52 protein-coding genes and 1 pseudogene (2 of these 53 running past the window's edge) are annotated in these 57,539 nt (G+C 63.4%); 32 read left to right on the top strand and 21 right to left on the bottom strand.

Annotation, left to right across the window (positions count from 1 at the left end; translation table 11 throughout):
• Positions 1–233: the 3' portion of an AI-2E family transporter gene (locus tag B4F07_RS01900; protein WP_293702869.1), read on the top strand. 859 nt of this gene lie to the left of the window's left edge; 233 of the gene's 1,092 nt are visible here — the last part of the coding sequence; the start codon falls outside the window, past its left edge; it ends in the stop codon at positions 231–233.
• Between the two features lie 130 nt (positions 234–363).
• Here B4F07_RS01900 and B4F07_RS01905 read toward each other — a convergent pair whose 3' ends face one another.
• On the bottom strand, positions 364–1,818 hold the full coding sequence (locus B4F07_RS01905; RefSeq protein ID WP_293702865.1) for a coniferyl aldehyde dehydrogenase: 1,455 nt from the start codon (positions 1,816–1,818) through the stop codon (positions 364–366).
• A gap of 251 nt (positions 1,819–2,069) precedes the next feature.
• On the opposite strand from B4F07_RS01905, the gene B4F07_RS01910 reads away from it, so the two are divergent.
• From B4F07_RS01910 to B4F07_RS01925, 4 genes are all read left to right on the top strand, one after another.
• Entirely contained in the window at positions 2,070–2,900 is an 831-nt protein-coding gene (locus B4F07_RS01910; protein WP_293704471.1) for a 23S rRNA (adenine(2030)-N(6))-methyltransferase RlmJ, read from the top strand.
• A 310-nt stretch (positions 2,901–3,210) separates the two neighbouring features.
• Positions 3,211–4,398, top strand: coding sequence for an acetyl-CoA C-acyltransferase (locus B4F07_RS01915; RefSeq protein WP_293704473.1), 1,188 nt, complete (start codon positions 3,211–3,213; stop codon positions 4,396–4,398).
• Positions 4,399–4,709: 311 nt separating this feature from the next.
• Complete coding sequence (locus B4F07_RS01920; RefSeq protein WP_293700986.1) at positions 4,710–5,180, top strand: hypothetical protein; 471 nt, start codon at positions 4,710–4,712, stop codon at positions 5,178–5,180.
• Positions 5,181–5,312: 132 nt separating this feature from the next.
• Positions 5,313–5,705: a hypothetical protein gene (locus B4F07_RS01925; RefSeq protein WP_293700987.1), complete on the top strand. Its 393-nt coding sequence runs from the start codon at positions 5,313–5,315 to the stop codon at positions 5,703–5,705.
• Between the two features lie 30 nt (positions 5,706–5,735).
• Here the strand turns inward: B4F07_RS01925 and B4F07_RS01930 are convergent, their stop codons facing one another.
• Positions 5,736–6,197: an SH3 domain-containing protein gene (locus B4F07_RS01930; protein WP_293704475.1), complete on the bottom strand. Its 462-nt coding sequence runs from the start codon at positions 6,195–6,197 to the stop codon at positions 5,736–5,738.
• A 137-nt stretch (positions 6,198–6,334) separates the two neighbouring features.
• On the opposite strand from B4F07_RS01930, the gene B4F07_RS01935 reads away from it, so the two are divergent.
• Positions 6,335–7,333, top strand: a complete 999-nt coding sequence (locus B4F07_RS01935) for a 2-hydroxyacid dehydrogenase (protein WP_293704476.1) — start codon at positions 6,335–6,337, stop codon at positions 7,331–7,333.
• Between the two features lie 59 nt (positions 7,334–7,392).
• On the opposite strand, the gene B4F07_RS01940 is transcribed toward B4F07_RS01935, so the two are convergent.
• The 3 genes from B4F07_RS01940 to B4F07_RS01950 all read right to left on the bottom strand — a co-directional run bounded on the left by B4F07_RS01940 (position 7,393) and on the right by B4F07_RS01950 (position 10,868).
• The gene (locus B4F07_RS01940; RefSeq protein ID WP_293698000.1) at positions 7,393–8,796 is read right to left on the bottom strand and encodes an NAD(P)H-dependent flavin oxidoreductase; all 1,404 of its coding nucleotides are present in this window, start codon (positions 8,794–8,796) and stop codon (positions 7,393–7,395) included.
• A gap of 102 nt (positions 8,797–8,898) precedes the next feature.
• Positions 8,899–9,954: a glycosyltransferase family 4 protein gene (locus B4F07_RS01945; RefSeq protein ID WP_293698012.1), complete on the bottom strand. Its 1,056-nt coding sequence runs from the start codon at positions 9,952–9,954 to the stop codon at positions 8,899–8,901.
• An 83-nt stretch (positions 9,955–10,037) separates the two neighbouring features.
• The gene (locus B4F07_RS01950) at positions 10,038–10,868 is read right to left on the bottom strand and encodes an alpha/beta fold hydrolase (RefSeq protein ID WP_293697998.1); all 831 of its coding nucleotides are present in this window, start codon (positions 10,866–10,868) and stop codon (positions 10,038–10,040) included.
• Positions 10,869–11,059: 191 nt separating this feature from the next.
• On the opposite strand from B4F07_RS01950, the gene astD reads away from it, so the two are divergent.
• The 7 genes from astD (at position 11,060) to B4F07_RS01985 (ending at position 16,963) form a co-directional block, all read left to right on the top strand.
• Positions 11,060–12,505 (top strand): succinylglutamate-semialdehyde dehydrogenase, encoded by a 1,446-nt coding sequence (gene astD, locus B4F07_RS01955; RefSeq protein WP_293697996.1) that lies wholly within the window; start codon positions 11,060–11,062, stop codon positions 12,503–12,505.
• Between the two features lie 113 nt (positions 12,506–12,618).
• Entirely contained in the window at positions 12,619–13,407 is a 789-nt protein-coding gene (gene cobA, locus B4F07_RS01960; protein WP_293697994.1) for a uroporphyrinogen-III C-methyltransferase, read from the top strand.
• Positions 13,404–13,700 (top strand): DUF2849 domain-containing protein, encoded by a 297-nt coding sequence (locus B4F07_RS01965; RefSeq protein WP_088442130.1) that lies wholly within the window; start codon positions 13,404–13,406, stop codon positions 13,698–13,700. Before cobA ends, B4F07_RS01965 begins: the two co-directional genes overlap by 4 nt.
• Position 13,701: 1 nt before the next feature.
• Positions 13,702–15,333, top strand: a complete 1,632-nt coding sequence (locus B4F07_RS01970; protein WP_293697991.1) for a nitrite/sulfite reductase — start codon at positions 13,702–13,704, stop codon at positions 15,331–15,333.
• Positions 15,326–15,739, top strand: a complete 414-nt coding sequence (locus B4F07_RS01975) for a DUF934 domain-containing protein (protein WP_293697989.1) — start codon at positions 15,326–15,328, stop codon at positions 15,737–15,739. The genes B4F07_RS01970 and B4F07_RS01975 overlap by 8 nt, the downstream gene beginning before the upstream one ends.
• The gene (locus B4F07_RS01980) at positions 15,732–16,613 is read left to right on the top strand and encodes a phosphoadenylyl-sulfate reductase (RefSeq protein ID WP_414711678.1); all 882 of its coding nucleotides are present in this window, start codon (positions 15,732–15,734) and stop codon (positions 16,611–16,613) included. Before B4F07_RS01975 ends, B4F07_RS01980 begins: the two co-directional genes overlap by 8 nt.
• Before the next feature lie 86 nt (positions 16,614–16,699).
• A complete protein-coding gene (locus B4F07_RS01985) occupies positions 16,700–16,963 on the top strand; it encodes a GIY-YIG nuclease family protein (RefSeq protein ID WP_293697987.1) in 264 nt (87 codons plus the stop codon).
• Positions 16,964–17,022: 59 nt separating this feature from the next.
• Here B4F07_RS01985 and B4F07_RS01990 read toward each other — a convergent pair whose 3' ends face one another.
• The gene (locus tag B4F07_RS01990) at positions 17,023–18,534 is read right to left on the bottom strand and encodes a replicative DNA helicase (protein WP_293697985.1); all 1,512 of its coding nucleotides are present in this window, start codon (positions 18,532–18,534) and stop codon (positions 17,023–17,025) included.
• A 127-nt stretch (positions 18,535–18,661) separates the two neighbouring features.
• Between B4F07_RS01990 and B4F07_RS01995 the strand changes: the two genes are divergently transcribed.
• From B4F07_RS01995 to B4F07_RS02010, 4 genes are all read left to right on the top strand, one after another.
• The gene (locus tag B4F07_RS01995) at positions 18,662–19,159 is read left to right on the top strand and encodes a UPF0262 family protein (RefSeq protein ID WP_293697983.1); all 498 of its coding nucleotides are present in this window, start codon (positions 18,662–18,664) and stop codon (positions 19,157–19,159) included.
• 3 nt (positions 19,160–19,162) lie between these two features.
• Positions 19,163–19,912 (top strand): glycoside hydrolase family 25 protein, encoded by a 750-nt coding sequence (locus B4F07_RS02000; RefSeq protein WP_293697981.1) that lies wholly within the window; start codon positions 19,163–19,165, stop codon positions 19,910–19,912.
• Positions 19,913–19,914: 2 nt separating this feature from the next.
• Positions 19,915–20,367: a cytidine deaminase gene (locus tag B4F07_RS02005; RefSeq protein WP_293697979.1), complete on the top strand. Its 453-nt coding sequence runs from the start codon at positions 19,915–19,917 to the stop codon at positions 20,365–20,367.
• Positions 20,368–20,457: 90 nt separating this feature from the next.
• Positions 20,458–21,264, top strand: a complete 807-nt coding sequence (locus B4F07_RS02010) for an enoyl-CoA hydratase-related protein (RefSeq protein WP_293697978.1) — start codon at positions 20,458–20,460, stop codon at positions 21,262–21,264.
• Positions 21,265–21,357: 93 nt separating this feature from the next.
• On the opposite strand, the gene B4F07_RS02015 is transcribed toward B4F07_RS02010, so the two are convergent.
• Genes B4F07_RS02015 through B4F07_RS02025 form a run of 3 tightly spaced genes read right to left on the bottom strand, consistent with a single transcriptional unit; the run spans position 21,358 to position 23,254 of the window.
• A complete protein-coding gene (locus B4F07_RS02015; RefSeq protein WP_293697976.1) occupies positions 21,358–21,960 on the bottom strand; it encodes an HD domain-containing protein in 603 nt (200 codons plus the stop codon).
• A 33-nt stretch (positions 21,961–21,993) separates the two neighbouring features.
• Positions 21,994–22,710, bottom strand: coding sequence for a hypothetical protein (locus B4F07_RS02020; RefSeq protein WP_293697974.1), 717 nt, complete (start codon positions 22,708–22,710; stop codon positions 21,994–21,996).
• Positions 22,694–23,254, bottom strand: coding sequence for a hypothetical protein (locus B4F07_RS02025; RefSeq protein WP_293697972.1), 561 nt, complete (start codon positions 23,252–23,254; stop codon positions 22,694–22,696). Before B4F07_RS02025 ends, B4F07_RS02020 begins: the two co-directional genes overlap by 17 nt.
• Positions 23,255–23,402: 148 nt before the next feature.
• Between B4F07_RS02025 and B4F07_RS02030 the strand changes: the two genes are divergently transcribed.
• Complete coding sequence (locus B4F07_RS02030) at positions 23,403–23,843, top strand: RrF2 family transcriptional regulator (protein WP_293697970.1); 441 nt, start codon at positions 23,403–23,405, stop codon at positions 23,841–23,843.
• 654 nt (positions 23,844–24,497) lie between these two features.
• Here B4F07_RS02030 and B4F07_RS02035 read toward each other — a convergent pair.
• The 6 genes from B4F07_RS02035 to B4F07_RS02060 form a co-directional block, all read right to left on the bottom strand.
• A complete protein-coding gene (locus B4F07_RS02035; RefSeq protein ID WP_293697966.1) occupies positions 24,498–24,767 on the bottom strand; it encodes a glucokinase in 270 nt (89 codons plus the stop codon).
• A gap of 24 nt (positions 24,768–24,791) precedes the next feature.
• Positions 24,792–24,938, bottom strand: a complete 147-nt coding sequence (locus tag B4F07_RS02040; RefSeq protein ID WP_293697964.1) for a hypothetical protein — start codon at positions 24,936–24,938, stop codon at positions 24,792–24,794.
• A gap of 60 nt (positions 24,939–24,998) precedes the next feature.
• A complete protein-coding gene (locus tag B4F07_RS02045) occupies positions 24,999–26,294 on the bottom strand; it encodes a sugar MFS transporter (RefSeq protein WP_414711677.1) in 1,296 nt (431 codons plus the stop codon).
• 117 nt (positions 26,295–26,411) lie between these two features.
• A complete protein-coding gene (locus B4F07_RS02050; protein WP_293697962.1) occupies positions 26,412–27,605 on the bottom strand; it encodes an MFS transporter in 1,194 nt (397 codons plus the stop codon).
• Positions 27,606–27,731: 126 nt separating this feature from the next.
• On the bottom strand, positions 27,732–30,362 hold the full coding sequence (locus tag B4F07_RS02055) for a TonB-dependent receptor (RefSeq protein WP_293697960.1): 2,631 nt from the start codon (positions 30,360–30,362) through the stop codon (positions 27,732–27,734).
• A 23-nt stretch (positions 30,363–30,385) separates the two neighbouring features.
• Positions 30,386–32,896, bottom strand: coding sequence for a glycoside hydrolase family 3 protein (locus B4F07_RS02060; RefSeq protein ID WP_293697958.1), 2,511 nt, complete (start codon positions 32,894–32,896; stop codon positions 30,386–30,388).
• Between the two features lie 178 nt (positions 32,897–33,074).
• On the opposite strand from B4F07_RS02060, the gene B4F07_RS02065 reads away from it, so the two are divergent.
• Positions 33,075–34,076, top strand: a complete 1,002-nt coding sequence (locus B4F07_RS02065) for a LacI family DNA-binding transcriptional regulator (RefSeq protein ID WP_293704503.1) — start codon at positions 33,075–33,077, stop codon at positions 34,074–34,076.
• Positions 34,077–34,097: 21 nt separating this feature from the next.
• Here B4F07_RS02065 and B4F07_RS02070 read toward each other — a convergent pair whose 3' ends face one another.
• From B4F07_RS02070 to leuC, 5 genes are all read right to left on the bottom strand, one after another.
• On the bottom strand, positions 34,098–35,303 hold the full coding sequence (locus B4F07_RS02070) for a glycoside hydrolase family 6 protein (protein ID WP_293697956.1): 1,206 nt from the start codon (positions 35,301–35,303) through the stop codon (positions 34,098–34,100).
• A 248-nt stretch (positions 35,304–35,551) separates the two neighbouring features.
• Positions 35,552–36,355 (bottom strand): helix-turn-helix transcriptional regulator, encoded by an 804-nt coding sequence (locus tag B4F07_RS02075; RefSeq protein ID WP_293697954.1) that lies wholly within the window; start codon positions 36,353–36,355, stop codon positions 35,552–35,554.
• 26 nt (positions 36,356–36,381) lie between these two features.
• Positions 36,382–37,284 carry an alpha/beta fold hydrolase gene (locus B4F07_RS02080; protein ID WP_293697952.1) on the bottom strand — a complete coding sequence of 301 codons (903 nt, stop codon included), beginning with the start codon at positions 37,282–37,284 and terminating at the stop codon, positions 36,382–36,384.
• Positions 37,268–37,897, bottom strand: coding sequence for a 3-isopropylmalate dehydratase small subunit (gene leuD / locus B4F07_RS02085; protein ID WP_293697950.1), 630 nt, complete (start codon positions 37,895–37,897; stop codon positions 37,268–37,270). Before leuD ends, B4F07_RS02080 begins: the two co-directional genes overlap by 17 nt.
• Positions 37,897–39,333 carry a 3-isopropylmalate dehydratase large subunit gene (leuC, locus tag B4F07_RS02090; protein WP_293697948.1) on the bottom strand — a complete coding sequence of 479 codons (1,437 nt, stop codon included), beginning with the start codon at positions 39,331–39,333 and terminating at the stop codon, positions 37,897–37,899. The genes leuD and leuC overlap by 1 nt, the downstream gene beginning before the upstream one ends.
• A gap of 101 nt (positions 39,334–39,434) precedes the next feature.
• On the opposite strand from leuC, the gene B4F07_RS02095 reads away from it, so the two are divergent.
• From B4F07_RS02095 to B4F07_RS02145, 10 genes and pseudogenes are all read left to right on the top strand, one after another.
• On the top strand, positions 39,435–40,355 hold the full coding sequence (locus tag B4F07_RS02095) for a LysR family transcriptional regulator (protein WP_293697946.1): 921 nt from the start codon (positions 39,435–39,437) through the stop codon (positions 40,353–40,355).
• Between the two features lie 179 nt (positions 40,356–40,534).
• Entirely contained in the window at positions 40,535–43,543 is a 3,009-nt protein-coding gene (locus B4F07_RS02100) for a TonB-dependent receptor plug domain-containing protein (RefSeq protein WP_293697944.1), read from the top strand.
• Positions 43,544–43,619: 76 nt separating this feature from the next.
• Positions 43,620–45,251, top strand: coding sequence for an AbgT family transporter (locus B4F07_RS02105; protein ID WP_293697942.1), 1,632 nt, complete (start codon positions 43,620–43,622; stop codon positions 45,249–45,251).
• A gap of 114 nt (positions 45,252–45,365) precedes the next feature.
• Positions 45,366–46,562, top strand: coding sequence for a M20 aminoacylase family protein (locus tag B4F07_RS02110; RefSeq protein WP_293697940.1), 1,197 nt, complete (start codon positions 45,366–45,368; stop codon positions 46,560–46,562).
• Positions 46,563–46,583: 21 nt separating this feature from the next.
• Positions 46,584–49,010, top strand: coding sequence for a penicillin acylase family protein (locus B4F07_RS02115; protein WP_293697938.1), 2,427 nt, complete (start codon positions 46,584–46,586; stop codon positions 49,008–49,010).
• A gap of 13 nt (positions 49,011–49,023) precedes the next feature.
• On the top strand, positions 49,024–49,803 hold the full coding sequence (locus tag B4F07_RS02120; RefSeq protein ID WP_293697936.1) for a substrate-binding periplasmic protein: 780 nt from the start codon (positions 49,024–49,026) through the stop codon (positions 49,801–49,803).
• A complete protein-coding gene (locus tag B4F07_RS02125) occupies positions 49,803–50,456 on the top strand; it encodes an amino acid ABC transporter permease (RefSeq protein ID WP_293697934.1) in 654 nt (217 codons plus the stop codon). Before B4F07_RS02120 ends, B4F07_RS02125 begins: the two co-directional genes overlap by 1 nt.
• Positions 50,453–51,116, top strand: a pseudogene (locus B4F07_RS02130) (amino acid ABC transporter ATP-binding protein). Before B4F07_RS02125 ends, B4F07_RS02130 begins: the two are co-directional and overlap by 4 nt.
• Before the next feature lie 15 nt (positions 51,117–51,131).
• A complete protein-coding gene (locus B4F07_RS02140) occupies positions 51,132–51,500 on the top strand; it encodes a cupin domain-containing protein (protein ID WP_293697930.1) in 369 nt (122 codons plus the stop codon).
• The gene (locus tag B4F07_RS02145) at positions 51,497–52,891 is read left to right on the top strand and encodes an NAD(P)/FAD-dependent oxidoreductase (protein WP_293697928.1); all 1,395 of its coding nucleotides are present in this window, start codon (positions 51,497–51,499) and stop codon (positions 52,889–52,891) included. Before B4F07_RS02140 ends, B4F07_RS02145 begins: the two co-directional genes overlap by 4 nt.
• Before the next feature lie 7 nt (positions 52,892–52,898).
• Here the strand turns inward: B4F07_RS02145 and B4F07_RS02150 are convergent, their stop codons facing one another.
• Positions 52,899–54,980 (bottom strand): S9 family peptidase, encoded by a 2,082-nt coding sequence (locus B4F07_RS02150; RefSeq protein ID WP_293697926.1) that lies wholly within the window; start codon positions 54,978–54,980, stop codon positions 52,899–52,901.
• Between the two features lie 191 nt (positions 54,981–55,171).
• Between B4F07_RS02150 and B4F07_RS02155 the strand changes: the two genes are divergently transcribed.
• The 3 genes in view from B4F07_RS02155 to B4F07_RS02165 are tightly spaced (at most 56 nt apart) and all read left to right on the top strand, a layout consistent with a single transcriptional unit that may run on beyond the window.
• Positions 55,172–56,071 carry a LysR family transcriptional regulator gene (locus B4F07_RS02155; protein WP_293697924.1) on the top strand — a complete coding sequence of 300 codons (900 nt, stop codon included), beginning with the start codon at positions 55,172–55,174 and terminating at the stop codon, positions 56,069–56,071.
• A 56-nt stretch (positions 56,072–56,127) separates the two neighbouring features.
• Positions 56,128–56,919 (top strand): HAD family hydrolase, encoded by a 792-nt coding sequence (locus B4F07_RS02160; RefSeq protein WP_293698002.1) that lies wholly within the window; start codon positions 56,128–56,130, stop codon positions 56,917–56,919.
• Positions 56,916–57,539: the 5' portion of an alanine racemase gene (locus B4F07_RS02165; protein WP_293697922.1), read on the top strand. The gene runs 528 nt beyond the window's last position; only the first 624 of its 1,152 coding nucleotides appear in the window; its start codon is at positions 56,916–56,918; the stop codon falls past the right edge of the window. Before B4F07_RS02160 ends, B4F07_RS02165 begins: the two co-directional genes overlap by 4 nt.

The raw sequence follows: 57,539 nt of genomic DNA on the forward strand, positions 1-57,539 counted from the left end.
TCCTGGTGATCCAGCAGTTGCAGGGAAATTTCCTGCAACCGATGATCCAGAAACAGGCGGTCGACGTCCCGCCCGCGGTGCTGCTGTTCGCGGTGGTCGCGGCGGGGGTGCTGTTCGGCTTCCTCGGCGTACTGCTTGCCGCGCCGCTGACCGTGGTGGTCTATGTGCTGGTGCAGCGGGTCTATGTGAAGACGCTGCTGGGCAAAGATATCAAGATCGCGGGCGCGGACTGAGGCCAGCTGCGTAATACCGCGTCATTGCGAGCGAAGCGAAGCAATCTCCAGATGTCGCGCTAGCGCATCCCAATGGCTGGGGATTGCCGCGTCGCTTCGCTCCTCGCAATGACGAGACGCGGGATAGTCTCTACTTCTTCAACTCCTTCGCCAGTGTCTTGGCCGTAGCCTTGCCATAGGGCGGCTTGAACCCCGCCAGCCCGGCGACATCCAGCTTCGGCTGCCGATAAACCGCGCGCGCATGGCTGAAGGTGCGGAAGCCATCAACGCCGTGATAATTGCCCATCCCCGACGGCCCGACCCCGCCGAACGGCAGATCCTCCATCGCATTGTGGAACAGCACGTCGTTGACGGTCACCCCGCCGGAGATCGTCCGCGTCAGCACGCGGTCCTCCTCGCTCTTGTCCTGCCCGAAATAGTAAAGGCCGAGCGGGCGATCGTTCGCATTCACATAATCGATCGCCTCATCGATCGTCTTGTACGTCTTGACCGGCAAGATCGGGCCAAAGATTTCTTCCTGCATCACCTTCATGTCGTCAGTCGGATTGCGGACGATGTGCAGCGGCATCTTGTGGCCGTTCGAGCTCGCGAAATCCTCATTACCCGGATTGACCTCGATGACCTCGGCGCCCTTTTCGCGCGCATCGGTCAGATAGGATTGCAGGCGGTCGTAATTGCGCGTGTTGACCACCGACGTATAATCGTCATTGGCGAGGAGCGTCGGATAGAGCGCGGTCGCGCCCTTGGTGACGCTGTCGATCACCTCGCCTTCCTGATCCTCGGCCACCAGCAGATAATCGGGGGCGAGACAGATTTGCCCCGCGTTCATCATCTTGCCCAGCGCGACGCGCTGCCCGACCAGATCCTTGTTCGCGCTGCGCCCGATAAAGGTCGGCGACTTGCCGCCCAGCTCCAGCGTCACCGGCACCAGATTATCCGCCGCGGCGCGCATGATATGGCGCCCGACGCTGGTCGCGCCGGTGAAGATCATATGGTCGAAAGCGAGTTTCGAGAACGCCACGCCGACGTCGGCATCGCCAGTGAACACCGCCATCTCGGTCTCGTCGAAATAGTCTGGCACCAGCCGCGCGATCAGCGCCGACACATTTTCGGTGAACTCGCTCGGCTTGATCATCGCGCGGTTGCCCGCGGCCAGGATGCCCGCCATCGGCACGAAGACCATGCCGACCGGGAAATTCCACGGCGCGACGACGCCGACGACACCCTTGGGTTGATACACCACCTCGGCCTTGGCGCCGAGCAGCCCGAGCGGAAATGTCGGCTTGCGCTTCTCCCCCTTCGCCCAGCCCGCCATATGCTTTTTGGCATGCTTCAGCGCGCTGACCGAGGGCATGATGTCGGTCATCAGCGTCTGCTCGCGGCTGCGATGCCCGAAATCTTCGCTCACCGCTTTGGCAAATTCCTCGGCATGATCGACCAGCAGCGCGATCGCGCGGTCGATCCGATCGGTACGAACGCTCAGGCTCTCCGGCATCGCCGCGGTAAAGCTGGCCTTTTGCGCGGCGAGCACCTCGTGCATGCGTGCGGTTTCGCCGGCGATATCCTTCTTGATGGCGGTGGCCATGACCCGTCTCCCTGTTTGGATTTGCGACAGTTCACCATGGCGCGCGGTTCGTTGCAAGTTGAAACCCGCACCCGCGATATCGCCGCCTCGGGTGACGATCGCCAGCGCCGACGTTAGGGTCCGCACAGAATGTTTTGAAGGTTTCTCTCCGACGCTATACGGGCACCGAATTGGTTGCTTCCCTCGCCTCGCGCTCGGTTTGTTCGCCCAGCCGTTCGTACAAAGGCAGATCACCAGGATTTTGAACAACAATGAATTACCGCCATAGCTTTCACGCTGGCAATAGCGCCGATGTCGTAAAGCACGGCCTGCTGATCGCGCTCGTGCGGGCGCTGCAGCAAAAACCGGGCGCGCTTACGCTGATCGACACCCATGCCGGCTCAGGGCTGTACGACCTTGGCGGCGAGGAGGCGAGGCGCACTGGCGAGGCGACGCAGGGCGTGCTGCGGGCGTTTGCCGACCCGAACCCCTTGCTGGACGACTATCGCGCCGCCGTACAGGCGGTGAATGCCGGGGCCAAGCCGCGCCTCTACCCCGGCTCGCCGCAGGTTCTGGCGCAGCTTCTGCGTCCGCAGGATGTCCTGATCCTCAACGAAAAGCATCCCGATGACGCCTACGCCCTGCGCGGCGCCATGCGCGGCACAACCGCCGCCGTGCATCAGCGCGACGCCTACGAACTTTGGCTGGCGCTGCTGCCGACGCGCACCCCGCGCGGCGTGGTGGTGGTGGATCCACCCTATGAGCAGACCGATGAACGCGCCCGTATCGCCGCCACCCTTGCCGCCGCGCACCGCAAATGGGCGCATGGCGTGACGGTGATCTGGTATCCGCTGAAGGACCGCGAGACGCATATGCGTTGGAAACAGCAGTTGCGGAAACTCGGCATCCCGAAGTTTCTGGTGGTCGAGCATTGGCTGTACGACCGCGATCAGCCCGACATCTATAACGGCGCGGGGTTATTCATCGTCAACCCGCCCTATGCCTTCATCCAGGCGTTGCCACCGCTGCTCGAAGCCATGCGGGCCGCTCTGGCGCCGGAGGGGCATCGGGGACAGATGAGCTGCAATTGGCTGGACGGTTGAAATACTGCCGTTGCTCTCGACACTCTCCGTTAAAGCCCTCGACGAAAAACCGCTTTCCTAATATATTTCGCTATGCTTCAACATGGCAGAGGAATGACGACACGCCCGCTCAGGCACGCGGTCCCACCGCGGACAGCAAGGCCGCAGGGCTCGTCGTTGGGCTGAACTTCACTGAACTTTGAACCCGTGCCGCACGGGTGGGGCGCCCCTCCTCCCGACAAAAGCGGCGCGGTACATCACCCCCTTTCGCAGTTGCAGCATTTCCGCTAATCGGGCCGCCGATCCTGTTTCCCTTACGGAGTCTTGTCCCATGACCGCCACCGATCCCGTCGTCTTTCTGTCCTATGCCCGCACCCCGATGGGCAGCATGCAGGGCAGCCTGTCGGACGCGAGCGCAACCGATCTCGGCGCCACCGCGGTCAGGGCAGCGGTCGAGCGCGCGGGCGTCGCCGGCGACGAGATCGAACGCATCTATATGGGTTGCGTGTTGCCCGCCGGCCTCGGCCAGGCACCCGCGCGGCAGGCCGCGATCAAGGCGGGCCTGCCGAAATCGGTGCAGGCGACGACGGTCAACAAGGTATGCGGTTCGGGGATGCAGACGGTGATCATGGGCGCCGAAGCACTCGCCGCGGGTAGCGTCGACCTGATCGTCGCGGGCGGCATGGAGTCGATGACCAACGCGCCCTATCTGCTCAAGAAACACCGCGGCGGCGCGCGCATCGGCCACGACACCGCCTATGACCATATGTTCCTCGACGGGCTGGAAGACGCTTATGAAGCGGGCCGCGCGATGGGGACGTTCGCACAGGATACCGCCGATGCGTACCAGCTGTCGCGGCAAGCGCAGGACGACTACACGCTGACGTCGCTGAGCCGCGCCAAGGCCGCGATCACCGACGGCGCCTTCGCGAACGAAATCGCGCCCGTCACCATTTCCGGTCGCAAGGGCGACGTGATCGTCGATACCGACGAAGCCCCCGGCAAGGCGATGCCCGACAAGATCCCGACGCTGAAGCCCGCCTTTGCCAAGGACGGCACGATCACCGCGGCGACCAGCAGCTCGATTTCGGATGGCGCCGCCGCCGTCGTCCTGACCCGCCAGTCGGTCGCCGATGCAAAGGGTGCGAAACCCGTTGCGCGCCTCGTCGCGCACGCCGCGCACGCGCAGGAACCGAAGGATTTTACCATCGCCCCCGTCGGCGCGATCAACAAGGTGTTGGCCAAGGCCGGCTGGACCATCGCCGACGTCGATCTGTTCGAAGTCAACGAAGCCTTCGCCTGTGTGGCCATGTTCGCGATGCACGACCTTGGCATCCCGCACGACAAGATCAACGTCCACGGCGGCGCAACCGCGCTTGGCCACCCGATCGGCGCCAGCGGCACCCGCATCATCACGACGCTGATCGCGGCACTGCAACGCCATGGCAAAACGCGCGGTATCGCAAGCCTGTGCATCGGCGGTGGCGAAGCCACCGCGGTCGCGGTCGAGCTGGTTTAACGCGGTCAGCTGTTCTGTGCCCCTGCGAAAGCAGGGGCCCATCTCCGGTCCTTCCGGTTTCGAACGGCGGCCGTTTTCGGGAGAATGGGTCGGGTGATAGGCTCCTGAATTCGCACGGACGCAAGCCCCGCAGGTAGAGTTCCATCTACATGCCGCACTGTCTCATCAATCCACCGCATCGCCGCGACAAATTGCGACACTAATGTCCTGAAAATAAACGCGCCGTTCTGGAACAATTCAAATCGACTCGCGTAAACCTATCCTTGTCATCGGGCAGTCCCCTCCCCCTGACGGATTGAAAGGATAGACCAATGAAGACCAAATTTCTCACTGTCGGGCTGATTGCGGCCCTGATGGTTCCGGCTGCGGCCTCGGCCCAGACCCGCGGCGAAGTCCGCGAAAGCCGCCAGGATCTGCGCGAAGAGCAGCGCGAGCTGCGTCAGGCCCAGCGTTATGGCGATCGTGACGATGTGCGCGACGAGCGCCGCGATGTTCGTGATGCTCGTCAGGAGCTGCGCGAAGACCGCCGCGACTGGCGTCAGGAAAGCCGCTATCAGAATTATCGCGCGCCGTTCCGTTACCAGCAGTTCCGCGTCGGCGCGACGCTCCGTTCGAACTATTACGCTCCGGCCTATCGCCCGACTTGGGACAGCCGCTGGGGTGTACCGCGCGCGGGCCGGAACCTGACCTATGTGCGTCACTACAACGACCTGCTGCTCGTCAACGAACGTAACGGCCGGGTGGTGAAGGTATACCGCAACCACTTCAACTGGCGCCGCTAAGCGCTAGCCGAGACCAGGTAACCGAGAAGGGTCGATGGGCAACCATCGGCCCTTTTTGGTACGCCTATCGAGGGATTGTCGCCGCCGGACGGAACACCTAGCCTGCGGGCGCCTTAAGGGGGAGATTTTGCCATGAAAAAATTCGTTCTTCTTGCCGCTGTCGCCGCTTTGTCCGCCTGCTCGCAGCAAGCCGAAGAAACCAGGGAAACCGCCGCACCCGCCGAAACGACGGCACCTGCCGCACCGGCAAGCACCGGGACACCGCCGGGCGATTATGAGGTGAAGATGGCCGATGGCACCATCGCGTCGACGACGATCAATGCCGATGGAACCTACGTCGATACCAATCCCAAGGGTAAAGCCATCAAAGGCAAGTTGACGCACAAGGATGGCAAGGACTGCTTTGACCCCGATGGCGACGAAGCCGAAGCCTGCTGGAGCCTGTCGCCGACCGCGGCCGACGGCAGCTTTACCGCCACCGCACCCGACGGAACGGCCGTCACTGTCACGCCCAAGAAAAAATGATCGCGATCATCGGCGCTATCGGGGGCGGCGTCAGTCGCCCCAGATATGGTCGGTCTGGATCCAGCCCTTTCGGCCCTTTACGTCGAACATACACCAGCCTTCGGAACATTCGGTAATGCGCCCGACGACTCCCGGTTCGGCGCGGTAAGCGACGGCGGCCGAGGTGCTCGCCGCCTCGCGCAGCGGGCGGATCTCGCCGGTGACAATCGCAGTGCGGGTGCGGCTCAGCAATCGCGCCGCCATCCAGCCTTGCGTCCCGTCGGGATCCTCGATCTTGCGCCAGGTTTCGAACCGCGCGATGACCTTGACCGGCAAATCCTTGCGCCGATATTCCCAGATCACCGGGACGTCCGGCGACGGCCCCTTGCGCATCCGCGCCTCATCGACGCTGATCGACGCCCAATAGGGCAGCTTCACGGGGTCGGATTGCGCGGACGCCGGTCCCACGACGACGAAAAACAGGGTGGTTGCTAGTATCAAGCGGCTGGTCATCACTCTGCCTTGTCAAACTCGGCTCGGCAATTCAACCGCTCGCCGCGCAAAAGGCTGCGCTCATCCCCCGGCTTTTCGCGTTTCTTTCCACCTTCGCACCCTTGACCGCCGCGCCGCGGCGCGCTCTATCGGCGGCCATGCCCGATTCCACCCGCCCCAAACGCCCGCGCGTCATCGTCACCCGCCAGTTGATGCCGCATGTCGAGGCGCGCATGGCCGAACTGTTCGACGTGGCGCTGTCGGCCAATGATCATGCCTTTACCAAAGACGAGTTGAAGGCCGCGGTCGCCGACTGCGACGTATTCGTGCCGACGGTGACCGACGAGATCGACGCCGACGTCATCGCCGCCGCGGGCGAAAGGCTCAAACTGATCGCCAATTTCGGCGCCGGGGTCGACCATATCGACCTGGCAGCGGCGCGCGCCAAGGGGATCATGGTGTCGAACACGCCAGGGGTGTTCACCGAGGACACCGCCGACATGACGATGGCGCTGATCCTCAGTGTGCCCCGGCGCCTTGCCGAGGGTGAGAAGCTGATGCGGTCGGGCCAATGGGCCGGCTGGGCGCCCAGCGCGATGCTCGGCCACCGCGTCGGCGGCAAGCTGCTCGGCATCATCGGTATGGGGCGCATCGGCTTGGCGGTAGCGCGCCGCGCGCGCGCCTTCGGGCTGTCGATTCATTATCACAACCGCCGCCGCCTTCCCGAAGCGATCGAGGAGGAATTGGGCGCCAGCTATCACGCCAGCGTCGATACCTTGCTACGGATCAGCGACATCGTCACGCTCCACTGCCCACACACCGCCGAAACGCATGAGATGGTGAGCGCCGCGCGCATCGGTTCGATGAAGCCGACCGCCTATCTGATCAACACCGCGCGCGGCGAGATCGTCGATGAAAAGGCGCTGATCGCCGCGCTCCAGACCGGGCGCATCGCGGGCGCCGGGCTCGATGTGTACACCCACGAACCCGCGGTCGACCCGGCGCTGCTCGCGCTCGACAATGTCGTGCTGCTCCCGCACCTGGGCTCGGCGACGATCGAGGGCCGCGAGGCTTCGGGTGAAAAAGTCATCGCCAACATCCGCGCCTGGTGCGACGGCCATCGCCCGCAGGATCAGGTGCTGGAGGGGTGGGCTTAACCCAACGTCGCCCCCGCGTAGGCGGGGGCNNGCCCCCGCCTACGCGGGGGCGACGGATGTTAATCCCCCGTCAAAATCCGATCGACCAACTGCTTCACCGTCGGGGTGAAGTTGTTCGAATAAAAGGGATCGGTCTTGAAATTGAACGCGGCATGGCCCGCAAACATCAGATTTTGTTCGGGATCGCCGCCGTGCGCGATGTCCTGTAGCGTCTTCTGGATGCAGAAGCTGCGTGGGTCGGCGAGGTAGCCGGTGGTGTAATCGTCATGGTCCTTCCACGACGAAAAACCGCAGTGCGACAGGCAGCCCATGCAGTCGGTCTGATCCTTGCGGATCACCGCCTTGTCGGCCTCGGTCACGAATACCACCGTATTGTCGGGCGTCTTCAGCGCCTCGGTATAGCCTTCCGCCGCCCAGTCGCGCGCGCGGGCGCGGTCGTGCGGGGTGACCCAGAAATTCTTGCCCTTCACCCCGACGTCGAGCTGGACGATATGATCGCCCGCTTCCTGCTTCGAGTAAGGAATCTGGCGCTCCGAGCGCGCTTCGAGGTCGCGCAGGAACGGCGTGCGCACCGCGCTCGAATAAAATCCGGTCGGCGAGAAGCGGTGGAGCAGCACGTCGCCGTCGTCGAGGGTGCGGAGGCGATCCTTCCACGCCTGCGGGATCGGGCTTTCTTCGGTCAACAGCGGGCGCGTGCCATACTGGAAAACGATCTGGCCCAGCTCGGGATTGTCGATCCAGTCGTTCCAGTCGCGCAGATACCAGACGCCGCCTGCCATCACGATCGGTACAGAGTCTGCAATCCCTTCCGCCGTCATGACGTCGCGCAGCGCTTTCACGCGCGGGTACGGATCCTGCGGGACCAGCGGGTCTTCGGCGTTCGACAGGCCGTTGTGCCCGCCCGCGAGCCAAGGATCCTCATACACCACCGCGCCCAGAAGATGCGGCACCTTGTGATAGGCGCGCTTCCACAGCGCGCGAAAGGCGCGCGCCGAGCTGATGATCGGCAGATACATGACATTGTGGCGCTCGGCGATTTCGCTGAGCTTGTACGGCATCCCGGCACCGCAAGTGACCCCCGCGACCATGCCCTTGGTCCGCGCCAGCACGCCCTCAAGGATCTGCTGCGCGCCGCCCATTTCCCACAGCACGTTGATGTTGATCGCACCCTTGCCGCCCGACACCTCGTAAGCGCGTTCGACCTGCGCCACCGCGCCTTCGATGCCGTAATGGATCAGTTCTTCGTGACGTTCCTTGCGGGTCAGCGACTTGTAAACCTGCGGGATGATCTTGCCCTCGGCGTCATAGCTGTCGGCGTTGACCGCCGACACGGTGCCGATGCCGCCCGCCGCGGCCCAGGCGCCGCTCGACATATGGTTGGTCGCCGACACGCCCTTGCCGCCCTCGACCAACGGCCAGACTTCGCGTCCGCCGTAAAGGATGGGCTTCAATCCTTTGAACATTCTATATCTCTTTCTCTCCACCGGCCGATCCGTTTCCGGCCAGTCCCCGGTTCGCTTCCGTAAGCGGAAGCGCGCAGCGAAAGTCAATGGTTCCGCCGCTGGCTAACCCGCAAACAGGCGGCGACCGTTAAGCACCCGACCATAGAGATTTTCATACGCCGCGACCATGATCGATTCGTCGAACCGTTCGGGAGCGACCCGCCGGTTCGCGGCACCGATCCGGGCGCGCAGATCGGGATCGGCGGTAACTTCCGTCAGGGCGGCGCGAAAGCCTGCTTCGTCGGTGGCGATAAAGTTCCGGTTGTCAGGCGCAACCATCGCGGCAACATCGCCCACATCGGGGCTGACGACCGGCAAACCCGCCGCCATTGCCTCGATCACCGCTATCGGCGCCTGCTCGCTTTGCGAGGACAGCGCGAGCAGGTCGAAATGCCCGATCCAGCGCGCCGGTTCGGCCATGAAACCGGGCATCACCAACCGGTCAGCAATCCCGCCGGACTCCGCTTCGGCGGCGATGGCGGCGCGCTCCGGCCCTTCCCCGACAATGACTAGCCGGACATTGGCGGGCAAAGTTGCAACCGCACGGACGAGCCGCGGCAGATCCTTGACCTTGCGCAGCCCAGCGACTGTGCCGATCACGACCTCGCCTTCGCGGCGTTCAAGTCCCGGGATCGAGACCGATGGCGTGGCTTGATATGCCGCGGCGTCGATCCCGTTGCGGATCATCACCGTCCGTCGCCGCGCGCGCCATTCGTCTGCCGCGATCCGCTCAAGGAGCGTTGACGGCACGACCAGCGCCTCGGCGGTCGGCAGCGCGAGGCGACGAAAACCGTTGCGTTTCCAGTTACGCCGGACGCTCTCATCCTCGTTGAAGCCATCTTCATGATGGATCAGCGGCGGCAGGACGCGAAACGGCGCAAAGATACGGTGCGCCATCACCCCGTCCATCGATCCCCAATTATAGCTCAGCACCAGATCGAACGGCTGCATGTAACGCGCCAGATCGCGGTAGCGCGCCAGCCCCGGTTTTCCGTGCAGCGGCGGCGCATCGGCAGGAAACTCAACGTCGATAACGGGATCGATCGCGTCACGCGCACCCATCGCATCCGGCACCGCCGACAGGATCGTGTGCCGCGCGCGCGGTCCCATCAAATTCATCAATCGGACTGCACGTGCTTCCTTGCCCCCCAGCGAAAAGCTGGAATGGAGGTGCAGGAGACGCACTGGAGCCTTGGCGCCGGTCACGCGGTCGGCAATTCCGCCAGCCAGGCTTTGATCGCGGCAACGGCTTCCGGTTCATCCAGCGTCGGCGCATGGCCGACCCCTGGCACCTCGATCAGTTTGGCGTGCGGTAGCTCAGCAACCATTTTTTCGCCCGCCGACCGCGCCAAGATGTCCGACAGTTCACCACGCAGGATAAGCAACGGCACCCCGTCAAGCGCGCAATAGACCGGCCACATATCGAACGCCGCTTCGCCGCCGGTCACGCGCAGTGGCGCCGCAATCTGTTTGTCGTAATCGGTGACGATCCGGCCCTCGGGAGTCAGCCGGTGGGTCCGCTTGGTCAGCCGCAGCCAATCATGTATTTCATAGCCGGGATAGATCGCGGCATTGAGTTCCGACATCGCGCGCGCCGCATGCATCCACGTCGGCTGACTGCCGCCCGCGCCAATATAATCGCGGATCCGATCAAGCCCGCTGGCCTGAAGCTCCGGTCCGACATCGTTGAGCACCGCGCCGACCAACCGCCCCGGCAACGTCGCCGCCATCAGCATCGCTACCAGCCCGCCCAGCGATGTCCCGATCGTTGCAAAACGCTCGATCGCCATGTCGTCGAGCAAGGCAACGATGTCCTGCACGTAGGTCAGCGGAACATAGGTCATCGGATCCTTTGCATAGGCGCTTTCGCCGCGACCGCGGAATTCGATGACAATCGTCGTGCGGTGCCGCGCGACATGGGGCGCGAGCGCCTCGAAATCGCGCGCGTTGCGGGCAAGCCCCGGCATGCACAGCACCGGCGGCGCAGTCTCGGTCCCTTCCGGCCCCGCATAGACGCGCGCATGCAGCCGCACACCATCGCCCGACCACCAATATTGGTCGGACCAGTCGCGGCGGCTGTCCTGTTTCGCTAAAATGGCGCGTTCCCCTTATCGATGTGCCGACCTGTCTATCGCCACCACATCACAGGGTGCAAGCAATCCGTTGCACCATGCCGCAGCGCAGGTTGCCGCCACCCGCTTTCACCGATAAGACCGGGGCGACCATGAGTGACACCCTGCTTTCCTTCGAACCCGCAACCGGTGAAGAACTGTGGCGCGGAACGGTCAGCAATGTCGATGACGAGGTCGCCATCGCTCGAGCTGCCTGGCCCGAATGGGCGGCCAAAGCCGTCACCTTTCGCACCGAAACGCTGCGCCGCTTTGCCGATCGGGTAAAGGCCGAGGGTGAAGCGCTGGCCGACCTGATCGCGCGCGAAACCGGCAAACCGTTGTGGGAAGCGCGCACCGAAGTCGAATCGGTGGTGGCCAAGGTCGATATTTCGGTCAAATCCTATGGCGAACGCACCCCGAACCGGCGGATCGAAGGCGCGATGGGGCTGCGCAACGCCGTGCGCCACAAGCCGCATGGCGCGCTGGCGGTGCTCGGCCCCTATAATTTCCCCGCCCATTTACCGAACGGCCATATTGTTCCGGCGCTGATCGCGGGCAATTCGGTGTTGTTCAAGCCGTCCGAGAAGACCCCGGCCGTCGGCGCCAAGCTGGTCGATCTTTTCCACAGCGCCGGGGTGCCTCAGGAGGTGCTGCGGCTAATCGTCGGCGGCCCCGAAACCGGCAAGGCGCTGGCGGGGCATCAAGGCATCGACGGCCTGCTGTTTACCGGATCGGCACGCACCGGGCTCGCGCTCAACCGCCAGTTTGCCGACCAGCCGGGCAAGATGTTGGCGCTGGAAATGGGTGGCAACAACCCGATCGTCGTGTGGGACACCGCCGACATTCGCACCGCGGCGATCATCGTCGTCCAGTCGGCATTCCTGAGCGCCGGGCAGCGGTGCAGCAACGCGCGGCGGCTGATCGTGCGCGACACGCTGGCCGATGCGCTGCTGGAAGAGGTCAAGGCGCTGACCAACCGGCTGATCGTCGACCATCCGCATGCCGATCCGGCGCCCTATATGGGGCCGGTGATCGACAATGAGGCCGCCGATGGGCTGACCGAAAGCTTCCTGATCCTGATGTCGAACGGCGGTCAGGTGATCCGCCATATGACGCGCCCGGTTGCGGGGCGTCCGTTCCTGACCCCCGGCATCATCGACGTCACGTCGATGCCTGAGCGCCCCGACATCGAGCTGTTCGGACCGCTGCTACAAGTTGTCCGGGTCGAGACGTTCGAAGCCGCGATCGCGGAGGCGAACAACACCGCATTCGGTCTGTCGGCATCGCTGATCGGCGGTACCCCGCAGCTCTACGACCAGTTCTGGGCCAATGCCCGGGCCGGGGTGATCAACTGGAACCGCCCGACCAACGGCGCCTCGTCGGCGGCGCCATTCGGCGGGATCGGCCTTTCGGGCAATCATCGCCCCAGCGCCTTCTATGCCGCCGATTATTGCGCTTATCCGGTCGCGAGCGCGGAAAGCGATGCGCTGCGCGCGTCGATCGGGGTGGGATTGCGCGACCCCGAAGGATCGCGACTGGTTCCGAAGAACTACAACTAACCGCTTCGTCGTCATGCCGGACTTGTGAGACGATCGAGAGGGGCAATTTTACCTTCATCACCGTCAATAAAGCCTGCTTTGCCATTCGGCGACCGCGCCATCATTTATCGTGCATGGAACAGACTCCCTCTCTTTCGGGCAAATTGTGGCTCGTTGGCGCCGGTCCCGGCGATCCCGATCTGCTGACGTTGCGCGCCGCGCGGCTGCTGGCGAGCGCCGATCTCATCGTCCATGACGGGTTGGTTGGCGACGGCGTGCTCGCGCTGATCCCGCCGCACATCGAGCGCATCAGCGTCGCCAAGCAGCGCAGTCGCCACACGATGAAGCAGGAGTTGATCAACGAACTGCTCGTCCGCGAGACGCTCGCGGGGAGGCAGGTTGTCCGTCTGAAGGGCGGCGACCCGTTCATCTTCGGGCGCGGCGGCGAGGAGATCGACGCCGCGCGTCAGGCTGGCGTGCCGTGCGAGGTCGTCCCCGGCATCACCGCCGCGATGGGCTGCGCCGCGCAGGCGGGCCTGCCCCTCACCCACCGCGAGGACGCGAGCGCGGTCAGCTTTGTCGCGGGCCAGTGCAAGGATCTTTCGGATCAGGATTGGTCGGGCCTCGCGGGCCATGGCCGCACCCTCGTCATCTACATGGGCATCGCCACCGCTACCGCGATCGCCGACAAGCTGATCGCCGACGGCGTGTCGCCCGACCTGCCTGTCGCGGTGATCGAGCGCGGCACGACCGCCGACGCGCGCGTCCTGCGCACCCTGCTCACCGACCTTGGCGATCTTGTCGTGCGCGAGAAGGTCGCCAGCCCGGCGCTGATCATCGTCGGCAAGGTCGCGGCGCGCGCCGACGCGCTCGACTGTCTCGGCGCCCCCGGGGTTGCTGAAAAATTGGGGAATTTTGCATGAAACTGCTGACGGGCAACGACCTGAAAACAGGGTTTGTCACCTGGTGGACCGGCGCCGACTGGTCGCTGCATATCGAGGACGCCGCCGACGTTGGCGAGGCTGGCGAGGCGATCCTCGCGGTCGAAGAAGCCGCGCGCCGCGTCAACGCGCCCTACATCATTGCCGGTGAACAAACCGCCGATGGCCCGCGTCCGGCACATATCAAGGACCGCATCCGCGCGCTCGGCCCGACCGTTCGTCCCGACCTGACATTAAAACCCGCCGATCCCGCGGCCGGCGACTGGGTGATCTGACATGTATAAATATGACGAATATGACCAGCAGATGGTCGATGCGCGCGTCGCCGAATTCGCCGATCAGGTGAAGCGCCGACTGGCGGGCGAGATTACCGAGGATCAGTTCAAGCCGCTGCGGCTGATGAACGGCCTCTATCTCCAGCTCCACGCCTATATGCTGCGCGTCGCAGTGCCCTATGGCACGCTCGACGGGCGTCAGATGCGGATGCTCGCGCATATCGCGCGCAAATATGACCGCGATTACGGCCATTTCACCACACGCCAGAATATCCAGTATAACTGGATCAAGCTGGAGGATGCGCCCGCGATCCTCGCCGATCTGGCGTCGGTCGAGATGCACGCGATCCAGACCAGCGGCAATTGCATCCGCAACATCAGCTCGGACCAGTGGGCCGGTGCCGCCGCCGACGAGCTGACCGATCCGCGCCCATGGGCCGAGCTGCTGCGCCAATGGTCGAGCTTTCACCCCGAATTCAGCTATTTGCCGCGCAAGTTCAAGATTGCGGTGATCGCTGCGGAGGAAGATCGCGCCGCGATGCGGCTGCACGACATCGGCATCCAGATCGTCGAGAAGGACGGCGTCCACGGCGCCGCTTTCTACGTCGGCGGCGGCATGGGCCGCACCCCGATGATCGCGCCGCTGATCAAGGATTTCGTGCCGCTCGATGATCTGCTCAGCTACACCGAAGCGTGCCTGCGCGTGTACAACCGCTATGGCCGCCGCGACAATATCTACAAAGCGCGGATCAAGATCCTGATCCACGAGCTCGGCGCCGACGAATATCGCCGCCAGGTCGAGGAAGAATTCGCGCATGTGAAGTCGCTCGGCATCGATCCGCCCAAGGCCGAATACGACCGCATCGCGGCGCAGTTTGCGATGCCATCCCTCGATCTGTCGGCTTCGGACGAGATCGACCGCACCGACCCCGACTTCGCGGTCTGGGTCGACCAGAATGTCGCCGCGCATAAGGTGCCGGGCCACGCGATCGTCAACATCAGCCTGAAACCGCTCGGCGGCATCCCCGGCGATGCCAGCTCGGCGCAGATCGACCTGATGGCTGACCTCGCGGAAAAGTTTAGCCACGACGAACTGCGCGTCACCCACGCGCAGAACATCGTGCTTCCCCACGTCCGCAAGGCCGACCTGTTCGCGATCTGGCAGGCACTCGACGCCGCAGATTTGGCAACGCCAAACCTCGACCTGATCAGCGACATCATCGCCTGCCCCGGGCTCGACTATTGCAGCCTCGCCAACGCGCGTTCGATCCCGGTCGCGCAGAAAATCGCGCAGCGCTTTTCCGACCCGGCGCGCCAGCGCGATCTCGGCGAGCTGAAGCTGAAAATTTCGGGCTGCATCAACGCCTGCGGCCATCACCATGCGGGTCACATCGGCATCCTGGGGGTCGATCGTAAAGGCACCGAAAACTACCAGCTCCTCCTCGGCGGTTCGGGCGCGGAAGATGTGTCGCTCGGCACGATCACCGGCCCCGGTTTCGACGAGGACGGCATCGTCGATGCGATCGAACGCGTCACCGACAAATATCTTGCCGAACGCACCGACGGCGAACGCTTCGTCGACACCTATCGCCGCGTCGGCATGGCCCCGTTCAAGGAGGCGATCTATGGTTGAGCATCTGCAAGCCGATGGCGAGGAACCCTGCGTCACGCTCGACGCCTTCCTCGAACAGTCGAACGCGACCGCAGTCCGGCTCGAGTCGGATGAGGATGCGCGCGCGTTGATCCCCTATCTGGACCGGCTGAAATTAATTGAGGTCGCCTTCCCGAAGTTCCGCGACGGTCGTGGCTATTCCTCGGCGCGTATCCTGCGCGAGGCGGGCTATACCGGCGAATTGCGCGCGCAGGGCGACGTTCTGGTCGATCAGATTGGCTATATGAAGCGCTGCGGCTTCGACAGTTTCGCGCCCGAAAAGGATCTGAACCCGGCCGATGTCGAGGCAGCGCTGTCGCGCTGGCCCGAACATTATCAGGCCGCCGCCGACGGCGCAGTGCCGATCTGGAAGCTGCGGCATGGCTAAGCCCGATCAGAGATTCCCGTTCGCATCGAGCGACGTCGAGATGCCCATCGGTGATCCGCGCCTTCACGGTGTCTCGACTTCGCTCGACACGAACGGAAACCAAGGAAATGACAGAAAGCGCGACCGCATTGATGTCGCGCCGCGTTTCACCCACGCCGACGTCATCCGCCTGAACAACCTGTTCCGCGGCCAGGACGCCGGCGAAGTCGTCGCCAGTGTGATCGGCGCGGGGTTGCTCGGCGACACCGCGATCGTCTCCAGCTTTGGCGCCGAAAGCGCGGTGCTCCTCCACCTTGTCGCACAGGTCGCGCCCGACATGCCGGTGCTGTTCCTCGACACCGGCAAGCATTTCCCCGAAACGCTCGCCTATCGCGATACTCTCGCAGCACGGCTCGGGCTCAATATCGTCAACCTGACCCCCGATGCCGAGGATCTCGCGGCGAAGGATTCCACCGAACTGCGCTGGTCCTATGATCCCGACGGCTGCTGCGAAATCCGCAAGGTCAAGCCGCTCGAAAAGGCGATGGCGGGTTTCGATGCGTCGATCACCGGGCGCAAAGGCTTCCAGTCATCGACACGTCAAGGCTTGCCGCGCTTCGAACTCGACGGCAGCACCGGCCGGTTGAAATTCAACCCGCTGGCCAACTGGACGCGCGCCAACCTCGACGCCTATTTCGAAGCGCACGACCTGCCGCGCCATCCGCTGGAGTCGCAAGGCTACCCGTCGATTGGCTGCTCGCCCTGCACGTCAAAGGTTCTGCCGGGCGAAGACCCGCGCTCGGGCCGCTGGCGCGGCTGGGACAAGACCGAATGCGGTATCCATGAAGCGGTGTCGCCGATTGGCGATGACCCGGCGAACGATCCGGCGTTCTAGTTCATCGTCATCCCAGCGAAAGCTGGGATCGCTGGCATCCTCATGTTACCTTTTCGCGCATGAACAAGCGCGGTTGGGTTTACATCATGACCAACAAGCGAGGCGGCGTCCTCTATATCGGCGTCACCGCCGATCTTCCCGCGCGAATTTACCAGCACAAAACCGGACAGGGATCTACCTTCTGCCGCAAATACGGGCTCAAAATCCTGGTGCTCGTCGAGGAATTTCCAACGATCACGGAATCGATCATGCGCGAGAAGGCGATGAAAGCCTGGAAACGCGAGTGGAAAATCGAGCTGATCGAGGCCAGTAATCCGGATTGGGCGGATTATTCAGACAGGCTCGTTTGAGAACGCCAGCGATCCCAGCTTTGCTGGGATGACGAGGTAGGCGGGGTTAACAATGGGCTCTACTCATAATCCGCAAACGCCTGACTCTCATCCGCCAGATCGCTGAACTTCGTCGTTTTCGCCTCGAAATGCAGGCGGATCTTGCCCGTCGAACCATGGCGTGACTTCGCCACGATCACTTCGGCCAAACCGAAGACGCGCTCCATCTCCGCCGCCCACTCCTCATGCGCCGCGTGGATCTTTACATCGTCGCCTTCCATCGGGCGTTTGGGCTCGCGCGAGCCGACATAATAATCCTCGCGAAACACAAACAGCACCATGTCCGCGTCCTGCTCGATCGAGCCCGATTCGCGCAGATCGGACAGCATCGGCCGCTTGTCTTCGCGCTGTTCGACCGCACGGCTGAGCTGCGACAATGCCATCACAGGCACATGAAGTTCCTTCGCCAGTGTCTTCAAACCACGCGAAATTTCGGAAATTTCTTGCACGCGATTGTCGCCGCTTTTCGAGCTGCCCGCCAGCAATTGCAGATAATCGACAATGATCAAACCGATGCCGTGCCGCCGCTGCAAGCGCCGCGCGCGCGTCCGCAGTCCCGCGATCGTCAGCGCCGGGGTGTCGTCGATGAACAGCGGCAATGTCTGAAGCTGCTGGGCCGCGCGCGACAGTTGCTGAAACTGCTCCTTGCTGATCTTGCCCATGCGCAGCGCCTCGCCCGACACCCCCGATTGTTCGGCGAGGACGCGCGTCGCGAGTTGGTCGGCGGACATTTCAAGGCTGAAGAAAGCGACCTTGGCGCCCATATTCTTTTCGGGCGGAATCCCGTCATCCTCGTCGCGGCGCCATCGTTCGGCGGCGTTATAGGCGATGTTGGTAGCGAGCGAGGTCTTGCCCATGCCGGGACGCCCGGCGAGGATCATCAAGTCCGAATTGTGCATGCCGCCGATCTTGGCGTTCATGCTCGAAATGCCGGTCGTGATACCCGACAGATGCCCGCCCGAATTGAGCGCGCGCTCGGCCGCCTGCAATGCGGTCAGGCTGGCCTGGCTGAAGCTTTTGACCGACCCCATTTCGGCCTCGCCGCCCGCGACGCGGTAGAGCGCGGTTTCGGCCTCCTCGATCTGCGCCTGCGGATCGACGCGTTCACTGGTGTCGAGCGCGTTTTCGACCAGCACCCGCCCGACGCCGGCAAGTTCGCGCAGCAAGGCGAGGTCGTAAATCTGCTTGGCAAAATCACGCGCGCCGATCAGACCTGCCCCGCTGCCAGTAAGCTGTGCCAGATAACCAACCCCGCCGACCGCCTTCATCGCCTCGTCGGCTTCGAAATAGGGCTTCAGCGTCACCGGGGTCGCGATGCTGTTGCGCTCGATCAGCGCCATCGTCTGCTGAAAAATACGGCCGTGGAGCGGCTCAAAGAAATGATCGGGGGTCAGCGCGACGGGCAGATCCTCGACGACTCGGTTGTCGATCAGAATCGCGCCCAGAAACGCGGCCTCGGCCTCGATATTGCGCGGCAATTGAGGGGCGTTTCCGGTGGCGACCGGGGTCGGAAAAATGGCTAGCTCTGGCATTGGCGCCTTCATGGGCCGGTGCCCGATGAGGCGCAACCGGCGATGTCGATCAGCCTATCATAACTGTGGAATGCTGTGAATAAGTCGGCTTGCCCTTCGCCCCGCGCCAAGTAGAAGCACAGGCAGCATGGCCGACGCAGACCCCTCCAAACAGCGCATCATTTCGATCGAACTCGACGAGGGTTCGATCGTCTGGCGCAATCCCGACGTCGAGCAGGAACGGCGCGTCGCCATCTTCGACCTGATCGAGGATAACAAGTTTGTCCCGCAGCGCGGCCATGCCGACGGCTATGCGGGCCCCTATCGCCTGATGCTGCGCGTCGAGGAAGGGCGGCTGATTTTCGAAATCAGCCGCGAGGACGGATCGCCACTCGAGGCGATCATTCTAGGTCTGGGCCGGTTCCGTCGTCCGATCCGCGACTATTTCGCCATCTGCGATTCTTATTATCAGGCGATCAAGACCTCGACTGCGCAGCAAATCGAGACCGTCGATATGGCGCGCCGCGCCCTGCACAACGAAGCGGCCGAGATGCTGATGGACCGACTGGACGGAAAGATCGCGGTCGATTTCGATACGGCGCGGCGTTTGTTCACGCTGATCTGCGTCCTGCATATCAAGGGTTGAGCGATGGCAGGTGCGGCCACCAGCAACCAGCGGCCCGCAAAACCGGCTGGCGATTGGCGTCGTACGTTGGCGCGAACGCTACGCCGCATCGGTGCCGCGATCGTCCTGCTGTTGCTGGCGACCGGCCTTGCGCTGTGGTGGGCAGCGCGCTGGACGCCCGACCGGGCGCTTTATCCGACACAGGGGGTGACGATCGACGCGGGCAACGGCGATGTCCAATGGGGCTCGATCAAGGCTGCGGGCGCCGATTTCGCTTATGTCATGGGCACCGATGGAACCCGCGGCATCGACGCCAAATTCACCCGCAATATGGCGGCGGCGCGCGACGCCGACGTGCAAGCCGGCGCCATCCACCGCTACAACCTGTGCCAGCTCGCGACCGATCAGGCGGCCAATTTCATCCGCCACGTCCCGCGGCGCGCCGACGCGCTGCCCGCCGTCGTGTGGCTTGATTATGACGACAGCTGCCCCGACCGCCCGACCCGCGCGCTGTTGCTCTCCGAACTCGCAACCTTTCTGGCGCAGATCGAGGCACATATGGGCAAGCGCAGCCTGATCGCCCCCGGTCCGGCGTTCGAAAGTGACTATCAGGTGACCAAAGGCATCGCGCGCACCATCTGGCTACGCCGGGATTTCTTCGAACCCGATTATGCGGCGCACCCTTGGGCGATGTGGCAGGCAAATGATTATGTGCGCCTTTCGGGCGCCGATGGCACCGTCGGCTGGAACGTCGTCCGCCCGGAAGGAAATTGACTATGACCGAAGCTCGTGACGAATTGATCGCCGCCGCGCGCGATGCCGCGCACCGTGCCTATGCGCCTTATTCGGGTTTCCACGTCGGCGCCGCCTTGCTGCTCAAAAACGGCGATGTCGTCACGGGCGCCAATGTCGAAAACGCCAGCTATGGCCTGACGCTGTGCGCCGAAACCGCGGCGGTGGCCAAGATCGCCAACGAAGGCTGGATCGGCGAGCTCGCCGAGGTCGCGATCATTGGCGGCCGCCCTGATAGCGATGCGCTACTGGGGAGCGATCCCGTCAATCCCTGCGGCCGCTGCCGCCAGATATTGAACGAAGCCGCCGAGCGATCAAAAACCGACATTCTCGTTCACTGCGCGTCAGGCGATGGCGCGACGGTGAACACCTACAAGCTCAGCGCGTTACTTCCGGCCGCGTTCGGACCTAAGGACTTGGGGCTCATCGACGACTAATTGCGCCCCTTCCCCCCTTGCGCTTGTCAGTCAAATGAGTCACAACTTTACGTGAACGTAAAGGTAAAGACGCGAGAGGATTTCTTCCCCATGACTGACACCCCGACCTTCGACACGATCAAGCTGGAAATCGCCGACAATGTCGCGACGATCACGCTCAATCGTCCCGACCGGCTCAATTCGATGCCGCCCGCGATGGCCGACGAAATTCGGGAGGCGCTTGATCATCTGCCGGGTCTCGCGGCGCGCGCACTGCTCATCACCGGCGAGGGGCGCGGTTTTTGTTCGGGGGCCGATCTCGCGGGCGATCGCTCTGCCGGCGGCGCCATTAGCGGCGGCGCGCGGAGCCGCAACGCCCTGCGCGGTCATTACAACCCGATGCTGCTCGCACTCGCCAACCTCGACATTCCCGTTGTCGTCGCCGTCAATGGCCCGGCGGCGGGGGTCGGGTGCAGCTTCGCACTGTCAGGCGATTTCACCATCGCGGGCAAGAGCGCCTATTTCCTCCAAGCCTTCGTCAATATCGGCCTTGTCCCCGACGGCGGATCGTCGTGGCTGCTGCCACGCCTGGTCGGCGTACCGCGCGCGCTCCAGATGATGATGCTCGGCGAGAAGATTTCGGCCGATCAGGCCGCCGACTGGGGCATGATCTACAAGAGCGTCGAGGACGCCGACCTACTGGCGGAAGCCAAGGCGCTCGCCACCCGCCTTGCCAATGGCCCCACCATCGCGCTCGGCACGATGCGCAAGATCTTGCGCGACGGCCTGACACAGGATTTCGCAACGACGCTCGACGCCGAGGCCAAGGGTCAGTTCATTGCGGGCGGTACCGCCGATGCGATGGAGGGCATCATGGCGTTCCAGCAAAAGCGCAAGACCGAGTTCAAGGGGAAGTAGCACCTCTCGTGGCCCCCGCGAAGGCGGGGGCCGCTGGCTGGTCAGCGCAACACCGATAGCGGCCCCCGCCTTCACGGGGGCGACATACTTGTTCTACGCCGCCGCTTCCTCGACCATCACCTTTTTGTAGATGCTCGTTTTCGGATAGGAACAGATCCGCATCACCATCGGCTCGAAAAACTCCAGCGGCTCGCTGTCGTAGTCCGGGTCGAAGGCCGGCGCGTCATATTTTTCGCAGAATTCGGCGCAGGCCGCATAATGAGGACTGTCCTTGAACTGGTCGCGCATGTCGCGGTCGAGGCCGATGTAGTGGAAGAAATAATGGCCCTGGAAAATGCCGTGGTGCTGGACGATCCACAGATTTTCCTCTGACAGGAAGGGTTTGAGGATCGCCGCCGCGACGTCGGGGTGGTTGAACGCGCCCAGCGTGTCGCCGATGTCGTGGAGCAGGGCCATCACGAAATATTCTTCATCACGGCCATCGCGGTGCGCACGCGTCGCGGTTTGCAGACAATGCTCCAGCCGGTCGACCGGAAAGCCGCCATAATCTCCGCCAAGCAGCTTGAGATGATCGAGGATGCGCTTGCCATTTTGCGGCGCAAACTCTTTCTGCTCGCGCGCAATGATGTCCCAATCTTCCTGCGTTCCGTCGATCATCGAGCGGAAGGTGGCGTGATCGTGCGTCATATCGGTCATGGCAGCCTCTCCTGTGGTTGAGGTCAGCCTATCCTATTCGTTGTTATTTGCAACGTTGTACGATTTGACCTCGGCCTGCGTTAGGCAGCGGCGCGTCGATTTGTCGTCGGCGTTGGCCAGCGCCTTTTGCTGATACATCACCTCGGTTAGCAATTTGCGCGACACGCCCATGCGGATCAGGAAATCATTGTCCTCGCTGGCGAGCAGCGCCGCGTCCTGCTCGATGTCGCCGATCAGTTCGCGCGTCGCCTCGGTCCCCATCGCGACGCTCATGTCGATCGTGCTGCGGTCGCCGGTACGGGTGAACATATGGACGATGAACAATCCGCCCGGGTCGATCACGCGCGGCTGTCCGCCCATGAAGATGAAGTTGCAGGCGCTGAAACACGCCCAGCCCGCAGGGATCCGGGTCGTCAGCCCGAAGTTCGAGCGGATGATCCGCCCCGCCGCATTGCCCGCACGCGCATCGCCGCCTGGCGATCGCAGCCACACCTCGCCAACGTCGGGATTCGCGGCCAGCGCGGCTTTCAGTCGCTCAGGGAGCCCTGCATCAATCCGTCCTTCGGCCAGCAGGACCTTGGCGCCGTCCTTGACCACCGGAGTCAACTGCATTGTCGTATTGGCCGACCAGTCAGGGGTCAGCGGACAGGTTGGATTCGCCGGGTCCATCTTGACCTTCGCGGCGCCGGTCAGGCTGGCGAGCAGCCCCGCCGCCAGCGCGAAGCGAACGGCCTTATGCCGCAAGGGCATAACGCGACGCACCCGGTTCCTTGCACATCCGTTTGCTGACGCGCGTTTCTTCGCCTTCGACGATGATGATGTCGGTGACATTCATGCAGCGGGTACCGTCGGCCAAGTCGTTGCGTGCTGCGACGGTCGATGATCCACTGACCTCGGGCCGCGTCGCGCTGGTCCAGTTCGACGTGGCGCCGACCTCCTCACCACGTGTCACCTCCTCGGTCGCGGCGGCGGCCTGTACCTGCTCGGCGGGATCGAGGCGACAGGCGATCGCGTCGGTCAGCGTCCCGCTGACTTCGCCGATCGGCACATAGCTGTAAACGCCAGCTTTGCTCGCCGCATCGCCGACCGCATCGTTCAGTACATTGCCCAGGATATTTCGGCCAATGCTGCTGCCCTTCTTGCCCTTCGGACAGCCGCCATTGTCATCGCTGCTCGGCTTGGGCGCCGGCGTCGTCACCTTGCGCAACAACCCGCCGAATTGGGCTTGCGCCGGGGCGATCGCCAGCAGACACACTGCCAGCACGGCCGGGGCACCCCAGATTTTATGCATCATCCGCTCCACCCCAAATCCTTGCCGCTAACAGCATCCTGACTGCACTAGTATGCGGCGTTCATGCCATCCGCTGTGATTTTCATCAACTCTTGGCAAAATCTCATCCAGACAGGTTGAATTAAGCCTGAAATTGTCACACTAACTCGCCATGCTTTCGCAAAAGACCCGCTATACGATCCGCGCTTTCCAGCATCTGGCCGACCATTGGGGCAAGGGGCAGGTGCAGCTGGCGGATATTGCGGAGGCACAGAATATCCCGCCCAAATTCCTGACCGTCATCCTGTCGGAGATGGCGCGCGAGGGCCTGCTTATTTCGCAACGTGGCCGCGATGGGGGCTATCAGCTTGCCCTGCCACCGATCGACATCAGCTATGGCGACCTCGTCCGCCTGACCCGCGGGTCGCTGGCGCTCGTCCCCTGCGCGTCGCGCAACGCGCACGAACATTGCAAGAATTGCCTTCCCGAAGCCGAATGCCGCCTGCGCAGCCTGATGCTAAAGGTCCGCGACGACACCGCATCGATCCTCGACCGCATCACGCTGGCCGACCCCATTGCGCTGGAACCGCTGTTCGACGAAGTCGCCGCATAGCGCCGGGCGCCGCCGGGTTGCCGGGACAATCCAAAGTTCAGGAAAGTTCAGCCTAACCGCGACCCCGTTCCAACTGGACGAAGCGGAGGACGGGCACGCACGTTGCTGATGGACAAGCTTGAAGCATAACGGGATATTGTAGGAAAGAGGTTTCGCGAACCGGTATGCCGATGATGGCAGAACGAGTTGCGATCGGCGTGCAAAGATGCCGTGGCGTCCAACAAAAAGGCCCGCTTGTGCAGGCCTTTTTGAAGAAGTGGTGGACCCTAGCGCAACGACATACTCATTTACCTTAGCACCTCATCATCCATTTTATTATTTTATTATAATGTTTGAAGCCCGTCTCTATCTGTCCCCGTCCGTCATTGAATGACTAAATCCAGGACAAAGTGTGGGGTAGGCTGCCATATTGAAATTATTAAACGGAGGACATATTGCAGCCTCATCCCGATCACAGCTCAGTCAGATAAAAAACGTCGTGTTGAAGCGTTGGACATCATCGCCCTGCCGCTTCTCGCCCGCAAAACTGAAACCGTGATCAGGTTCTGGCCGGTTGCGGTCGGTCGGCTTTTTGCTGCGAACTCAAGAAATCGGATGCCCTGACATCCGGAACTTCGCTTGCGATGGTGGCGAAATCTTTGTCGGTTTTGACGGTTAAACCCCCAGGTCGGTGCCCGGACCTATGTTGCCGGTGGTACCGGTCGCCGGTAGCGGCTCGTCGGGGCCGCTCAGGCGCTCAAAATAACCCTCGTCGGCCTGTGCGACGACATGACGCATCGCATCGAAGTCATTGACGAGCTGATGACGGTCAACGTGAAGCTTTTCGCCGATCAACGCCGGGCGGATGAGCCAGGGGTTGTTGGTGAAGCGGATGACGTCGCCGCGCACCGATCCGGCCACCGCGATCCCAATGCTGCGCGGCACGCCGCCATCGCGGCGCGCGAACGCTTACCATGCGGCTTGGAAGCTGGCGTAATATGCGGTGAGCAGCTTCGTCGCTTCGCCCAGCGACACGACACGGCCGCCAGCCACCTCCGCGATCACCAATTGCGCAAGGGTGCCGCCGATATCGACTGCGACTACGGTCTCGGTCATAGTGCTCCTCTTCGGTGTCGGGTCAGTCCCCGACGCCCAACTCAATTGCAAGACGCCGCGTTATTCGGCCGGGCGCCGGGCATAATAGCCGAAGCATGCGATCACTGCATAGCAAAGGGCGGGCAGCAACAACGCCAGCGCCAGACTGCCCGTCAGGTCGGCGAGCGCGCCGGTCGCGAGCGGGACGACGGCGCCGCCGAAGATCGCGATGTTTATGATCCCTGACCCGTCGGCGGCGCGCGGTCCAAGCTTTTCGGACGCCAGGCTGAAGATCGTCGGGAACATGATCGCGTTGGTCAGGCCGATCGCGAGCAGCGAATAGGCCGCGACGGTCCCGCTGCTGCTCGCGGAGACGAGGATCAGCGTAATCGCACCGACCGCCACAGCTGCGAGCAATTTGCCCGGGCTGACGCCTAGATACATGATCCACGAGCCGATGAAGCGCCCGATCATCGCGCCGCCCCAATAAAGCGCAATCATCCAGCCGATGACCGACTCGGGCTGGCCCAGCACGCGTTCGAGCGCGAGATAGTTGATGACCAGCGAGCCGATCGACACCTCGGCACCGACATAGAGGAAGATGCACAGCGCGCCGAAGCTGAAGCGTGGACGCTTGAGAAGATCGAGGCCCGCAAAGCCGCTGCTGGCTTCATGCTTCTCGTCCTTGAGCCGACCCCGGAACATCCACACCGCCACGGCAACGACCGCGAGCGCCGCCGCGATCCCGAGATAGCCGTGAACGATCGCCTGGCTCTCGGCGACGCGGTAGGCATCCAGCGCCGTGCCCGACAGATCCTCCGCCGATACATCCTTGAGCGAGCCGAGGATCAGTCCCGCGCCGACCAGTGGGAAGATGGTGGTCCCAAGCGAGTTGAACGCCTGCGCAAAGGTCAGGCGGCTATGCGCGGTCTGGGGTTTGCCCAGCAGAGAGATCAGCGGATTGGCAACGACCTGCACGATCACCACCCCGCTCGCGAGGACGAACAGCGCGAAGAGAAACAGCCCATAGGTCGCGGTCTGCGATGCCGGGATGAAGAGCAGGCAGCCTACCATCATCGTCACCAGCCCGGCCACCGCGCCGCGCATATAGCCGATTTTTTTGACCAGCTTGGCCCCCGGGATGCCGATCAGGAGATAGGCGGTGAAGAAGCAGAACTGCACCAGCATCGCTTGGGTATAGTTGAGCGTGAACAGCTCCTTCAGTTTGGGGATCAGCACATCGTTAAGCGACGTGATGCCGCCGAAAATGAAAAACAGGCCCATCACGAACAGGCGCAGCTCGGGGGCATCGACATGGCCGCCCGGCTCGGTTCCCCTGCCCGCATCCATCGCGCTATCCTGCGGCATAATCGCCATGTCTATGTCTCCCTAAAACGGCGTGGGCATGCTGCCCGAGAATCCGAACAAAGTCTCGCTTGTCTGCTGGTTCGTCCGTGCGGCACGATTGCTCGCCCACGCAAGGTCGCCGGTGCATCACACATCGCGCGGCATCGTCGCCAGCAGCGCGGCGGCGCACAGTGCGAGCAGCGCAAGCACCAGAAACAGCCTGCCGAAGCCGAAACCCGGAACCACCGAGATGGCGATCCATGGCATGATGAGCGACGGCGCGGTGTTGGTGAGGTTGAACAGCCCGATGCCCAGCCCACGCTGTGCGGGGTCGCGCAAGACGCGAAGCGTCTGGCTGGCATGCAGCGCCAGAAAGGTCGCGCCAGCGATCGCGAACAGGACATAGGCAAGCTTTGCCATCGCCGGGTCGTCGGCAAGCGCCATCGCGGCGAGTGCCAAACCCGCGAGCGCCGAAATCAAGGACAGGACTGCAAAAGGAAGACCATATCTGTCCGACCAGCGGCCGAGGAACAGCGCGACGACGATCGACGCCGACAGGCCGCCCGCGAACAAGATGGTCTTTTCCCCATCGCCCATCGCGGGGTCGAGCGCGCGGAGCCAGAAATAGAGATAGCTGGCGAGCGCCGCGCCGGAAATCTGCATCAGGAGACGCGCGACCCACATGCGAACCGCGGCGGCTTTGAGGTGCGGCGCCGTCCCTTGGCTCGCTGGTGCTACGCCCGGCGATGCTGTCAGGCGCCGCGGATGACCCCAAAGCAGCAAGGGCAGCACCAATGCAGCGGTCATCACCGCAATGATCACGGCTTTGCCGTCGAACGAGCTTATCGCCCCGGCGGCGAACAAGATGCCCGACCATGCCCCCAGTGCGGGCGCAATCGAGAGCAGACCGCCGAGCAGCCCCTTCTGCGTGTCCGGAACAAAGTCACCCGCCCAGGCGATCAGCGGCGTGAGCATCAGGTTGAGCGCCAGCTGCCACGCCACGACCAGCCAGAGCAGGGCACCGATGCTGTCGCACTGCGTCATGGCCAGCTGGAGCAGGATCGTTGCGACCATACCAACGGCGATCCATAAACGGCGGTTGCTGGTGCGATCGCTCAGCCATCCGGACAGCACGCCCGAAACGCTGGCCGCGACCGCGCCCGCAAACACGATATAGCCCAGCCAGACAATGTCGTCGGTACCGGCGAGTTCGGTGATCCGCGCCGGGAGGACGAGCATGAGAAAGGGCGTGTAGGCCGTAACGCCGCCCGCATAAGCAAGCGCATAGAGAAGCAGGAAGCCAAGCGGCTGCCGCGCCGCTCCTCCGGCCCCATTGTCCATCGCCAATGCTTTCAAGCCTCCGCTTGGGCACGCTGCCCTTCGCCAACCTACAGCCTGCATAGCGGTACCAACCGGCATAATACAGCCGCCCAGACCGCGTCGCGGCCCGGGCGGCTGCCCCTTTTTTTAGAAGGTCACGCGCGCCCGCAGACCATAGCTGCGCGCGTCGTTCAGGAAGCGGATGTTGAGCGACGAACCGACCAGCGCCTTTTGCGAGACTTCTTCGTTTAGGAAGTTGCTCGCCCAGGCTTCGAGGCGGAAATTGTCGATCGTATAGCCGATCCCCAGATTGAGCGTCGCATAGCCCTTTTGCCGGTCGGGGAAACCCGCCGCCAGCGACGTCTGCCGCGCCCCGCTCAGGAACACGATATCATCCTCGTTGAACTGGCTGAGGAAGTAGGACGAGCGGTAGTTGAGCAGCGCCTGCCAATCGAGACGGCCCGGGCCCACGTCGAACCATTGCGACAGACGCGCGCTGACGTTCATCTTCGACGACAGCGGCAAACGGTTTCCGACCAGGCTGATCAGCGGCGAATTGCCGCCCGCGCCAAAATCCTGCGCGCGCGCATCGGCCACGGTGCCGCGCGTGATCTTGGTGTCCAGATAGGCGGCGTTGATGTCGAGCCCGAAATTGCCCGGCAGACTCAAACGCAGTTCGGCTTCGGCACCATAGATGCGCGACGCGCCGATGTTGCGGTTCACCAGCGAATAGCCGTTGCAGACCGGCGGGGTCTGGGTGCTGTCGAGGTTGATACAGGTCAGATCCTGAAACACCTGGTTCGAATAGTCGTAGTAAAAGCCTGTGAGGTTGAATACCGCCCGCCGCCCGAACGCATCGAAGCTGTTGCGGCTGCCGATTTCATAGACGAGCAGTTTTTCGGGGCTGAAGGTTTCGGGGATCGTCGATCCGTTGAAACTGTCGTTGAAGCCGCCCGATTTGTGACCGGTCGATACCTTGGCATAGAGCATGTTGTCGTCGCTGACGTCGAATTCGATGCCCGCGCGCCAGTCGACGAAGTTGAACTTCGAACTGCCGACCTGCTGCCCCGGGATGGTGAGGTTGGCATAGCTGAAACCACCGTTCGTGTTGGACGGGTTGAGCGCCGGGCAGTTGACGAAACCATTGTCGATGTCCGGGCGGTCGATGCAGGTGCCATTCGGGTTGGTGCCATTGGCGATCGCGCCGATCTGCTGGATCAGCGTGTCGCGGAGCCCCGGGGTCTTGATGCCTTCGATCAGGAATTGCGCCAGACCGCGCGGCGTATTGATGCCCGTGACGTCAAAATTGGGCCGGTCGAGCAAGTTGGGCTTGAAGCCTTCGGTGCCGAGGCGGGTTGCAAAGCAGCAGGCGAAATCTTCGCCGCCCAGCGTCAGCGCCCAGTTGCCGCCAATGCCATAACGCGACTTTTTCTCGTCCGTGTAGCGAATGCCGCCGAGGAAGCGTAGCCGGTCGGTGACGTCAAAGGTGCCATCGGCATAGAAGGCATAGCTTTCGCCGTTGACGTCGGGCATCGTGAACTCGGTTCCGGAGTAGCAGCAATAGCCCCGGTCGGCGAGCGCGAGATAGCCGACCGCCTGGTCTTCATTGAAATAGAAGCCGCCGAGGTTCCAGCGGAAGCGCTGATCCTCATTGGCAAACACGCGCGCCTCATAGACCTGGCTTTTTGACTTCGTCTGCCAGAAATTGCCCGAGAAATTATCGTAAAGGACCGCCGAAAGGTCGCGGCCCGGATAGTCGATGCCTTCGCTCGACGCATTGACCTGGTAGAAATCGACCGACCGATAGCTGCCGGTCAGCTCGGCACCGAAGCTGCCGAAATCATAATTGATCTTGCCCTGCACACCCCACAGCTCATTTTCCATGTCGCCCTGCAGGCCGCGATAGACGACATTTTTGAGGTTGAGCTTGTCGGGACGGAGGCCGGTCGCCTGAACGGCGCTGAAGATGTTTGCGCCGGGGTAGCCAGTACCGGTTTCCTTGCCATAGTCGCCGACGATCGAGATGCTGAGCTGGTCGCTCGGTTCCCAGAGCAGCGACAGGCGGCCGGCGTAATTCTCTTCGAGGCCTGCGGGTTTCAGGCCGCTCGCGAGCGCGCCGGTCGAGACATTTTTGAAACCAAAGTCGCGATTGATGTAATAGCCCGCGGCGCGCAGCGCGAAGGTGTCGCCGAGCGGGATATTGATCGCCCCCTCGGCGCCGTAGGACGAGCGGTTGCCGAACTCGGCCTGTGCATAGCCGCCAAATTCGCCGAGCCGCGGTTTCGCGGTGATGATGTTCAGCGTCCCCGCCACCGCGTTGCGGCCATAGAGCGTGCCTTGCGGCCCCTTATTCACCTCGACCCGTTCAAGGTCATAGAACATCAGCCCCAGCCCGCGCGGGCGCGGAATATAGGTACCGTTGAGGTGCGGTGCTGCGCCGGGATCGCCAAGCTCGGTGCTGTTCGCCGAACCCACCCCGCGGATGAAGATTTCGACATTGCCCTCCTGATTGGAGATGCTGAGGCCGGGGATAGCGACCTGCAGATTGCGCAGATCGCTGATGCCATCGCGGCGCAACTGATCGGCGCCCAGCGTCTGCACGACGCCCGACACATCCTGCAGATTTTCCTCGCGGCGGTTTGCCGTGACGACGATCACATCGTCGCGATCCTCGGCGGCCGTTTCGGCGGCCACCGGCTCCTGCGCATAAGCCGGAACGGTGGCGACGGTGGAAAGCAGTACCAGAAGCGCCGAACGCCCAAAAATTCCCTTGTTCATAACATCCTCCCTAATTTGTCTTCTTATTTGCATGCAAGCTGTGGTCCCGACGGCGAGACGACCCGCGCCGAGGACAAGGTAATGTCGAGACTGCCGGCGGTTGCGAACGTCAGCGGCATCTCGACGCGGGCCATGTCGACCCCGGCCTTTTCAAAGCAGCGCAGCGGGACCGCGATGCGCGTCCATCTGTCCGTCTTCGCCGCTTCGGTGAGCAGGCTGCGCACCGGGATGCCCCCCGCACAGTTCGCGCCGCAGCCCATCAACAGGCTGACGTCGGCGGACGGGGCCGCGTTGACCTTCATCTCGAGTTCGAGCGCCAGGTCACCGTTGGTCTGACGGGTCAGGTCGGCGGGCGTGTCCTGAGCGATGGTCGCGACGGCATGCCCTGCCCCCGTCCAGCGAAGACGTACCGAATCCTCCTGCGCGGTGCGGTCGGCGGGGCGCGCCTCGATTAGGTGCGGGCCAGGATTGGTCGATAGCGCGCCAGGCGCACCCAGCAACAGGCGGCGGCCGCTCCCCGGCTTTCCAGCTGCGAACAGCGTGCCGGGATCCTCTATCGCAGCGCTCGCGCGTTGCTCGGGCAGCGGCGCGAGATCGCCCTTGTCGGCAAAAGTCAGGCCGAAGCCATAAGCAAACAGTGGATCATAATTGGCGTCGCCGACGTTGACCGCGGTCTGATCGCTCGACCGGGGCCAGCTATAGGGCAGCTTGCCGCGGAAATCGGCCTTGCCGAACAGCAGGTCCGCCACGCCGCCGCCTTCCGATCCCGGCAGCCAGGCGGCGACGAACGCGTCGGACGTATTGAGGAAGGGATTGACCCACATGGCGCGCCCCGACAGGAAAACCGCAACCGTCGGCACGCCTGCCGCCTTGAGCGAACGCAGCAAGGCCAGGTTTTTAGCGTCGTCATAGCCGACATCGGGACGATCGCCCTGAAATTCGGCATAGGGATCTTCGCCGAATACGACGATCGCGACGTCGGGCTTGCGCGCATAGGTTCCGTCGGCCGAGAGGGTCGCGGTACCGCCGGCGGCCTTGACCGCCTCGTCGATCCCTTCCCAGATCGACTGGGCATTGGGGAAGTCGCTGCGCTTGGTGCCGGTGCCTTGCCAGCTGAGCGTCCAGCCGCCGGTCTGCTTGGTCAGATTGTCGGCGCCGTCGCCCGCGACCAATATGTGGCCACCCGCCTTGAGCGGCAGCAATCCGCCAGCGTTTTTAAGCAGGACGAGCGATTCGCGCACCGCCTCGCGCGCCAGGGCGCGATGCTCCTTGCTCCCGAGCAGTTCGAAACGGCCGCCATAGGGCCGCGACGACGGCTTCCCCGCTTCGAACATTCCGGCGCGGACCTTCACGCGCAGGACACGGCGCACCGCATCATCGAGCCGTGCCATCGGCAGCGTTCCGTTCTGCGCGTGGGAGAGCGTCGTGCGATACAGGTCTTTCCAGCTGTCGGGCGCCATATACATATCGAGCCCGGCGGCCACCGATTGGGGACAATCGGTGGCGGTGCAGCCCGCGACCTGGCCATGGCCATTCCAGTCGCCGACGAGGAAACCGTCGAAATTCCAGCGATCCTTCATCACGCCGGTCATCAGCGACTGATGACCGTGCATCTTGACGCCGTTCCAGCTCGAGAAGCTGATCATCACCGACTGCACGCCGGCATCGAGCGCGGGAAGATAGGGCGGGCTGAACAGGTCGCGGAGTTGCGCTTCGGGCATCACGGCGTCGCCCTGATCCTTGCCGCCGCTGGTGCCGCCATCGCCCAGGAAATGTTTTGCGGTGGCGACGATACGCGGCCCGCGCAGCCAGTCCTTGTCGCCGATCCTGCCCTGCAAACCTTCGATCAGCGGCGCAGCATAGCTGGTCGCGATTTCGGGGGTCTCGCCAAAACCCTCGTAGGTACGGCCCCAGCGGTCGTCGCGGACGACGGCCAGCGTCGGGGCAAAGGTCCAGTCGAGCCCGGTGACCCGCATCTCGATTGCGGTTGCCGCACCGATGCGGCGGATGAGGTCGGGATTCCGCGCCGCGCCCAGCCCGATGTTGTGCGGAAACAGCGTCGCGCCGACGACATTGTTGTGGCCATGGACCGCGTCGCTGCCCCAAATCACCGGGATTCTGGGCAGCGTGCCATGACGTTTCATCGACGCGGCGTAAAAGGCGTCCGCGGCGGCCAGCCAGTCCTTCGCCGGCGCATTATAGCGGCCGCCCGGATCCGAATTGCCGCCGTTGAGCACCGAGCCGAGATGATAGCGATAAACGTCGTCGGGCGTGACGCTGGCGATGTCGGCCTGGATGATCTGGCCGACCTTCTGCTCGATCGACATCGCGGCCAGCAGCGCGTCCACCCGGTGTTCCACCGCCGGATCGGCAACAACCGTCGCTGCGCGCGCGGGCCAATTTTCGGGTGTGGCCAGTGCATTCATTGCCGCGTCAGCCGTTTGGGCGGCGGCGCGTTCGATAAAATTGGGGGCAAGGAGCGCGACGAGCGACGTCGCCCCCAGCGCCAAGACTGCTGCGCGTGACAGACTCAATTCCCTCTCCCTAATTATGTCAACGTTTACCGTTTTGTCGGTCAACGTTTACCGTCGATTCTCGACAGAAGTCAATAGAGGCGCTAAAGGGGAAGCGTGTGACGCGGCAGCAACGCCGCAAGATGAGCTACCTGGTTGATCGGAGAGGGAAATTTCGAAACGATCAACGATCGTCGATATTGCGCGGGTCGCCGGGGTCACCCCCAAGACCGTGTCGCGCGCGCTCAACGACGCCCCGCACGTCAGCGAAGCTGTACGCCGCAAGGTCAAGGAGGCCGCGGCCGCGCTCGACTATCATCCCAACCTCGCCGCGCAGAGCCTGATCGCGCGGCGATCGTACCTGATTGGTCTGACCTACGAACGCCCTAGCCCGAGCTATGTCGTCGAACTCCAGAATGGCGCGCTCGGCCGCCTTGAGAACGAGCGCTATCGTCTCGTCGTGCTTCCTTTCAATCATGTCGCCAGTCGCCCCGAGGAACTTGGCAAGCTGCTCCTGCGCGCCGGGCTCGACGGGGTGCTGCTGGCACCACCCGCATGCGACCAGCCGGTGCTGCTCGACATGATCGAACGGCAAAGACTTCCTTACGCTCGTATCACGCCGCACAGCGACCTCGACCGCGGGCTGGTGGTTGCGATGGACGAGGTCGCGGCAGGCCATACGGTTGCCACACATATCCTGTCGCTCGGGCATCGACGCGTCGGGATCATTCTGGGCGACCCGTCCCACGCCGCAAGCCGCGGGCGACTGGAAGGCTATCGGCAGGCATTTGACGAAGCGGGGGTTGCGATCGACGATTCGCTCGTCGGCACGGGCGACTTCACCTACGACGTCGGTTACCGGGTCGCGCGAGAGCTCTTGGACGGCCCGCTCCGCCCCACCGCGATCCTTGCCCAGAACGACGACATGGCGGTCGCGGCGATTGCAGCGGCGCGCGACTTTGGTCTTTCCGTTCCGCAAGATCTCTCGGTCGCAGGGTTCGACAATTCGGAAGTGTCGCGAACCGCCTGGCCGCCGCTCACTACCGTCCATCAACCCGTGCGCGAAATGGCATGGGACGCGGCCAACCGGCTCATTGCCATGCTCGATGCGGACACCGATGGCGACGCGCCGCGCCGCCGCGACCATCTGCACGAATTGCTCGTTCGCGCTTCAACCGCCCCGCCCTCCTCGACCGGATAATCAAAGTCGCGATAGTGCCGCCTATCGATCCTGTGAGATCGGCGGGTTCGCAAATTCGATCAATTCGCGCGCCTGTTCCGGAAACCAAGACCCCGCCGACGGTGCTATCAGCCCGCGCTCTGGATCCGCCGGACCACCGCGTCCGCGATGGCATTGGCCATCCGATTCCCCGGGAATCTTGATCCACAGCAGCGCATCGACATAGGGGCTGCCCGTTTCAAGCGTAGGTTGGCGACCCAGCCCCCGGTTTGGCGGGTTGCACCAGACTTCGGCATCCGAATATTTGCCGACCGGCGGATGCCAGGACCCTCTGCCGTTGCGGCTGGTATCGATCACCGCATGCTTCTGCGATACCGGATCGCGTCGCAGCCCTGCCTGCTTGAACAAGCTATCATATGCTGTGTCGGTCGCGCCCCATGTCCTATGATCCTTGAAATCGGCAGGCGCATATTGGCTGGGACAGTCGCGCGGGTCGATGCCACCGCGCGTGACCAGTGCGATGCAATCGCTGACCCAGCGCGCATAAGGAACGACGCGCGCGTCGCTTTCGAAATTGGACACATTGAGGAAGAACCCTGTCGCACGGGCGACGTCCGCGCTGATCAAGCGACTTGCGGCTTCACCCGGCGCGAGCCAACTGCTCCCGGTTCCGTCGAGATACAAGCGCACATTGGGCAAAGCGGCGAGGATCGCGACCGCCCCGCGTAGTTGCTCGTATCGACGATCAGACGCGCGACTATCTTGTTCTTGAGGCTGGCAATGTTCGACCGTTCCGTCGAGCGTCCGGTGCCAGGGTATGATGCCCAGGCCATCAGGTTCCAGAATGACGATGGCTTGACGCTTGCCGATGCCGGCGGCGAAACCCTTGACCCACGCAAGATAAGCCGCGCTGTCCGACGCACCGCCGGCCGAATAGAGCGCACAGTCCCGGAACGGAATGTTGTACGCAACAAGAACCGGAACCTGCCTCGCAGCCGTAGCACGATCGACGATATCGCGAACCTTGGCTTCCACCAGGTCGGGCGTCTCACCGGCGAACCATGACGCCGATGCGATGCGGGACAATAAAAGGGCGTCGTGCCGCGATTGACCTTCTAGCCTCGCCGCGGCCTGAGACGTCGTGCTTTCGGGATCGACAAAAATGCCCACGCTGCGAGGCGTCTCACCCGACGCCGGTGCGCATAACGCGGCAAATGAAAGAGCGGTCCCTAGTGCAAAGCCCTTCATGATCCCCCCAGTATAAAGTCTTCACATCCAATGAGCCGAAGCAAAGCTGGCAGCTCTATCATCGCGCGCAACCGCACCTCACGACAAGCACGATTTCTTCTTTCCAAGCCAAACAAAATCCGGGCTAAGCCATATAGACTGAATGGCTGGCTTCAGATCGCGTCAGATACGCTCGAACGGCCTAGAACAGGCGCCTAGCTGCCGATCCACTCTTCCGTTTCCCCTGACCGCAAGCTGACTGACAGCGGTCAGGAATCACCCCGAATGATGAGGTCGTCAGGATCGTCAAGGCTAACCGCGAACGTCTTTTCGCGCTGCCGCACTTCCGTCGGCGTCATTCCAAAACGTCGCGCGAAGGCGCGGGTGAAGCTCGCGTTGCTGTGATACCCGCAGCGATATCCGATGCTGGAAATCGGCAGGTCGCTAAGCGTCAGCAGCGAGTGCGCATTGGCCAATCGCCTCTCGCTCACCGCCTCGGCGACTGTGCATTTGTACATTTCGCGAAAGCCTTTAGTGAGCTTTGCTTTACCAAGTCCCGAGCGCCGCGCGACATCGGCAACGGTCAACGACTCCTGCCAGCTTTCGCTGACCAATTGGTGCGCAGCGGCGACGCGCTTTGCATCGACTAGGCTCAGCGTCGTCCTGCCATGATATTCGACCATCTCACGCTGTTCGAGAGCACCGAACAACCGGCAGAGCAACTCCATGCTGCGCGCGACGCGCAACATGCTGCCCACCTCGCTTTCCCCCTCGACCGCCACCAGCGCTCGGCCCAGCTCGCGCAGATCGGCGGCGAGATACCAGCTCCCTGTCACGCTCGGCAACAGGCCGAACATGCGGAGACATGCAGGGCGGCTGATCGCTAAGAGGAGAATGTGGCTGATTGCGCCTTCACTGACATTATCGGCCGCCAAAACACTGACCGCCGGCTCGCCCATGTCACCAAACCCGATGACGATCGGCTCGGGTGGCAGGCAAGCCGTATCCAGCGCGCCGCGCCCCACGAAACTCGTGAATTCCGCCGATACGATGGTGGCGCGCTTGTGGATCATCGATTCTGCCAGCCTCCCCGCAGCCACTAGGGTTCAGAGAGAAACGCGTCCAGTTCCGTCAGCAACAATCCGGGCACCTCTTCCTGTGGACTGTGGCCGCTGGGCAGCGCGCGGCCGCGCGTGTCGACGGCCTTCGATTGCCAGCTTGCCATGACGTCGAAGAGCGTTCCGACCGTGCCATATTCGCCCCACAACAAAAGCAGCGGCGCCTCGATCCGACGATCGACGTCGGCGGCGTCATGATCAAGGTCGATGCTCGCCGCCGCACGATAATCTTCGCAGATCGCGTGGCGCGTCGCCGGATCGCGGTAGCAGCGGCGATACTCGGCAACCACGCGCGGATCGAGCGCGCCATCGATCTTGACCTGCCCGGCAAGATGACGGTCGAGAAAATGGTCGGGGTCGGCCGCGATCATCCGTTCGGGCAGGTCGAACGGCTGAATCAGGAAAAACCACCAGAAATAGCGTGTTGCGAACTCACGGTTCGTCTCTGCGTACATCGTCGCGGTGGGCGCGATATCGAGCAGGACGAGCCGCGCAACGCGGTCCGGATGATCGAGCGCCATGCGGTGCGCGACACGCGCGCCGCGATCGTGGGCGACGACATCGAAGCGGTCGAACCCGAGCGCGGCCATCACCGCGATCTGGTCAGCCGCCATCGCGCGCTTCGAATAATTCGCGTGCGCCGGATCGCCCGGCAGCTTTTCGCTGTCGCCATAACCGCGCAGATCGGTTGCGACGACGGTGAAGCGTCTTGCAAGATCCGGCCCAACCTTGTGCCAGGTCAGATGCGTCTGCGGATGGCCGTGGAGCAGCAGCAGCGGCGGCCCCGCCCCGCCAACCGCGGTACGGATGCGCACGCCGCCTGCGTCGATGTCCTGCCAGCGGAAACCGGGCATAAGATCGGGATATTCAGGTCTCATGCTCATCACTGTCGGCACCCATAAGCCAGGGCTTGCGACCGAGATAGGCCTTCTCGAACGCGCGGATGCGCTCGGCGTGCCTCAGCGTCTCACCGATCCGGTCGAGCCCTAGCATCAGCGCCTGCCGCGTCGCGGGATCGATGTCGAAACCGGCGGCATAGCCACCCATCTCGATGCGCTGTGTTTCCAGATCAACGGTCATATCCCCTGCGCCCTCGTCGAGCTCTGCCGTGAGAGCCGCGATTTCCGTCGTGGGCAGCGACAGGAGAAGCAGCCCGTTGTTCGCGGCATTGTCAGCGAAAATCGCGCCATAGGAGGAGCCGATGATGCCGCGGATGCCATATTGCAGCATCCCCCACACCGCATGTTCGCGCGACGAGCCACAGCCGAAATTGGGTCCGACGATCAGGAACCGCGTCTCCGCCATGTCGGCGCGGTTGAGAATGAAATCGCGTCGCACCGCGCCATCTTCATCGAAACGAAGATCATGGAAGAGGCCGATCGCCAGCCCCGAACGGTCGATCCCCTTCAGATAGGCTTTTGGCATGATGACATCGGTATCGATATTGGCGGCGGGCATCGCGGCGGCGCGGCCCGACAGCCGGATGAAACGCTCCATCAGGAAATATCCTCTGCCGCGAGCACTCGTACATCGGCGAGCCTTCCGGTGACCGCTGCTGCCGCGACCATCGCAGGGCTCATCAGATGCGTGCGGCCGCCAATGCCCTGCCGCCCCTCGAAATTGCGGTTGGTGCTTGATGCGCAGCGCTCTCCCGGCGCAAGGCTGTCGTCGTTCATCGCGAGACAGAGCGAACAGCCCGAGCGGCGCCACTCAAATCCCGCGTCAATGAAGATGCGATCGATTCCTTCCGCCTCGGCGGCACGGCGGACGCCGCTGCTGCCCGGCGATATCATTGCGCGAACCCCCGGCGCGACCCTACGCCCCTTCAATATCCGCGCGGCATCGCGCAAATCGGTCAGGCGGGCATTCGTACACGAGCCGATGAAGGCGCGATCGATCGCGATATCCTGAAGCGGCGTGTGCGGCGCAAGGTCCATATAGGCCATCGCACGGATCGCGTCGGCGCGGCGCCCGACGGGCAGATCTGTGGGATCGGGGACCGCACCGGTGATCGCGAGCGACTGATCCGGGCTCGTCCCCCAGCTCACCATCGGCGGAATGTCGATGGCATCGAATGCAACTTCCTTGTCGAAGCGCGCGCCGGGATCGCTGCGTAGCGTCCGCCAATCGGCGCGCGCAAGCGCGAGCATTTCTGTCGACGGCGCGCGCGGACAGCCGGAGATATAATCGACAACCTTGTCGTCGGGCGCCATCAGCGCGACCCGCGCGCCGCATTCGACCGCCATGTTGCAGATCGTCATGCGCGCTTCGACACCCAGCGCGTCGATCGCCTGACCGGCGAATTCGACGGCATGGCCGGTCGCGCCGTCGGCGCCGATCCGCCGGATCACGTCCATGATCAGATCCTTTGCGGTGACGCCGGGCGCCAGCGTCCCGTCGATCGTGATCCGCATCGTTTTGAGTCGGCGATAGACGAGCGTCTGCGTCGCAAGCAGATGTTCGATGTCTGACGTGCCGATACCGAAACCGACGACGCCGAACGCGCCGTACGTGGTCGAATGGCTGTCACCCGCGGCGATCACCATGCCCGGCAGTACCAAGCCAAGCTCGGGCATGACGACATGCTCGATCCCTTGCCGCGGGTCGAACAGGTCGAAAATTTCAATGCCAAAATCGCGGCCATTCTCGCCCAGATATTCGATCTGCCGCCGCGCGCCGTCGTCAAGCTCGCCCGCCGCGCGGTCAGGGTTGGTCGAGTTGACATGATCGACGACCCCCAGCGACGCGGCAGGGCGCCAGGCGGCTCGTCCGGCAGCACGGAGACCGCTGAACGCTTGGGGGCTTGTATATTCGTTCAGCACCGTCCTATCGATATAGAGCAACAATCGTTCGCCGGCGCCGCCGGATTCGCCGAAAGACAATATGCGGTGATCGTCGACGATCTTGTCATAGAGCGTTTTTGGCGCCGACATTCTTCATACCCTTCTGCGGTTTCGCGGGCAGGGATTACCGTCAGCGGTTCGGACGAAGCCAATGCCGGGACAGTATCAATTGATGCGACGAGTGGAATCAAATGGATATCATGTGGCTCGAGGACTTCATCAAGTTAGCGGATGAAGGCAATTTTTCCCGCGCAGCCGAAGCGCGCAACCTCACCCAGCCGGCTTTCAGCCGTCGTATCCGCGCGCTCGAGGACTGGGTGGGTGCGACGCTCGTCGATCGCGATACCCACCGCATCGCGTTGACCGAGGCCGGGCAGGCCTTTCGCGTCCTCGCCGAAGAAATCATGCGGCGCCTCACGCTGGGCCGCGACCATGTCCGCGAAATCGGCGGCACGCTGAGCAACGAAATCCGTTTCGCATCGACGCACGCGCTGTCGACGACCTTTTTTCCAGCCTGGCTCCGCAGCCTGCACGACGGGCAGGAGGCGGGCACGATCACGCTGATCGCCGACCATATGGTCGCTTGCGAACGCTTCATGCTCGAAGGCAAGGCCGATTTCCTGCTCTGCCATCATCATACCGCCGCGCAGCATAGGCTCGATCCAGCGGGCTTTGCCTCGCTTCCGCTGGGAGAAGATGTGCTGATGCCGGTGACCGCGCCGCTCGGCGACGGCGCCCCCACGCACGTCCTGCCGGGCAGCGCCGACCAGCCACTCCCCTATCTGGAGTTCGAGGAAAAGTCGGGCATGGGCCGCATCTTGCAGGCGGCGCAGGTGATTTCGGCAGGTTCGGCGTCACTGCGCACCGTGTTCCGATCGCATATGGCAACCGCGCTGCTGTCGATGGCGCGCGACGGGCGCGGGGTCTGCTGGGCGCCGCTCAGCGTCGCCGCCGCAGACCTCGAAAGCGGCCGTCTCGTCTCGGCGGGCGATGCCCGCTGGCACGTCCCGATCGAAATCCGCATCTACAAACCGATCGCGCGGCGGAGCCCGAGCGTCGAGGCCTTCTGGACGATGCTTAAGAATCGCTTGAAGGCCGAAGCCGCCCTGTAGGACGCCAGTATGGCGACGCGCACTGCGCAACAATGCTGCGCAGATGCCGCTCACGCCGCACGAATGATTCTATGTCGAACCGGCATTGGGATCGATGTCCGCATGTCCATAGACAGGCTGGACCCTAGCACTAACCGACGAACGGACGGTTCTGGCAGGGTTAAGGGCGGAGAAAAAACATGATCCAGGGACCGGCAACGGCAGCCAAGAGCGGCCAGCTCAAAATTTCCACGTCGCTTTTCGCCATCGCGCTGTGCGCGAGCTTGGCAGGCACCGCACAGGCTCAGGACGCCATCGTCGCACCGGCCGATGAACAGGCCATAGAGGGTGGAAGTGACATCGTTGTGACCGGGTCGCGCATCGGTCGCCCCGTCCTCGACCTGCCGACACCCGTCGGCGTCGTGACCTCGGAAGCCCTCGACAATAACAATGCCCAGTTCGACATTGGCCGCGCGCTCGCGCAGCAGCCGTCGATCGGCTTTTCGGGCAGCATGCAGCAAAGCCAGCAGACCGGCGCTTCGGGGTCGCGCGGCGAAAACAGCGGCGGCCTCGCCCTCGTCGACCTGCGCAGCCTCGGGTCGAACCGCACTCTCGTGCTTGTCAACGGCAAGCGCCGCGTCGCGGGCGCCACTGACAGCACCGCCATCGACCTCAATTCGATCAATCCCAATCTGATCGAGCGCATCGAGGTCATTACCGGCGGTGCATCGGCGATCTACGGCTCCGATGCCGTTTCGGGCGTGGTCAACATCATCACCAAGGATGATTTCGACGGGTTTCGCCTGTCGTTTAACGGCTCGCAGCCCGCGCGCGGCTCGGAAGGGCTGACCTATGGCGCCAGCCTCATCGCCGGGATGAATTTCGGCGATGGCCGCGGTAACATCACGGTGGCTGGTGATTATACGAAGGTCAAAGAACTGACGCCGCGCCAGGCCGATATGAAAAATTATGTCGCGATGCTCAATCCTGCCGACACGGGTCCGGACGACGGTATCCCCGACATGATCGTCGTCCCCGGCGGCGAGGCGCTGCGCTTCTCGGGCTATGGCGTTGTGGGCTTCGGCAACGATACCGGCGGCCTTGGTCGCTTTGTGTTCAACGACGACGGCACCGCCCGCCCCTTCCCGACGCCCAGTCTGACCGACGGTAGCCTGTTCGGCATTTTCGACAATTGCGGCGTCGCCTGCTTCCGCTTCGACGATTCGATTTCGATCGTTCCCGATATCGAAAGATACAACCTCAACCTTAGTGCGCATTATGATTTCAGTGACAGCGTGCGCGGCTATTTCGGCGTCGATTACAACAATACCTCGAGCTATGGCCGCGGCCAGCCGGTGATCCGCTCGGGCGCTGCGATCAACATCGCCCAAAACGCCTTCCTCAATCAGGACTTCCGTCAACGTCTTCTCGCAGCGGGGGCGACGACCTTGCGCCTCGACCGTCTCTATACCGACGTTGGCCTGCGCTTCAGCCAGGTTGATCGCAACAGCCTGTCATTCGTCGGCGGCTTCAAGGGAGAGTTCGAAACGGGTTTTGCCGATCTTCGCTATGATGTTTACGGCACCTATGGTCGCACCAAGGCGAAGTTCATCGGCTACAACCGCCTCGTCGTTCCCAATTTCCTCGCCGCACTCGACGCAGTGGTCGATCCCGCGTCCGGGCTGATCCGATGCCGCGCCGACGTTCCCGCGCTGCAGCCGGTCGGCTATGTGCGCCCGAATATCCAGGGCAGCGCACCCTGCGCTCCATTCAACCCCTTTGGATCGACCGCCAGCTCGCCGGAAGCCCGCAACTTCGTCAAGACGACGACCGTGTCGGAGGCATTCATCCGCCAGACGACCGCGGGCTTTTCACTTGCGGGCGATACCGAAAAATTCCTGACCATGCCGGGCGGCGGTGCCGTCGGCTTCGCTCTCGGCGCCGAATATCGCAAGGAGCGCAATGGCCGCACGACCGACCCGCTGGTCAAGGCGGGCCTGACCAACCAGGCGGCAACGCAGGATTATGAAGGCGGCTACGACGTTACCGAATTTTTCGGCGAGCTCAGCATCCCGATCCTGACCGACATGCCCTTCTTTGAATTGCTGTCGATCGAGGGCGCAGTGCGCCACGCCGATTACAGCCATGCCGGACAAGCGACGTCGTGGAAAGCAGGCGCGATCTGGGAGCCCACCGACGGCCTGCGCCTGCGCGCAACGATCAGTCGCGCCATCCGCGCCCCGAACATCTTCGAGGCTTTCCGTCCGAGCGAAGGGCAGACGACGAATGTCAATGACCCCTGCGCCCAGACCAACCTTGGCCTCAACCCCAACCGCGCCGCAAACTGCGCCGCGCTCGGGCGCCCGGCCGGGTTCACGCCGCTGAACGGCGGGGTCGGGGTCCCCTTCATCGTGTCGGGCAACCAGGATCTCAGCCCCGAAGTGTCGGACAGCTGGACTGCCGGCATTGTCCTGACGCCCAACTTCCTGCCCGGCCTCCAGATTTCGGCCGACTGGTTTAACATCGAAATCGACGATGCGATCAGTTTCCTCAGTCCCCAGCAGATCGCCGAAAACTGCGTCGATCGCGCCGGTGGCCCCGATCTCGACCTCTGCTCGCTCATCACGCGCGAGTCGAATACCGCCAGCCCAAACTTCTTTGGCATCACGACGGGCAACAGCACCTATGTGAACACGTCGAAGCTAGAAACGTCCGGACTCGACACGCAGTTATTCTATGCGCTTCCACTCGGCGGCGGGCGTATCTCGACGAACCTCGCCTTCACCTATCTGCACCGCCTGCGGACCTATACTTTCCAATCGCGGCCGGACCTGTTTACGGTGCTCGAAGGCTTTTACGGTTACCCGAAATACAAGGGCGTCGTCGGCCTGACCTACAGCAACGGCCCGCTGACACTCGGCTGGCAGGGTCGCTATCAGTCGAGCCAGGCACTGACCGACATCTCGCCGGGGATCAGTCGCGAACTGCTGTCGCCCGACCGCACGGGATCGCGTTTCTACAACGACATCTCGGCATCCTACACGCTGTCGATGAACGGCAGACAGGAGGCCAAATTCTCGTTCGGGGTCACCAACCTGTTCAACGAAAAGCTGCCGGTGATGGAATCGGTGCAGGTCATCGATCCGTCGGGTGGCGGTTTCGAACAGTTCGGGCCCGTCATCCGCGCCGGGCTCGAAGTGAATTTCTGATCCGGGTTCCGGCAGATGAGGCCCGCGTGATATTCGCGCACGCGGGCCTCATGTCGTTTTCGAAGGAGAATCCACCTTGCCCGGTTCGGAAGCCGCGATCATGAGTGCCGAAACCGTCCGCCCCGCGCGCCAGAGAGGCTTTCTCGGCGTCGTCGAGCGCGTCGGCAATCTGCTGCCCGATCCGACCATCATATTCCTCTACCTGATCGTCGTGCTGATGATCATATCGGCAATCGGCGCGGCGCTGGGTTGGAGCGCTTCTTTGCCCTATTCGGGCAAGGAAGCGCCCGCCGGCGCGGAACTGGCCGGCGGCGTGCTGACCTATCGTGCGTCGAGCCTTTTCTCGGCCGACAATATCGCGCGGCTGTTTACCGAGATGCCGCGCACCTATGCCGGCTTCGCTCCGCTCGGTATCATTCTTACGATCATGATGGGCGCCGCGGTGGCCGAGCGATCGGGATTGTTCTTCGCGCTGATTCGCGGCTCGTTGCGTAACACCCCGCGCCGCTACATGACCCCGATCATCGCAGTGGTGGGCATGGTTTCGCACCACGCCGCCGACGCCGCTTATGTCGTGCTCATCCCGATGGCGGCGGTGCTCTTCGCCTCGGTCGGCCGCCACCCGCTCGCAGGGATTGCTGCCGCGCTTGCCGCCGTGTCGGGCGGTTACGCCGGGAACCTCATGCCCGGCCAGCTCGACGTCCTGCTGTTCGGCTTCACCCAGGAAGCCGCTCGGATTGTCGATCCGGGCTGGACGATGAACCCGCTCGGTAACTGGTATTTCATTCTGGGGATCGTAGTCTTTTTTACGCCGATCATCTGGCTTGTCACCGACCGGATTGTCGAACCACGGCTCGGCGCGTGGAACGAGGTCATCGACGACGAACTGCGCGCCGACCTCGAAAAGGGCAAACTCAACGATGGCGAGCGGCGGGGGCTTCGCCACGCCGGGATCGCCGCGTTGCTCGTCGCCGCGGGGTTCGCAGCACTGTGCCTGTGGCCCGGATATACGCCGTTCATCAACCAGGATGCGACAGGCCCCATCCGACTGCAGCCACTTTATGGGTCGATCATTGCTGCGTTGTTCCTGCTGTTCTTGCTCACCGGCATCGTCTTTGGGCGCGCTGTTGGGACAGTGAAAGGATCGAACGACGTCGTCGCGATGATGCGCGAAGGGGTCAAGACCATAGCGCCTTATCTCGTCTTCGTCTTTTTCGCCGCGCACTTCGTCGCGATGTTCAATTGGTCAGGTATCGGTCCGATCATCGCCATCAGTGGTGCCGAAAATTTGCGGGGTATGAACCTGCCCGCGCCGCTGCTGCTCGTCTGCGTCCTGCTCCTCTCGTCGGTGATGGATCTATTCATCGGATCGGCGACCGCGAAGTGGAGCGTCTTGTCCTCGGTGGTCGTGCCGATGTTCATGCTGCTCGGCATCAGCCCTGAAATGACAACCGCGGCCTATCGCATGGGCGACAGCTATACCAACATAATGACCCCGCTGATGAGCTATTTCCCGCTCGTCCTCGTCTTTTGCCAGCGGTGGGACAAATCAATGGGGGTTGGGTCGCTGCTCGCGCTTATGCTGCCATATGCTTTGTGCTTCATGGCCACGGGAATCACCATGGTCGTTGCGTGGGTCGCGTTCGACCTCCCCCTCGGCCCCGGCGCGCAGGTCTTTTATCAGGTCGCGGCGCACGCCGCGCCGTGAGAGAGCCGATGATGAAAAGCGCCGCCGAACATGCAACCATGTCCAATAAGCATTGGGGCCGCGCGCGCGCCGGCCCTAGCCTGACCTCGCCGCTGCGCCAGGAGGTGCGTCCCCATGTCCGTTGACCTCAAATCACTCGAAGCCGACATGACCGCCTGGCGCCGGCATATCCACCAGCACCCGGAGCTCGGATTCCATGAAGACGGCACCGTCCGCTTCATCCTCGACTTGCTGGAGAGCTTCAGCATCGACGAGATCGTGACCGGCATCGGCGGCACCGGCATCGTCGCGACGATCCGCGCCGGCGGGTCGGATCGCGCAATCGGCATCCGCGCCGACATCGACGCGCTGCCGATGACCGAGCTGGCCGAGTCCGACCACAAGTCCTGCACGCCGGGCGTGATGCACGCCTGCGGCCATGACGGGCATACGACGATGTTGCTCGGCGCGGCAAAGCATCTCGCCGCGACGCGCAATTTCGACGGCAAGGTGCACCTGATCTTTCAGCCCGCCGAGGAATCGCTCGGCTATCAGGGGCCGGGCGGCGATCCCGATGGCGGCGCCAGCGCAATGATCCGCGACGGGCTGTTCGATCGTTTCCCGATGGAGGCGATCTTCGGCATCCACAACCGGCCGGGCATCGCGGCGGGCAAGCTCGCGGGACGCGCGGGCGCGCTCTATGCCGCCGCCGACAAGTTCGAGATTGTCGTGTCGGGCAAAGGCGGCCACGCCGCACGCCCGCACCTGACGGTCGACCCCGTTCTCGTCGCGGCGCAGATCATCGTCGCTGTACAGAGCATCGTCGCGCGCAATACCGACCCGATGGACGCCGCTGTGGTGTCGATCTGCAAGGTCGAGGCGGGCACCGCATTCAACATTATCGCCGACGAGGCGCGCATGGGCGGAACGGTGCGCACGTTGTCGCGCGCCAGCCAGGACGCGACCGAGCAGCGGCTGCGCGAAATCGTCACCGGCGTCGCGGCATCGTTCGGCGCGACCGCCGAGCTTCATTACGAACGCGGCTACCCTGCCCTTCACAATCCGGCCGATCTTTACGCCAGGGTCCGCGACATCGCGATCGGCGTTGTCGGCCCCGATCGCTTCATCGACCTCGATGCACCCGGGATGGGGGGCGAGGATTTTGCACGCTATCTCGACATCGTTCCCGGCTGCTTCCTGCTCCTCGGGAACGGCGACGAGGGGCCAGGATCGGTGATGCTGCACAATTCGCACTACGCCTATGACGACAGCATTTCGCCGACAGGTGCGGCGCTGTGGGTCGCCTTGGCCGAGACATTCCTGCCCAAATAACCGATCCGGGGAGACGCTTTGATGCGCCGTTCGACTGCCGCCTTGCTCCATGCTTCGACCATCCTGCTCCTCGCCGTGGCCGCGCAGTCGAACGCCGCCGAAAAGGTCAGCATCTACCGCGACGATTTCGGGGTGCCGCACGTGCAGGCGGAGACATCAGACGCGGTGATGTTCGGCGCCGGCTATGCGATCGCGTCCGATCGCCTCGCCGCGATGGAGCTAGCGCGGCACAACACGCAGGGCCGCCGCGCCGAACTATTGGGTGCATCGGCGCTCGAAGGCGACAAGATGATGCGCGGCCGCAAGCTGTCCGACGCGGTGCTGATGCAGCGCTACAAGGCGCTGGCGCCCGAGCATCGCCAGATGATCCAGGCGATGGTCGACGGGATCAACAAGCGCATCGACGAAGTGAATGCCGACCCCGCGCGGCTGACCCCGCTCGAATTCATTCGCTGGGGGATCAGGCCGACACGTTGGAGCCTCACCGAATATCTCGCGCTGATCAGTGCCGCGCCGCTCGGCCGCGAAAGCTATGAGATCCAGAACCTCAAGTTCCTGAAAGAGATGACCGCGCGCTACGGACAGGAAAAGGCGTGGCAGATCTTCAACGACGTCGTGCCGATTTCCGATCCTGATTCCCCAACCACGATCCCTCCGGGCGACGACCTCGCCCCCGCCCGCCCCACACCGACGCCGGTGCTCGCGCCGGTCCAGCTGCCGTCCGGCGGCGTCGCGGCGGCGGCCGCGCAGGGGACGCCCCTCCAGCCGGTGAAAGGCGCGAGCCGCTGCATGGTCGTCGGCCCCGAAAAGTCCGCAAGCGGCAAGGTGTTGATGCTCGAAGCGACCGCCGACGGCCCCGAAATCCACCTCCACGGCGGCGGTTTCGACAATGCCGGGTTCGGCTCGACTGGCTGGGGCGTGCCGACAATGGGGCGCGGAGCACAGCACGGCTGGTTGCTCGTATCCGGCAGCAGCGAAGCCGGAACCGTGTTTGCCGAAAAACTCAACCCGAAGAACCGGTACGAGTATTGGCACAAGGGCGCATGGAAACGCATGGAGCACCGCACCGAGACCTTCAAGGTCAAGGACGGCGCAACCGTGACGCACGACCTCGCGTGGACGATCCACGGCCCGGTAATCGCCTGGGACGCCGAAAACGGCACCGCTTATGCGCAGCAGATGGGCGTGCATGGGCGCGAGCTCGACACATGGGTCGCCTTTGCCGAGATGGGCCGCGCCAAGAGCCTCGCCGAGTTCCGCGAAAAGGGGGTCGACCGGCTCGGGTGGAACCTTGGCGCCTGTTACGGCGGCGAGGACGGTACGATCGCCTATTTCGAGGCCGGAGCGCTCCCGAAGAAGGCGGCCGGGGTCGATCCGCGGTTGCCGACCCCGGGCACCGGCGAGTATGACTGGACGGGCTTTCTGACGCGCGATGAAAAGCCGAACATGATCAACCCGCGGCAAGGCTATCTCTTTTCCTGGAACAGCAAGGCGACGGCCTGGTCGCAGGAAGGAGACAATGCGCGGATCGGTGCGACCTTCCGGACCTGGCTCGGCGACCGGCTCGCGAAGGAGGGCCAGTCGCTGACCTTGCTCGACATGCGCGAGTTCAACGGCAAGATTTTCAACGCGCTCGGCGCGGTCGATCGCAACCAGGCCGCCCCCGACTTTTTCGCCCCCTATCTGCGCCAGGCGATCGAGACGAGCGACGATCCCGAGGTGAAGCGCGCGGCCGACTATATGCTCGGCTTCAACGGGCTCTATCAGGACCGCGACGGCGACCATAAATATGACGATCCAGGCCTCACGCTCTATCGCGCTTGGCTGCAGGTCGCGCCGCGCGTCGTATTTGGCGACGATATGGGCGACTGGTGGAAGAAGATCGATGAGGGACGATACCTGACCTATCAATCGAGCCTGCTGCTGCGCGCCTTTCAGGGCGACAAAGCGGGATTGCCGCTGGGCATCGACTATTTCAACGGGCGCGACCGCACCGAGGTTCTGATTGAATCGATCAAAGCAACGCTTGCCGAGATCAAACCGCGCTTCCCCGGCAAAGATATGGCAGAATGGAAGCAGCCGATCTTTTGGAAATACTTCGATGCGTCGCTTGAAACGCCCGAACGGCCGCAGATGGCCGAGGATGCCCCCGAAAAGCGCCTGTCCGCGGTCCTGCGCCTCGGGCCAACGATGGCGCCGCACAATGGCGGCGAAAGCTGGGTCGGGTTGATGGAAATCGGCGCCGACCGGCGTGCGCTCTATTCAGTCGTCGATGCGGGCGGGCAGAATCTGTTCATCGGTCCCGACGGCAAGGGCAACCCGCACCTCACCGACCAAACCATGATGCACGAGACCAACGAGCTCAAAAAGATCGAACTGTCGCCAGACAGGATACGCGAAACGGCGCGGTCGACGACGACGCTCGAATATCGGCCGCAGGCCCGTTAGCGCGGCAGCCGCGATGATCGAGCACTCCCGACCGGCGGCGTTGCCGATCCAGCGACGGGCGATGCTCGGGATGATCGCCGCTCTGCCGATTTCCGCATGCGCGCCTCAGCCGCGTGCGCCGGGCGAACTGTGGGTCGGTTCGTCGCCGACCGGCGTTCCGTTCAGCTATGTCGATCCTGCGACCAACGAACTGACGGGCGCGATGATCGATATCGCGCAGATCGTTTTGCGCGAACTGGGGATGAATGGCGACTATCGCGCCGCGCCCTTTGCCGCGCTCATCCCGTCGCTGACGACGGGGCGGATCGACATGATCGCGGCGGCGATGCAGCGCACCCCCGAACGCGCCGAAATCGTCGATTTCAGCGCACCGGTCTTTTCCTATGGCGGCGGACTTGTCGTTCGGAAGGCGGACCGCGGTTCCTATCCGGCGCTGGCTGCGGTGCGCGAGATGCGGGTGGGCGCGCAGGTCGGAACGCGCTTCGTCGATCAGCTGCACGCCGCTGGTGTCACGCGCGTCAAAAGCTATGACGGGCTGGGCGAAATCGTTCGCGACCTCGCCAACGGCCGGATCGACGCCGGCTATGGCGACGAACCGATCCTGCGCTACCAGCTTCGGGTTGGCCCAAAGCGGCCCGTCCGCATGGCCAGCGAGTTCACGCCGCCGGTCGAGGAGGATCTTTGCCTGATTGTCGCCAAGGGCGATCGGCTGCTTCCGCGCCTCAACGCCGCGATTCTGCGCCTGAAGGCAGCAGAAATACCCGCGATTCTGCAACATTGGGAGCTTGGCTGATGCAGGAATTTCTAGCGGACGCCGTGCTGTTCCTGCCGGTCCTGATCCGCGGCCTGGGCATCACCCTCCTCCTCACCGGCGCCGCACTGATCGTCAGCATCGCGCTCGGTCTCGTGTGGGTGCTGATGGGCTATTCGCGCTTTGCCCCGCTGCGCTGGATCAGCGGCACGATCATCAATGTCATCCGCGGTATCCCGATCATCGTCCAACTCTTCTGCATCTATTTCGTCCTGCCCGAATGGGGCATCGATCTGCCGCCCTTTGCAGCGGGCGTGCTCGGCCTCGGCCTCGCCTATTCGGTGTATCAGGCCGAAAATTTCCGCGGCGGGTTGTCATCGGTCGACAAAGATCTGATCGAAGCGGGCACGATGCTGGGCATGACCTGGCCGGTGCTGATGCGCCGCGTCGTGCTGCCGCTCGGCATCCCCGCCGCGCTGCCATCGCTCGGCAACACGACGATCATGCTGCTGAAAGATTCGTCGATCGCCTCGACAATCACCATCGCCGAACTCACCCGCGCGGGGCAATTGCTCGCGATCTCAACCTTCAAGAACGGCACCGTCTATCTGCTGATCGCCCTTCTCTATCTTGCCGCCAGCCTGCCGATGGCGGCGGGCGTGCGCGCGCTCGAACGCCGGTTCGCGCCCAAATGATCAGGCTGCGCGGCGTCCGCAAATCTTTTGGCACGCGCGAAGTCTTGCGCGACGTGAGCTTCGACGTCGCGGCGGGCGAGGTCACGTGTCTGATCGGTCCCTCGGGGTCAGGCAAGTCGACCATCCTCCGTTGCATCAACGGGCTCGAAGCTCATGATGCGGGGACGATCGAGGTCGACGGCGTACCAGTGACGCCGCACTCGCTGCCGCAGGTCCGCGCGGCGGTGAGCATGGTGTTCCAGCGCTTCAATCTGTTCCCGCATCGCACCGCACTCCAGAATATCGTCGAAGGTCCGGTCCATGTGCTCGGCCAGCCAATCGCCGAAGCGACCGCACGCGCGATGGCGCTGCTCGAAAAGGTCGGCATGGTGTCACACGCCAACGCCTTCCCGCGTCAATTGTCGGGCGGCCAGCAACAGCGCGTCGGCATCGCGCGGGCGCTGGCGATGGAGCCGCGCGCAATCCTGCTCGACGAGCCAACCTCGGCGCNNGATGATCGTCGTGACCCATGAGATCGCCTTCGCACGCGAGGCGGCGGACAGCATCCTGTTCGTCGACAATGGCGTGATCGCCGAGCAGGGACCGGCCGCTGAATTTCTCTCAAACCCGAAAACCGACCGCACTCGCCTTTTCCTCAGCCGGGTCCGCCACCCCATTTGATCAAAGGAGCCGCAAATGACCGCTGATCCGATCAGCCTATTCCGCTCTCACGAACTTCTCTCCATCGGTGCAATTGCACCTGTCGCTGCGCCGCTGGGCGAACCGGTTTCGCAGGTGCGTTCAGTCGCGATGCCGGGGGTTGGCGCAAGCCGCCATGGCGTTTGGCATTGCACTCCTGGGGTCTGGCGCCGACAGGTCGTCGAGGCCGAGTTCTGCCATTTCCTTGCCGGCGAAGCGATCTTCCGGCCCGACGATGGCGAGCCTTTGCACATCACCGGCGGCGACACTGTTTATTTTCCGCCGCGTACCGGCGGAACCTGGGAAATCCTGCGCGATAGCGAAAAGATCTTCATTGTCTTTGACGAGGTCGGAGCAGCCCGATGAGCGCAACCGTTTCACCCGCCGATATCGGCAGCTATTGGCTCGCGAGCTGTAACGACGATCTGACGCCGCGACCTGCCGTTTCTGGCGACGATACGGTCGACGTTGCGATCATGGGCGGCGGTTTCTCCAGTCTGTGGACCGCCTATTATCTGCTGCGAGACAACCCGGACCTGTCGATCGCAATCGTCGAGCGTCAGTTTTGCGGTTTTGGCGCGTCGGGGCGCAATGGCGGTTGGTGTTCACCGCGCTTTCCGATCAACCCCGCGGCATTGACCCGCCGTTTTGGCGCCGCGACCGCCCGCGCGATGCTGGTCGCACAGCAGGCGATGATCGACGAGGTCGGCCGGATTTGCGAACAGGAAGGCATTGATGCCCAGTTCAATCGGGTCGGGGTGCTGACGCTTGCCCGCAGCGCAGAGCAACTGCCCTCGATCCGACAGTCCTATAATGCGTATTGTAAACTGGGGATGGCCGATGCTTGCGAGCTACTTGATGCCGGACAGGCGCAGGCAGCGGTACATGCAACCGACGTCCATGGCGCGCTGCGCCTTCGCGCCGGCGCGACCATCCATCCCGGCCGCCTTGTGCGCGGCCTCGCGCGCGCGCTCGAACGGCGCGGCGTCCGCATTTACGAGCGCAGCGAGGTACTGCAAACGGTCGAGGGTGCGGCGCCCGCGCTGGTCACTGCGGGCGGCACCATTCGCGCCCGGCGCGCGGTGCTGCTGGCGGGCGAAGCCTATATGACTGCGCAGCCCGGCTATCGCCGCCGGCTGATCCCGATGGCCTCGACGATCATGCTCACCGCGCCGCTAACCGCCGCGCAATGGGAGAGTGTCGGCTGGCGCGGCGGCGAGTGCCTGTCCTCCTACGTCCACACCACCAATTACCTGACCCGTACTGCCGACGGGCGCATACTGTTCGGCAGTCGCGGCGCGCCGTATCAATATGGATCGGACATGGACGAGGCCGCGCTGCGCGAAAATGCGAATTTCGACTGGATCCGCGACCGGCTCACCGAATGGTGGCCCGCGCTGGACGGGATTGAATTCACGCACCAATGGGCGGGCTATCTCGGTATCCCGCGCGACTGGCTGCCCACCGTCCATTTCGACCCCGTCCAGCGCATAGGTCACAGCTATGGCTATACCGGCCACGGCGTCATCACCAGCGCGATCTGCGCGCGGGCGCTCGCGGGGCTGGTGAACGGACGTGCACCCGATCCGCACGTGCCCTATGTCCGCGAACAAGCGCCGAACTGGGAGGTCGAACCGCTGCGCTGGGCCGGCATCCGCTATGTCCAGAACGCCTATCTGCGGATGGACGTGGCCGAAGCGGCCGGGCGGCGGCCGCCGCTCGACGCGAACCTCGCCAAGTATCTGGGCGAACCCTAGCGGCCCGTCACTTCGCCATGGCCGCCAGCGCCGCTTCGAGACCGGGGACGAACTGCGCCCCTGCCTTCAATTCGACGCGTGACCCGACCAGATCGTCGCCATAAGGTTCGGCCGATCCGCCAAGGCATTTCGACAGGAAATGCTCGGCGATTGCGGCGAACGAGATGTTGGTGCCATCCTTCGCATAGACATGTCCTTCGTCGGGATAGAAGGCATAGGTCACCGGCTTGCCGCGCGCCTTCAACGCCTCGACGATCTCTTCCGACTGGCTGGGGAAGACGCGCGGATCGTTGGCGCCATTGGTAACGAGCAGCGGCTTTGAGATCGCATCGACGCGCGCGATCGGTGAGCGACGCATCAGGTCCGCCGCACCCTCTGGCGTTGCCGGGTCGCCGACGCGGTTGACGAACTGCGGACGTTGCCACGTCCACCAGTCGGGCATGGCGGCGACTTGTCGCACCAGATTGCTGGGACCGGCCAGGTCAACGCCGCATTGAAAGGTATCGGGGGTAAAACTTAGCCCGACGAGCGTCGAATAGCCGCCGTAGGACAGCCCCATCACCGCGACGCGATCCTTCGCCGTTATCCCTTTGTCGATCGCCCACTGCACCCCGTCGAGCAGGTCGTCGTGCATCGTCTCCGACCATTTCCTGTCGCCCTTCACCATGAAGTCGCTGCCGAAACCCCCCGACGCACGAAAATTCACCGACAGCACCGCATAGCCGCGGTCGGCGAGCCAGGCGTGCTGCGGGTCGAACGCCAGATCGTCGCGCAGCCAGGGACCGCCGTGAACGAGCAACACCATCGGAACGGGCGTCACCGGCATCCCGTCGGCGCCGCGTTTGGCGTTGGTCGGAAGCGTCAGGTAGCTGGGCAGAGTCAGGCCATCGCGCGAAGCGATCGTGACCGGGATGCGGCGGGCCAGCGCCTGTTTGTCGAGGTCGGGCCGCGTCGACAGCAACGGCACGAGCGTCCGGTCGTTGCGGTTCCACCAGCTATAGCGATCGGGGCGGTTCGGCACCGTTTCGAGGATCAGCCAGCGCGCGTTGTCGGCGGTCTGATCGACAATCCTGAACGGCCCGGCCGCCGCTGCTTCAAGCGCCAAAAACTCGGCACGCACGCCCTCCGATCGCACCGTCCATTCGCTGACCAGCGGGTCTTCGCGCGTCGCGAGCAGCGTGCCGCTGGCTTCGTCGAACAGCGGATCGACGATATCGGCACGTCCCGATGCCGCGAGCAAGACTTGCCTGCCCGTGGCGAGATCGACCGAGACGAGGTTCGCCTTGTCGCTGGTCCGGCTGTCGAACATCAACAGCTTGCCCTTGCTATCGAGGCTCAAAATTCTGGAATTGCGTAGCGAGGCGAGCGGGATCGTCATTAACTCGCTTGGCCCAGCGGGGTCAAGACGGAGATAGGTCGAAGAGCCGTCGACATTGCCACGAACGACCAGCCGGATATTGAAATCGGGATCGGCGACGACGTCGATATAGTTTCTCTCGTTGCGGAACACCTCGGTCCGCTGCCCCGTCGCGAGGTCGATCCGGTAGATGTCGCGATAGCGGCGGTCGCGAATGTTCATGCCAACCAGGATTTCGCCCGGGCGGCGCTTTGAAAGCTTCACGATCTTCGTCTGCACGGCCGGATCGGCGGTCATGTTGGTGACCGTGCGCTTTTGAAGGTTCGCGACCCAGAGCTGGCTATGCTCCTCGCCGCCGACATCCTTGAGCACCACGATGTACCGCCCGTCGGGGCTCCACTGGAAACTGTCGGGCGGCCTGGTATCAAAACGGGTGACGGGGGTTGCCGACTTGGGATCGTCGAGCGGCGCGACCCAGACGTTCAGGACGCCATTCAGCGGGTGGAGAAAAGCAAGCTGTCTCCCGTCAGGACTGATCTGCAGTTCGGAATAGGCAAGCGAGGCAAATAGAGCGTCGCGCGGGACGAGCGCGGCCGTCTGCGTCGGCCCCGGTTCGGCGCCGACGACCGGCACAGAGCTGAGCATGATCCCTGCGCCAAGCATCGCGGTCGTCAACAGCGTCGCCTGACTGGCCCAGCCTCGTCGTTCCTGCCGCAAAATGTTGAAACCCATTGCTTGCTCCCTCAATCAGCGTGTCTTCTAAGCCAACGCCCGCCAATGCAAGTCGCAGCGCTGTCAACAACCTGCCAATTGGGCGAACGCAGCTCCAATGCGCAATATGGATCAATCCATGCTGATCAGGAGGGGTAGGCACAGCGTGTCCCGGAGTTAAAAGCTCCAAGCGGCCGAAGGAACATAAGCAAATGGAACTGGCGTGGCTTGAGGATTTCGGCGCCCTGATACTCGCGGGGAATTTCTCGCGCGCAGCCGCGGCACGCTGCGTTACCCAGCCGGCCTTCAGCCGCCGCATTCGCGCGCTCGAAGAATGGCTCGGCGCCGAACTTGTCGACCGCAGCACGCACCAGATGGTGCTGACGTCGGCGGGAAAACGCTTCGCCAGTATCGCAGAAACGGTTCTGCGCGACATTGAGCATGGTCGGCGCGAGGTGCAGGAAATTGCCGGCACTTCGGCGTCGATGGTCAAAATTCTCGTTACGCACGCGTTGGCGCTGAGCTTCTTTCCACAATGGCTTGCGGCACTTCAGACAAAGACCGACACCGAGATTCCGATCCAGCTCACCGCTGACAATATGGGGACGTCCGAACAGATGATGTTGAGCGGAAAAGCACAGTTTTGTCTGTGCTATTTCCATCCCGACGCTCCCTCGGTTCTCGACGGCGCAGGTTTCCAGTCGATTTCGCTTAGGTCAGATGCGCTGGTACCAGTCAGCGCTCCACGAGGAACCGACAGGGCTCCCCTGCACGCGCTGACGGATGACGCCACTCATCCGGTTAATATGTTAGCCTATGGCGCTGAATCAGGGATGGATCGCATCGTTTCGGCGATGCTGGATGCAACAGCGACGCGCGGGCGTTTTACGACGGTATTCACATCGCACACGCTGATCCTTGCGCGCATGGCAAAGGACGCAAAAGGACTGGCTTGGTTGCCGCTGAGCATCGTCGCTGATGATCTGCAACAGGGTGCGCTGGTGCGGGCGGGCGATGCACACTGGGACATTCCGGTCGATGTCAGGCTGTATCGGCCGCGCGGACGACAATCCCCATCCGCCGAGATATTCTGGAGTCTGGCCAAGGCGTAGGGAAGCGAGGCGGGTGCATGGGACACCGCGATCGCCCAGGCGGATTTTTGACCGCCATGTTCATACGGGGCGGCATGAAACCATCAGCAACGGGCATTTGCCGACCGAAGCGTGCGATTGCTAATCGCTTCTCGCCGGACAGCAGCATCGCTGCCGTCCGAGAAGCCGCTTGGCGGCAGTTCTTGGCCGTAGTTGCTAAATTGGGATCTAGATCGATGAAACAAATAGCTCCCGTCGAAGCCGTGGTCTTCGATCTTCTGACGGCCCTTCTCGATTCATGGTCGGTCTGGAACCGTGCGGCGGGGTCCGAAGCCGACGGCCTGCGCTGGCGCCGCGATTATCTCCAGTTGACTTATGGCTGCGGCGCCTATCGCCCCTACGAAGACCTTGTCCAGGAGGCAGCCGTCAAAGCTGGTGTGGTTGCATCGGCCGCCGCCGCGTTGGTTGCGGACTGGCATATGCTCCGGCCCTGGCCAGAGGCACCCCGGGTGCTCGCCGAGGTCGCGGCGCGCGACATCCCGCTCGGTGTGATAACCAATTGTTCGGCAGATCTAGGGCGTCAGGCGGCAGAACGGGTTGGAGTGCCCTTTTCAGTTGTGCTGACCTCCGAAGAAACGGGATATTACAAGCCACGCCCCGAAGCATATCGTGCGGTCCTCGACCGGCTCGGCACCGATCCCGCGCGGACGCTCTTCGTGGCTGGCTCGCCGGCGGATATTCCGGGCGCGGCTGGCGTCGGCATGCCGGTTTTCTGGCACAACCGGGCCGGACTGCCATTTATCGCTGACGCGGCGCGGCCGTTCCTGATTGCCGACACGCTCGATCCGCTCCGGGAGTTAATCGTATGAGTGCGACCACCAGGTTTGCGGGACTGAACACCCCGCGCCTGATTCTCGACGCCGACCGGCTGGAACGCAACGCCGCGCGCATGCGCGCCCGCTGCGACGCGCTTGGCGTCATGCTGCGCCCGCACCTCAAGACCGCCAAGTCGACCGACGTCGCCTTGGTCGCGGCGAACGGCGAGCGCGGGCCGATTACAGTGTCAACGCTGGCCGAGGCCGAATATTTCGCGGCGGCGGGCTGGCGATATATCCTTTACACGACTACGATCGCACCCGCAAAACTGGCGCGCGCCCACCATATCCAGCGCGAGCATGGCGCGCGGCTTTTGCTGGTCCTCGACGACCGGCAGACCGCCGCGGCCTTGGGACAAGCCGCGGCAGCGCTCGGCGCGCGCTTCGGCGTCCTGATCGAGGTCGATTGCGGCGAACATCGCAGCGGCACTGAACCCGCGTCGGAAGAGCTTGTCGCGATCGCCGACGTGATCGACGCCTCTTCGCCGTATCTCGAACTGATGGGCGTGATGACTCACGCCGGGCATAGCTACGCATTCGACGACCCGGCGCCGATCCGGGCGCTCGCTGAAGTCGAACGACATGCCGCAGTCGCATCGGCCGAATTGCTCCGC

Source organism: Sphingopyxis sp. UBA6723 (genome assembly GCF_002454115.1).
GTDB lineage: Bacteria > Pseudomonadota > Alphaproteobacteria > Sphingomonadales > Sphingomonadaceae > Sphingopyxis.

Coding starts and splice junctions, on each gene's coding strand:
- B4F07_RS02125 (WP_293697934.1), top strand. CDS start 49,803: ATGCAGGAATTTCTAGCGGACGCCGTGCTGTTCCTGCCGGTCCTGATC.
- B4F07_RS01940 (WP_293698000.1), bottom strand. CDS start 8,796: ATGTTCAAAGGATTGAAGCCCATCCTTTACGGCGGACGCGAAGTCTGG.
- B4F07_RS02005 (WP_293697979.1), top strand. CDS start 19,915: ATGACCGAAGCTCGTGACGAATTGATCGCCGCCGCGCGCGATGCCGCG.
- leuC (WP_293697948.1), bottom strand. CDS start 39,333: ATGTCGGCGCCAAAAACGCTCTATGACAAGATCGTCGACGATCACCGC.
- B4F07_RS02150 (WP_293697926.1), bottom strand. CDS start 54,980: ATGGGTTTCAACATTTTGCGGCAGGAACGACGAGGCTGGGCCAGTCAG.
- B4F07_RS02095 (WP_293697946.1), top strand. CDS start 39,435: ATGGATATCATGTGGCTCGAGGACTTCATCAAGTTAGCGGATGAAGGC.
- B4F07_RS01905 (WP_293702865.1), bottom strand. CDS start 1,818: ATGGCCACCGCCATCAAGAAGGATATCGCCGGCGAAACCGCACGCATG.
- B4F07_RS01965 (WP_088442130.1), top strand. CDS start 13,404: ATGAAACTGCTGACGGGCAACGACCTGAAAACAGGGTTTGTCACCTGG.
- B4F07_RS02000 (WP_293697981.1), top strand. CDS start 19,163: ATGGCAGGTGCGGCCACCAGCAACCAGCGGCCCGCAAAACCGGCTGGC.
- B4F07_RS02020 (WP_293697974.1), bottom strand. CDS start 22,710: ATGCCCTTGCGGCATAAGGCCGTTCGCTTCGCGCTGGCGGCGGGGCTG.
- B4F07_RS01925 (WP_293700987.1), top strand. CDS start 5,313: ATGAAAAAATTCGTTCTTCTTGCCGCTGTCGCCGCTTTGTCCGCCTGC.
- B4F07_RS01920 (WP_293700986.1), top strand. CDS start 4,710: ATGAAGACCAAATTTCTCACTGTCGGGCTGATTGCGGCCCTGATGGTT.
- B4F07_RS01930 (WP_293704475.1), bottom strand. CDS start 6,197: ATGACCAGCCGCTTGATACTAGCAACCACCCTGTTTTTCGTCGTCGTG.
- B4F07_RS02030 (WP_293697970.1), top strand. CDS start 23,403: ATGCTTTCGCAAAAGACCCGCTATACGATCCGCGCTTTCCAGCATCTG.
- B4F07_RS01980 (WP_414711678.1), top strand. CDS start 15,732: ATGGCTAAGCCCGATCAGAGATTCCCGTTCGCATCGAGCGACGTCGAG.
- B4F07_RS01995 (WP_293697983.1), top strand. CDS start 18,662: ATGGCCGACGCAGACCCCTCCAAACAGCGCATCATTTCGATCGAACTC.
- B4F07_RS02075 (WP_293697954.1), bottom strand. CDS start 36,355: ATGATCCACAAGCGCGCCACCATCGTATCGGCGGAATTCACGAGTTTC.
- B4F07_RS02155 (WP_293697924.1), top strand. CDS start 55,172: ATGGAACTGGCGTGGCTTGAGGATTTCGGCGCCCTGATACTCGCGGGG.
- B4F07_RS01970 (WP_293697991.1), top strand. CDS start 13,702: ATGTATAAATATGACGAATATGACCAGCAGATGGTCGATGCGCGCGTC.
- B4F07_RS02160 (WP_293698002.1), top strand. CDS start 56,128: ATGTTCATACGGGGCGGCATGAAACCATCAGCAACGGGCATTTGCCGA.
- B4F07_RS02010 (WP_293697978.1), top strand. CDS start 20,458: ATGACTGACACCCCGACCTTCGACACGATCAAGCTGGAAATCGCCGAC.
- B4F07_RS02140 (WP_293697930.1), top strand. CDS start 51,132: ATGACCGCTGATCCGATCAGCCTATTCCGCTCTCACGAACTTCTCTCC.
- B4F07_RS01910 (WP_293704471.1), top strand. CDS start 2,070: ATGAATTACCGCCATAGCTTTCACGCTGGCAATAGCGCCGATGTCGTA.
- cobA (WP_293697994.1), top strand. CDS start 12,619: ATGGAACAGACTCCCTCTCTTTCGGGCAAATTGTGGCTCGTTGGCGCC.
- B4F07_RS02145 (WP_293697928.1), top strand. CDS start 51,497: ATGAGCGCAACCGTTTCACCCGCCGATATCGGCAGCTATTGGCTCGCG.
- B4F07_RS01935 (WP_293704476.1), top strand. CDS start 6,335: ATGCCCGATTCCACCCGCCCCAAACGCCCGCGCGTCATCGTCACCCGC.
- B4F07_RS02100 (WP_293697944.1), top strand. CDS start 40,535: ATGATCCAGGGACCGGCAACGGCAGCCAAGAGCGGCCAGCTCAAAATT.
- B4F07_RS02070 (WP_293697956.1), bottom strand. CDS start 35,303: ATGAAGGGCTTTGCACTAGGGACCGCTCTTTCATTTGCCGCGTTATGC.
- B4F07_RS02115 (WP_293697938.1), top strand. CDS start 46,584: ATGCGCCGTTCGACTGCCGCCTTGCTCCATGCTTCGACCATCCTGCTC.
- leuD (WP_293697950.1), bottom strand. CDS start 37,897: ATGGAGCGTTTCATCCGGCTGTCGGGCCGCGCCGCCGCGATGCCCGCC.
- B4F07_RS02045 (WP_414711677.1), bottom strand. CDS start 26,294: ATGGCGATTATGCCGCAGGATAGCGCGATGGATGCGGGCAGGGGAACC.
- B4F07_RS02050 (WP_293697962.1), bottom strand. CDS start 27,605: ATGGACAATGGGGCCGGAGGAGCGGCGCGGCAGCCGCTTGGCTTCCTG.
- B4F07_RS01990 (WP_293697985.1), bottom strand. CDS start 18,534: ATGCCAGAGCTAGCCATTTTTCCGACCCCGGTCGCCACCGGAAACGCC.
- B4F07_RS02120 (WP_293697936.1), top strand. CDS start 49,024: ATGATCGAGCACTCCCGACCGGCGGCGTTGCCGATCCAGCGACGGGCG.
- B4F07_RS02080 (WP_293697952.1), bottom strand. CDS start 37,284: ATGAGCATGAGACCTGAATATCCCGATCTTATGCCCGGTTTCCGCTGG.
- B4F07_RS01915 (WP_293704473.1), top strand. CDS start 3,211: ATGACCGCCACCGATCCCGTCGTCTTTCTGTCCTATGCCCGCACCCCG.
- B4F07_RS02040 (WP_293697964.1), bottom strand. CDS start 24,938: ATGACCGAGACCGTAGTCGCAGTCGATATCGGCGGCACCCTTGCGCAA.
- astD (WP_293697996.1), top strand. CDS start 11,060: ATGAGTGACACCCTGCTTTCCTTCGAACCCGCAACCGGTGAAGAACTG.
- B4F07_RS01985 (WP_293697987.1), top strand. CDS start 16,700: ATGACCAACAAGCGAGGCGGCGTCCTCTATATCGGCGTCACCGCCGAT.
- B4F07_RS02025 (WP_293697972.1), bottom strand. CDS start 23,254: ATGATGCATAAAATCTGGGGTGCCCCGGCCGTGCTGGCAGTGTGTCTG.
- B4F07_RS02055 (WP_293697960.1), bottom strand. CDS start 30,362: ATGAACAAGGGAATTTTTGGGCGTTCGGCGCTTCTGGTACTGCTTTCC.
- B4F07_RS02015 (WP_293697976.1), bottom strand. CDS start 21,960: ATGACCGATATGACGCACGATCACGCCACCTTCCGCTCGATGATCGAC.
- B4F07_RS01975 (WP_293697989.1), top strand. CDS start 15,326: ATGGTTGAGCATCTGCAAGCCGATGGCGAGGAACCCTGCGTCACGCTC.
- B4F07_RS02110 (WP_293697940.1), top strand. CDS start 45,366: ATGTCCGTTGACCTCAAATCACTCGAAGCCGACATGACCGCCTGGCGC.
- B4F07_RS01945 (WP_293698012.1), bottom strand. CDS start 9,954: ATGAATTTGATGGGACCGCGCGCGCGGCACACGATCCTGTCGGCGGTG.